The 57,671-nt window shown below is 32.9% G+C and carries 47 protein-coding genes (1 of these 47 running past the window's edge); 26 read left to right on the forward strand and 21 right to left on the reverse strand.

Annotated features, from left to right (window positions below; all coding sequences use genetic code 11):
- From ACRBBL_RS23205 to ACRBBL_RS23235, 7 genes are all read right to left on the reverse strand, one after another.
- A partial coding sequence (locus ACRBBL_RS23205) for a sensor histidine kinase (RefSeq protein WP_431371487.1) occupies positions 1 to 476 on the reverse strand: 476 nt, incomplete at its 3' end.
- A gap of 644 nt (positions 477 to 1,120) precedes the next feature.
- The gene (locus ACRBBL_RS23210) at positions 1,121 to 1,825 is read right to left on the reverse strand and encodes a hypothetical protein (RefSeq protein WP_431371488.1); all 705 of its coding nucleotides are present in this window, start codon (positions 1,823 to 1,825) and stop codon (positions 1,121 to 1,123) included.
- Between the two features lie 228 nt (positions 1,826 to 2,053).
- Positions 2,054 to 2,989, reverse strand: a complete 936-nt coding sequence (locus ACRBBL_RS23215; protein WP_431371489.1) for a hypothetical protein — start codon at positions 2,987 to 2,989, stop codon at positions 2,054 to 2,056.
- Between the two features lie 211 nt (positions 2,990 to 3,200).
- On the reverse strand, positions 3,201 to 4,163 hold the full coding sequence (locus ACRBBL_RS23220; protein WP_431371490.1) for a hypothetical protein: 963 nt from the start codon (positions 4,161 to 4,163) through the stop codon (positions 3,201 to 3,203).
- A 244-nt stretch (positions 4,164 to 4,407) separates the two neighbouring features.
- Positions 4,408 to 5,058: a peptide-methionine (S)-S-oxide reductase MsrA gene (gene msrA, locus ACRBBL_RS23225; RefSeq protein ID WP_431371491.1), complete on the reverse strand. Its 651-nt coding sequence runs from the start codon at positions 5,056 to 5,058 to the stop codon at positions 4,408 to 4,410.
- 277 nt (positions 5,059 to 5,335) lie between these two features.
- The gene (locus ACRBBL_RS23230) at positions 5,336 to 5,686 is read right to left on the reverse strand and encodes a DUF6249 domain-containing protein (RefSeq protein WP_431371492.1); all 351 of its coding nucleotides are present in this window, start codon (positions 5,684 to 5,686) and stop codon (positions 5,336 to 5,338) included.
- Between the two features lie 271 nt (positions 5,687 to 5,957).
- Positions 5,958 to 8,813, reverse strand: a complete 2,856-nt coding sequence (locus ACRBBL_RS23235) for an ATP-binding protein (protein WP_431371493.1) — start codon at positions 8,811 to 8,813, stop codon at positions 5,958 to 5,960.
- A 718-nt stretch (positions 8,814 to 9,531) separates the two neighbouring features.
- On the opposite strand from ACRBBL_RS23235, the gene ACRBBL_RS23240 reads away from it, so the two are divergent.
- The 7 genes from ACRBBL_RS23240 to ACRBBL_RS23270 all read left to right on the forward strand — a co-directional run bounded on the left by ACRBBL_RS23240 (position 9,532) and on the right by ACRBBL_RS23270 (position 20,205).
- Positions 9,532 to 14,961 carry a lectin-like domain-containing protein gene (locus tag ACRBBL_RS23240; protein ID WP_431371494.1) on the forward strand — a complete coding sequence of 1,810 codons (5,430 nt, stop codon included), beginning with the start codon at positions 9,532 to 9,534 and terminating at the stop codon, positions 14,959 to 14,961.
- Between the two features lie 31 nt (positions 14,962 to 14,992).
- Positions 14,993 to 16,708, forward strand: coding sequence for an OmpA family protein (locus ACRBBL_RS23245; protein ID WP_431371495.1), 1,716 nt, complete (start codon positions 14,993 to 14,995; stop codon positions 16,706 to 16,708).
- Between the two features lie 232 nt (positions 16,709 to 16,940).
- Positions 16,941 to 17,165, forward strand: coding sequence for a hypothetical protein (locus tag ACRBBL_RS23250; RefSeq protein ID WP_431371496.1), 225 nt, complete (start codon positions 16,941 to 16,943; stop codon positions 17,163 to 17,165).
- A gap of 142 nt (positions 17,166 to 17,307) precedes the next feature.
- Entirely contained in the window at positions 17,308 to 17,568 is a 261-nt protein-coding gene (locus ACRBBL_RS23255) for a hypothetical protein (RefSeq protein ID WP_431371497.1), read from the forward strand.
- A gap of 838 nt (positions 17,569 to 18,406) precedes the next feature.
- Positions 18,407 to 18,991: an RNA polymerase sigma factor gene (locus ACRBBL_RS23260; RefSeq protein ID WP_431371498.1), complete on the forward strand. Its 585-nt coding sequence runs from the start codon at positions 18,407 to 18,409 to the stop codon at positions 18,989 to 18,991.
- Complete coding sequence (locus ACRBBL_RS23265; RefSeq protein WP_431371499.1) at positions 18,975 to 19,373, forward strand: hypothetical protein; 399 nt, start codon at positions 18,975 to 18,977, stop codon at positions 19,371 to 19,373. The genes ACRBBL_RS23260 and ACRBBL_RS23265 overlap by 17 nt, the downstream gene beginning before the upstream one ends.
- A gap of 73 nt (positions 19,374 to 19,446) precedes the next feature.
- A complete protein-coding gene (locus tag ACRBBL_RS23270) occupies positions 19,447 to 20,205 on the forward strand; it encodes a hypothetical protein (protein WP_431371500.1) in 759 nt (252 codons plus the stop codon).
- A 55-nt stretch (positions 20,206 to 20,260) separates the two neighbouring features.
- On the opposite strand, the gene ACRBBL_RS23275 is transcribed toward ACRBBL_RS23270, so the two are convergent.
- Positions 20,261 to 21,547: a sterol desaturase family protein gene (locus ACRBBL_RS23275; RefSeq protein WP_431371501.1), complete on the reverse strand. Its 1,287-nt coding sequence runs from the start codon at positions 21,545 to 21,547 to the stop codon at positions 20,261 to 20,263.
- A gap of 240 nt (positions 21,548 to 21,787) precedes the next feature.
- Here ACRBBL_RS23275 and ACRBBL_RS23280 point away from each other — a divergent pair, with 240 nt between their 5' ends.
- Complete coding sequence (locus tag ACRBBL_RS23280) at positions 21,788 to 22,594, forward strand: hypothetical protein (protein WP_431371502.1); 807 nt, start codon at positions 21,788 to 21,790, stop codon at positions 22,592 to 22,594.
- Between the two features lie 61 nt (positions 22,595 to 22,655).
- Here ACRBBL_RS23280 and ACRBBL_RS23285 read toward each other — a convergent pair whose 3' ends face one another.
- The 3 genes from ACRBBL_RS23285 to ACRBBL_RS23295 form a co-directional block, all read right to left on the reverse strand.
- Positions 22,656 to 23,738, reverse strand: a complete 1,083-nt coding sequence (locus tag ACRBBL_RS23285) for a hypothetical protein (protein WP_431371503.1) — start codon at positions 23,736 to 23,738, stop codon at positions 22,656 to 22,658.
- A 121-nt stretch (positions 23,739 to 23,859) separates the two neighbouring features.
- Complete coding sequence (locus ACRBBL_RS23290) at positions 23,860 to 24,321, reverse strand: hypothetical protein (protein WP_431371504.1); 462 nt, start codon at positions 24,319 to 24,321, stop codon at positions 23,860 to 23,862.
- Between the two features lie 51 nt (positions 24,322 to 24,372).
- Entirely contained in the window at positions 24,373 to 25,134 is a 762-nt protein-coding gene (locus tag ACRBBL_RS23295; RefSeq protein ID WP_431371505.1) for a DUF4272 domain-containing protein, read from the reverse strand.
- Between the two features lie 344 nt (positions 25,135 to 25,478).
- Between ACRBBL_RS23295 and ACRBBL_RS23300 the strand changes: the two genes are divergently transcribed.
- Complete coding sequence (locus ACRBBL_RS23300; RefSeq protein ID WP_431371506.1) at positions 25,479 to 26,531, forward strand: T9SS type A sorting domain-containing protein; 1,053 nt, start codon at positions 25,479 to 25,481, stop codon at positions 26,529 to 26,531.
- A gap of 121 nt (positions 26,532 to 26,652) precedes the next feature.
- On the opposite strand, the gene secA is transcribed toward ACRBBL_RS23300, so the two are convergent.
- The 10 genes from secA to ACRBBL_RS23350 all read right to left on the reverse strand — a co-directional run bounded on the left by secA (position 26,653) and on the right by ACRBBL_RS23350 (position 38,452).
- Positions 26,653 to 30,021 (reverse strand): preprotein translocase subunit SecA, encoded by a 3,369-nt coding sequence (secA, locus tag ACRBBL_RS23305; RefSeq protein WP_431371507.1) that lies wholly within the window; start codon positions 30,019 to 30,021, stop codon positions 26,653 to 26,655.
- 73 nt (positions 30,022 to 30,094) lie between these two features.
- A complete protein-coding gene (locus tag ACRBBL_RS23310; RefSeq protein ID WP_405302582.1) occupies positions 30,095 to 30,316 on the reverse strand; it encodes a DUF2795 domain-containing protein in 222 nt (73 codons plus the stop codon).
- A gap of 130 nt (positions 30,317 to 30,446) precedes the next feature.
- Positions 30,447 to 31,022: a cob(I)yrinic acid a,c-diamide adenosyltransferase gene (locus ACRBBL_RS23315; RefSeq protein ID WP_431371508.1), complete on the reverse strand. Its 576-nt coding sequence runs from the start codon at positions 31,020 to 31,022 to the stop codon at positions 30,447 to 30,449.
- A 103-nt stretch (positions 31,023 to 31,125) separates the two neighbouring features.
- Entirely contained in the window at positions 31,126 to 31,320 is a 195-nt protein-coding gene (locus ACRBBL_RS23320; RefSeq protein WP_431371509.1) for a hypothetical protein, read from the reverse strand.
- 113 nt (positions 31,321 to 31,433) lie between these two features.
- Entirely contained in the window at positions 31,434 to 31,589 is a 156-nt protein-coding gene (locus ACRBBL_RS23325; RefSeq protein WP_431371510.1) for a hypothetical protein, read from the reverse strand.
- Positions 31,590 to 32,408: a class I SAM-dependent methyltransferase gene (locus ACRBBL_RS23330; protein ID WP_431371511.1), complete on the reverse strand. Its 819-nt coding sequence runs from the start codon at positions 32,406 to 32,408 to the stop codon at positions 31,590 to 31,592. It abuts the gene before it with no gap.
- 216 nt (positions 32,409 to 32,624) lie between these two features.
- Positions 32,625 to 33,923, reverse strand: coding sequence for a M1 family metallopeptidase (locus ACRBBL_RS23335; RefSeq protein ID WP_431371512.1), 1,299 nt, complete (start codon positions 33,921 to 33,923; stop codon positions 32,625 to 32,627).
- 37 nt (positions 33,924 to 33,960) lie between these two features.
- Positions 33,961 to 35,811 carry a hypothetical protein gene (locus ACRBBL_RS23340; RefSeq protein WP_431371513.1) on the reverse strand — a complete coding sequence of 617 codons (1,851 nt, stop codon included), beginning with the start codon at positions 35,809 to 35,811 and terminating at the stop codon, positions 33,961 to 33,963.
- 4 nt (positions 35,812 to 35,815) lie between these two features.
- Positions 35,816 to 36,580, reverse strand: a complete 765-nt coding sequence (locus tag ACRBBL_RS23345; protein WP_431371514.1) for an O-methyltransferase — start codon at positions 36,578 to 36,580, stop codon at positions 35,816 to 35,818.
- Positions 36,581 to 36,592: 12 nt separating this feature from the next.
- Positions 36,593 to 38,452: an ABC-F family ATP-binding cassette domain-containing protein gene (locus ACRBBL_RS23350; protein WP_431371515.1), complete on the reverse strand. Its 1,860-nt coding sequence runs from the start codon at positions 38,450 to 38,452 to the stop codon at positions 36,593 to 36,595.
- 110 nt (positions 38,453 to 38,562) lie between these two features.
- Between ACRBBL_RS23350 and ACRBBL_RS23355 the strand changes: the two genes are divergently transcribed.
- The 17 genes from ACRBBL_RS23355 to ACRBBL_RS23435 all read left to right on the forward strand — a co-directional run.
- Entirely contained in the window at positions 38,563 to 39,363 is an 801-nt protein-coding gene (locus tag ACRBBL_RS23355) for a polysaccharide biosynthesis/export family protein (RefSeq protein WP_431371516.1), read from the forward strand.
- A gap of 4 nt (positions 39,364 to 39,367) precedes the next feature.
- Positions 39,368 to 41,821 carry a polysaccharide biosynthesis tyrosine autokinase gene (locus ACRBBL_RS23360; RefSeq protein ID WP_431371517.1) on the forward strand — a complete coding sequence of 818 codons (2,454 nt, stop codon included), beginning with the start codon at positions 39,368 to 39,370 and terminating at the stop codon, positions 41,819 to 41,821.
- A 54-nt stretch (positions 41,822 to 41,875) separates the two neighbouring features.
- Complete coding sequence (locus ACRBBL_RS23365) at positions 41,876 to 43,735, forward strand: carbamoyltransferase family protein (RefSeq protein ID WP_431371518.1); 1,860 nt, start codon at positions 41,876 to 41,878, stop codon at positions 43,733 to 43,735.
- Positions 43,736 to 43,807: 72 nt separating this feature from the next.
- Positions 43,808 to 44,884, forward strand: coding sequence for an SGNH/GDSL hydrolase family protein (locus ACRBBL_RS23370; RefSeq protein ID WP_431371519.1), 1,077 nt, complete (start codon positions 43,808 to 43,810; stop codon positions 44,882 to 44,884).
- Positions 44,885 to 44,888: 4 nt separating this feature from the next.
- A complete protein-coding gene (locus ACRBBL_RS23375; RefSeq protein ID WP_262498073.1) occupies positions 44,889 to 45,038 on the forward strand; it encodes a DUF5989 family protein in 150 nt (49 codons plus the stop codon).
- 92 nt (positions 45,039 to 45,130) lie between these two features.
- Positions 45,131 to 45,511 (forward strand): hypothetical protein, encoded by a 381-nt coding sequence (locus tag ACRBBL_RS23380; protein WP_431371520.1) that lies wholly within the window; start codon positions 45,131 to 45,133, stop codon positions 45,509 to 45,511.
- Between the two features lie 18 nt (positions 45,512 to 45,529).
- The gene (locus ACRBBL_RS23385) at positions 45,530 to 46,399 is read left to right on the forward strand and encodes an ABC transporter permease (RefSeq protein ID WP_431371521.1); all 870 of its coding nucleotides are present in this window, start codon (positions 45,530 to 45,532) and stop codon (positions 46,397 to 46,399) included.
- Complete coding sequence (locus tag ACRBBL_RS23390; protein ID WP_431371522.1) at positions 46,399 to 47,727, forward strand: ABC transporter ATP-binding protein; 1,329 nt, start codon at positions 46,399 to 46,401, stop codon at positions 47,725 to 47,727. The genes ACRBBL_RS23385 and ACRBBL_RS23390 overlap by 1 nt, the downstream gene beginning before the upstream one ends.
- Before the next feature lie 7 nt (positions 47,728 to 47,734).
- Positions 47,735 to 48,382, forward strand: coding sequence for a class I SAM-dependent methyltransferase (locus tag ACRBBL_RS23395; protein WP_431371523.1), 648 nt, complete (start codon positions 47,735 to 47,737; stop codon positions 48,380 to 48,382).
- Position 48,383: 1 nt separating this feature from the next.
- Positions 48,384 to 49,241 (forward strand): glycosyltransferase, encoded by an 858-nt coding sequence (locus ACRBBL_RS23400; RefSeq protein ID WP_431371524.1) that lies wholly within the window; start codon positions 48,384 to 48,386, stop codon positions 49,239 to 49,241.
- Positions 49,242 to 50,450 carry a glycosyltransferase gene (locus ACRBBL_RS23405; RefSeq protein ID WP_431371525.1) on the forward strand — a complete coding sequence of 403 codons (1,209 nt, stop codon included), beginning with the start codon at positions 49,242 to 49,244 and terminating at the stop codon, positions 50,448 to 50,450.
- A 273-nt stretch (positions 50,451 to 50,723) separates the two neighbouring features.
- Positions 50,724 to 51,728 carry an N-acetylneuraminate synthase family protein gene (locus tag ACRBBL_RS23410; protein WP_431371526.1) on the forward strand — a complete coding sequence of 335 codons (1,005 nt, stop codon included), beginning with the start codon at positions 50,724 to 50,726 and terminating at the stop codon, positions 51,726 to 51,728.
- A gap of 249 nt (positions 51,729 to 51,977) precedes the next feature.
- Complete coding sequence (neuC, locus tag ACRBBL_RS23415) at positions 51,978 to 53,135, forward strand: UDP-N-acetylglucosamine 2-epimerase (RefSeq protein WP_431371527.1); 1,158 nt, start codon at positions 51,978 to 51,980, stop codon at positions 53,133 to 53,135.
- A 197-nt stretch (positions 53,136 to 53,332) separates the two neighbouring features.
- Complete coding sequence (locus tag ACRBBL_RS23420) at positions 53,333 to 54,031, forward strand: cytidylyltransferase domain-containing protein (RefSeq protein ID WP_431371528.1); 699 nt, start codon at positions 53,333 to 53,335, stop codon at positions 54,029 to 54,031.
- On the forward strand, positions 54,028 to 55,602 hold the full coding sequence (locus ACRBBL_RS23425; RefSeq protein WP_431371529.1) for a hypothetical protein: 1,575 nt from the start codon (positions 54,028 to 54,030) through the stop codon (positions 55,600 to 55,602). Before ACRBBL_RS23420 ends, ACRBBL_RS23425 begins: the two co-directional genes overlap by 4 nt.
- Positions 55,587 to 56,987: a hypothetical protein gene (locus ACRBBL_RS23430; protein WP_431371530.1), complete on the forward strand. Its 1,401-nt coding sequence runs from the start codon at positions 55,587 to 55,589 to the stop codon at positions 56,985 to 56,987. Before ACRBBL_RS23425 ends, ACRBBL_RS23430 begins: the two co-directional genes overlap by 16 nt.
- Positions 56,987 to 57,671, forward strand: partial view of a glycosyltransferase family 4 protein gene (locus ACRBBL_RS23435; RefSeq protein ID WP_431371531.1) — the 5' portion only. Its footprint extends 461 nt past the window's final position; only the first 685 of its 1,146 coding nucleotides appear in the window; the start codon lies at positions 56,987 to 56,989; its stop codon lies off the right edge, out of view. The genes ACRBBL_RS23430 and ACRBBL_RS23435 overlap by 1 nt, the downstream gene beginning before the upstream one ends.

Consider the following 57,671-nt stretch of genomic DNA (forward strand, 5'->3'; position numbering starts at 1 on the left):
TCTTCATCACCATTTATTGTTAAGGAAGCTTCTATAAAGTTTAATCTATTGAAACGTGCTACTTCCAGACTAACCGCTTCAGGAAGCATAATGTTTTTCAACGCATCCGGATTAATTAATTTAGAAAGTGCGCGTAATTCTGTTAAACTCTTTGAAATAGTATCGCTTACGCCAGAAATATCTTCATTACAACCTGCGAGTTGATGTAATTGTATTTTAGCGAGTGTTAACAGCTGTCCAATATTATCATGCAATTCCCAACTAATATTACGCAAGGTTTGCTCACGAATCTCAATTTGTGTTTCAGCAATGGCATTTTCAAATTCGCGTTGTGCTAGCTGCTTTTCATTCAAGAGCTTATTCTTCCGTTTGATAAAGACCAAGAATAGTGCAATAATAGCAACAACCATTAGTATAAAAACTAATGCTATAATTATTGCTGAGATATCTCCTGGTTCTGTTTCTTGTGACTGCATATAAAACCTACTATATAACAAATGTTTAAAATCAAAATTAATACTTGTAATAATGTATTCATCAAAGCAAAATTTTCTGAATAATGTTTTAAAGTAATCACCCATGGAATTACTCCAATATTAAATAGAATAACCCCTACACTAATCCAAAATAATAAGTCTCTAGTTACATTTAGAACTTTTTCCGAATTTAATATTTCTATAAAATAGAAAATTACAGTAAAAATCAAGAAACAGGAGGCCATTATAAATGGATAAGTAACTAAATCTTTACTGTAATTTTCAAAAAATAATCCATTAACTGTAAAAGCTATAATATATATAATAGCAAAAATGATTACAATTTTCTTATATTTTTTATCTTTTAAAAAATTCCAATAAATAGAAAATAAAAAAGGGAAGCTAATTAGTAAATATATATTGTAGATTATTAGATTATACATTTCTAAAACGTCTGATGAATATTTGCCAATAGCTTCATTTATTGCTATATACCAAAGGTAAATCAAAAAATATTTGAGATACGAGTTTTTATATTTATAAAAATAAAAACTTGCGATGATTGCAGTAATTATTTCAACATATAAAATTAAATTATATAGTATATTATCTTGCATTTAGGGTTAGCCAATTATACTTTTAAATTAATCTTTTTTTGGAGGCGGAGGTGATAAATGACCTAAATTAAAAGACAAACTTGTTCCATCATCGCCATTTTTAGCATTTGCTGATTTTTGCATTGCCTTTCCTTTTGCTTCTTTGTGACCTAAATCACTGTTTGCCATAAAGGCACGTTCATAATCGTTATATTCATCTAGTAGCAAACGTCTGATCACTTTATATTTTCCAACTAAAGAATCATTATCAGAATTTGGCTTTATATAAAAAGGCAAATTCTTCATGTTGTGATTCTTATGATCTGACGTGTTGATTTGATCAATCTTAACAGTTGGATTTAAGAAAACGGTTTGTTGTTTTGGATATTTTTCATGCGCGTCATAAGCTCCAAAATACACACGAATACCAGAAATTTTAGGGTTGTCAGGGTTTTTATTTTGTACAGTTTCTAAATAATTCATATAACTTTTCATTTTTTCATACTCAAACCATACAAATTGTGTATCGAGAAAAGTTGAATCATTTGGACCGCCAATGGCATCATTGATTACTTGATAACGCGTGTTTTTATAAGTTTCATGCAATTCAATTGCTTTATTTACAGTAATAATACCTTTTCCTGTTGGCGGAGTTGTAGGACATGATGGTTCGCAAAAATATTCTTTGCATACAAAGAAACCAATTGCGACTCCTAATACTAAAGGAACTAGTGTACGTACTAAATTTTTCATAAGGGTTGTAGTTTTGTTAGTCTTATTTAATTCATGCTAAAATTAGCCAATCTTTTCGGAAAAAAAATCGCAAATCAAAAATTGGGTGTTTTTCCCTTTTTATAAAAAGTGGTAAAAAGAATGTAATTAAGAAAAAAGCTACAAATAGAATTCGGGAAGTAGTGTAAAGAGAAATTATTGAAATAGAAATGGACTATGAAGAAATTAGATAGGTTTGGAGGAAAAATTCTAATCGTTTCTTGGCGGTGGTGATAAATGTCCCATATTGTATGTTAGACTCTCGTCTTCATCAGTATCAGAAGAACCGTCTTTATGAAAAAAATCATTGTTTAGAAAATTGTCTAAACGTGTTCCTTTGCTATTGATAATGGTTTGTTGCTGTGTACTTGCCGCTAAAAACACGGTTTGCGCATTGGATTTCAATTCTAAATCAGGATTCGTATCATATACTCCAAAAAACACATCAATTCCAGTAATGGCTAAATTATACTCGTTTGATTTATTTTTTAGATACTTTATATATCCTTTAATTTCATCTAAAGAATACCAAACCGCTTTTGTATAAAAATCTTTAGGAACTTTCGAAACTATTGGTTCAATATACTGAGTTTGATAGTTATTAAACAAGTTCACGGCTTCATTAAATGAAAGATATCCATCAGTAGAAAGTATTAATTTCTGATTGTCATGTGTCGTTTTTGTAGTTTCTAAAAATGTATCAATATGTGTAAAAGTTAAAAACTGATCATTTTCAATGGTAAACGATTCTTGGTAATCTAACTGCGCATTTCTGGTGGATGGCATAATAAACGTAGTACGCTTTCCAGTTGCATCTGCACCAAATATAAAGCTAATTCCTGTAATAGGAATGTCTTTTGAAACTGCAATAGTTTCTAAATGTTGAATATAATTTGTGAATACATCTAGCTCAAAATGGATTACTTTGTCTTTAAAAGCGGTTTTTGCTTTTCCAATAGTAGCGAGTCTAGTAGTGTGATCGTTTTTGAAAAGAGTAGCTGCTTTTGCAGTCGAGATTATCTTCTCAGGTCTTTCTAGCGCTGCGTTTAGGCGCTCTTCTTCTGCTTGCTGATTTGTTTCACAACTTAGGAACAATGGAATACACACAAGTCCTAAAGAAACAAATGCAATCATTTTTTTCTTCATGGTTATAGTTTTACGATGTTAAAGTGTAAAATCGCGACTTAATATGTAATTACAGTATCAAATGTAAGAAAAACACGCAATCGTTTTCGTGAATTTGTATAACTGTCATTTTTTTGTGTGTAATTGTCCTATTTCTTAAGAATATGTTAAAAAAGAAAACCGACAAGGTGAGTTGTCGGTTCTTAATATTTTAAATGATGTAACTTCTAAATTAATCTTTACATGGAACTCTATTTCCATTTTCATCAAAGCAAGTTCTTGGAGGTGGAGATAATTGCCCTAAATTAAAAGCCAAACTTCCATTAGTATCTTCCTCATTTTTAGCAAAGAAATCTTCTTGCTTTAAACTTTGTAATGACTTACCTGCTACATTTACAATAGTTTGTTGTTTCGTGCTTGCAGCTAAGAAAACAGTTTGTGCATTCGACTTTAATTCCAAACTTGGATCATTATTATAAACACCAAAGAATACATCAACTCCAGTAATTGCTAAATTATACTGAGCAGATTTTTTCTTTAAATAGTTAAAATAACCTTTAAATTCATCCAAGGAATACCAAACCGCTTTTGTATAATAGTCTTTGGTAACTTTCTTTGCAAATGGCTGAATGTATTGTGATTGATAATTGTTAAACATTGCAACCGCTTCATTAAAAGACACATATCCATTGGTTGAAAGCACTAAGTTTTCATCGTTCTGTGAACTGTTTTGTGGCTTTAATACTGCATCAACATGTTTAAATGTTAGAAATTGTCCATTTTCAATGGTAAATGATTCTTGGTAATCTAAGTCAGCATTACGTGTTGAAGGCATTAAAAAGGCTGTTCTTTTTCCATTCGCGTCAGCACCAAAAACAAAACTTGCGCCCGTAATAGGAATATTTTTAGAAGTTGCTAAGTTTTCTAAACGACTTATATAACTTTCTAAGTTTTCTAAATCAAAGTGAATGGCTTTATCTTCAAAGCGTATGCCTTTCTTTCCAATTTGTGCCAAACGTGTTTGTTGATCATTGTTAAATAATGTTGCAGCCTGGGCATTGGAAATAATTTTGGCAGGTGTTTCTATGGCTGCATCTAATTGTTCTTCTGCAGCATGATTGTTGGATTCACAACTAAGGAAAAATGTAGCACATACAAGTCCCAAAGAAGCAAATGAGATCATTTTTTTCTTCATGAGTTTTAAAAGTGTTTAATTCGTTAAATTGAAAAAACGCGTTTTATGTATGTAATTACATTATAAATGTAGGAAAAGTTATTTTAAAAAGAAAGATTATTGTGTAAGCGTCATGTTTTTGCTGTGAGCGTTAAGTTTCGGGGTGAATTAGCTTGTAAAAATGTTCTCCACAAAAAAACCGATAACAAGTTGCTATCGGTTGATTCTATTTTTTTTAGAAAACTCATAATTCTGAATTAATCAATTAATGTCCATCTTTCTTCAATAACTCAGGAAATTTCCTCTGAAAACGCTTTAATCTAGGAATTGAAACGCCTTTGATATATGGATTGTTGGGATTTCTAGCTTCATAATCTTGATGGTAATCTTCTGCATCGTAAAAAGCAGTGTATTTTGTTATTTCAGTTGTAATTGGTCCACTGAATACCTTGTCTTTTTTTAGTTTTGCTATGTATGCATCTACAATTTTCTTTTCAGTATCATTCTTATAAAATATTGCCGAACGATACTGTCTACCAGCATCTGGTCCTTGTCGGTTAAGCGTTGTTGGATCGTGCGAACCAAAAAATACTTTCACCAATGTTTCATAAGAAACTACTTTTGGATCGTAATATACTTTTACCGCTTCCGCGTGATCTGTTCTTCCAGCGCTTACCAATTGATAGTTAGCAGTTTTTGCTTTTCCTCCTGCATATCCAGAAACGACTTCTTTTACACCTTTTACACTTTCAAAAATAGCTTCAACACACCAAAAACATCCACTTGCAAAATATGCTGTTTCATACTTGTCTAATTGTTGTTGTGTAAATTGTTCTTTTTTTTCTGTATTTGTATTTGAGTTACAACTCAAAGAAAAAAATAGAATAGCGATCAAAGGCAAATAAATAGATTTCATAACAATTAAATTATTTTTCTGTTCAGTCGTGTGTAATTTTAAAACTTACGCTTAAATATTGGTTAACTGTAAAATTAAGGTTTGTTTAACAATTGCAAAGATACAAATTGAATTCTTGACCTCTTCGGTTGTTAGAATGATATTAGTTACTTAAACAATAGAAGTTGCTTAAAGTTTTTAAAACTGTACAAAAACAAAAACGACTGCTTTTCCTAAGAAAAACAATCGTTTTCATCATTTTTGATTAACTAACTGGTTTTTTGATTGATGTAGTAAGTTATTCTTGATTTACTAACTTTTTCGTTACAAAGAATCCTGTAAATAAAGCAACTCCGCCAACTAAAAAGATGGTTCCTGGATACGCTATTTCTTCTGGCAATAATAATACGGTATGAAGCATATATCCAACAAAAATACCCAATCCGATACCAATCATTAAAATGGCAAGATTCAAGACTAACACTTTCCATGTTGGTGTCAATGTTTTTTTGGTATTGAAAAAGATGGAAGCGTCTCCGCCTTTTTCAATCAATGCTAATCGTTCTTTGTTTCTTGATGAAATGTACAAATAGAAAATTCCGAAAAAGACTCCGAAAATTGCTGGTACGATAATTATTTCTGATCCCATAATACTTGTTTTTTTAAGTTTAGTTTTTGTATTTGCCCATTATGACGAGCAGTTTTTTATTTTGGTTACAGAAATTTGTAATTTTTTTTAAAACTTGTGAATTGGTAGTGTTTCAACTTTAGTATTGAGTATTGACAAATTAGTATTGAGAAGTTTCAATCATTTGTAAATATCTCGAAATCATTATGGCAATTGATAAAGGTAGTATATGACTATGATCAAAACGTTCTTTGTCACTTGTAAAGTTTCATCGAATTGTAAATAGTACCATTTACTCTCTATCTATCAATTCACTTGGTTTTAATCCAAACCTTTCAGAAAATACCTTATTGAAATAGCCATAGCTATTGATGCCAATGTCAAACATAATTCGTTTAATTCGTTTTTCTTTTCTATTAACAATCATTTCATAAGCTGTTAAAAGTCGCACTTCCAATATTAGTTTATTGGGACTTAAGCCAGTACTTTTTTTAATGATACGTGTAAATTGTCGGGTACTGTAGTTGCATTTTTCAGCTAGTTTTGATACCGAAAATGTTTCGTCAGATAGGTTTTTAGTAATCGCGTCATTTGCCAATTTGACTACAGTATCAACATTGGTGTTTGCTGTGCTTTCTTCTTTTTCTAAGACAGACTCTTTTATATATTGCATTTGTAATTCTTTGTTACTTAGCAATACTTTAATCCTTGTAATGAGTTCAATATCTTGAAATGGTTTTATCAAATAATCATTAATTCCCATAGCAAGGCCTTTCTTCTTATTTTCAGACAACGTACTTGCTGTAATCATAATAAAAGGAGTGTCTTTGTGTGTTGTTGAATTTAATATTTCTTTAAACTCATGTCCATCTACTTTTGGCATTCGTAAATCAGAAACAATTACATCATACATACTCATTTGAATTTTTTCCAAAGCATTATCAACAGATAGTGAAACATCTACATTGTAAAATGGCTTTAATAGCTCTTCTAAATACAATGTCATTTCAAAATTGTCTTCTACCAAAAGTAAGTTGGGCAGGTTTGTATTCTTACGTTGTTCTTCAATAGAACCTTCAATAGAGATGATATCAGATGCGGAAGTCTCTTTTACAAAGTCTGAAATATTTTCTTCTTCAATTGGAAGTGTTATTACAAACAAACTCCCTTCTCCTGAGTTACTTTTTATATCAATTTGACCACCTAATAACTCCGTAAAATTTTTCACTAAGGAAAGCCCGATACCAACGCCACTAATCAATTTGTTTGAAGAAGCTTGATAAAAACGGTCAAAAATATATGCTTGTTCTTCTTCTGGAATTCCATAGCCTTCGTCTTGAACTTTAAAAATTAAGTGTTGTTTTTCTATAATTGATGTAAAGGTGATTTTTGTATTTCCAGGACTATATTTGATCGCATTCATCATTAGGTTGTTCAATATTTTTTCAATCTTATCATAATCTAATTTTAATGTGATATCATTTTTAATATTGGTAGTATGCACTAATGAAATCTGCTTCAGGTACATATTCTCTTTGTACTTAGAAAGTAATTGTTTTATAAAATCAATTAATACTTGTTGGTTTGTATATATTTGTTGCTGTGCCTTTTCAGATTTGATCAATGCTAAAAAATCATTGGAACTTGCGGTGACCTCATGACAGTTTCGAAGTCCAATTTCACTATATTTTGCAACTAAATTTGGTTTGAGTGTATTCTTATTAATCAAATTTAAATATCCACCAATAATAGTCATAGGCGTTCGTATTTCATGAAAGACATTTTCAAAGAATACAGTTCTTTGATTATTGATTTCTATTTCTTTTTCAAGTAAGGATAATTTGTACTTTCTTCTTTTTTGATAAAATAAAAATAGAACAGTAACAGTAAGTAAAACAAAAGCAAAGATAGAGATGATGAGAACTTGATTTTTCTTACCTTTTTCAATAGCTAAAGCAGCTATAGCTAACTCTTTTTCCTTCTGTTCGGTCTCAAATTTTACAGCAAATTCTTCTAATAAACCAGCTTCTTTTTGTTTCAACAAATTGCTTCGTTGTTCTGCATATAAAAACAAATAATCAGAAGCAGATTTGTATTCTTTAGTCTGCATGTATATATTACCTCCGAGTTTATAATAATCTATCGTAAAGATTTTTTTAATGCTAGGATCAATATATGGGTCATTATTTTTTGTGAAACTATCAAAGTAGGTTTTTGCTTTTTCATAATTCCCTTGTGTTGCATACAAATTTGCAAAAAGTAAATCAAAACTTCTTTTTCCAAAATCTAAATGATAGGTACTTCTTGCTTTTTCATACAATTCAAGTGCTTTCGCGAATTCTTTATTATGTAGATAAAGATTCCCTAAAATAATATATGAATGTACTATTCCGCTTGGTTGATCGATACTTTTAAAGTAAGATTCCAACTCAACAAGAGTTTCTTCCGCTTTTTTTTCAGACATATAAATCATATTTTCAGCTAATTGAAAATGATATATGTACTTCCAGCGTTTTGCAGATTTTGAAGTAGAATCGACAGGAATTAAAGATAATTGCCGCATTTGCTTGCTTAGATTTTCTTGTTCTAATTTTTCATAGATATCTGCAAGCGTATCGTAAGCAACCATAAGATTTACTTGATCATTTTTTTCCTTACACAAAGTGATTATCTTTTTATAATAATGAATCACTTTGTTATAATCATTAAATCGCTGGTAAATGGCAGCATAGATGCTATATACTTTATAATGTTCTCTTCTATAATTTACTCGATCTCCTATAGCAATTGCTGAATCTAAATAACGTATGGTATGCTTATAATCGTTTATAGTTGCATTTTTCATAGGAGCTTCAACTCTAGCGGCATAATTAGCTGCATTAAAATATTTTTTTACATATAAGCTATCATGCTCTTGCGTTTTGTACATACTTTTTAAAGCTTGCTCTGTATACCATAAAGTGCTATCTCTTTTATAAGTCTGAGCGGAAAGACTAATGGATTTTGCTTTTTTAAAAAAATAGTCTATTTGCTTTTTCGTATTTGCCTGTTTAGAAAGGTCTTTGGAATTGTTGTTTTGCGCAATAGAAACATTCGTAAAAAAAGGAAAAAGAAATATTGCAAATACAAAAATAAATGCTTGTTTCATAAAAAAGAGTTTTAGGGGAGTTTCTTAAATATACTTAAATAAAATTAGAAATTAGGAAGTTAACCAACAACAACAACGGTCTTAATGTCCTATTTGAAATACATTATGTCCCAAATGAGACAATACATATAAAGGCATATTGTTAGGGTTTCAAGGCAATTAACTATGAGTTTAAAATTTTAAATAATATTTTATATAGCTGAAAATAAGATGTTTAAATTTTGTTTTCGGATACATACTTCATTCGTATTTACAAACATAAAACAGCCTAGTACAATTGATGAGGCATACAACTTCAAAATATTTTAAGGAATATAAATCAGTGTTAAATTTTGTGGTATAAAACATCAAAAATGATCATTAAGAGATATGTTTTTATGCTTTTAAAATGACAAATTATTGTCAAAAACTTTTTTTAAGACGTCTTATTTGAAATGGTTAATGTCTTTTTTGAAACTGCTTTAATCTAAAATCAACTTCATATTTGTAAACATAATTACTCATCCCTAAATCCCTATTACTCATATGAATATTTGTAATAACATATTGAGTAATACCATATACTACCATACTTATTTAGAAATGCTTTTAAAGTGAAACGAATGTATAGATCATAACATTTCTTCAAAAGTGTATTGTAAAACTAATGCTGTTTACAGTAAAAGCGATCCTAAATAAAATATAACAAGTATTAATTTTTCATCTAAAGACAAACCAAATGCAAAAATTTGTAGTATTCATATTATTCGTATGTATTAGTATGATTTCCGTAACTCCACTAATCGCACAAGATGCGGATGGCGATACAGTTCTTGATATTAATGATTTAGACGATGACAATGATGGTATCCCAGATTTAAATGAGTTAGATTGTACAACAACTATTAGCCCTGCATTTTTACCAGTAGACCCTCCTGTGGTCATCACAAGTGTTACAGACGTATCCGGACTATATGATGGAGTTAATGTTTTTGGAGCAACTTTTAATGCTGTAGGCGATATATTAGTGTTAGATTTAGGACAAGTAGTGGCTAGTGGCAGAGATATTATTGTAAATATATACGCTATCAACCCGGCTACTAAAACCCTTGTAATAAGTGAGTCAAATAATACAGGTACACTAACTTCAAACTCACAATCCTTTACATATACAGTTGCTGGTGCACAAGCATTTACATATACTACAATTGCTGCTACCCAGTATATAAAACTGGAAATGACCGTTAATAATGCAGGAAGAATTATCGTAGATCAAGTTGAAGTTCAAGCTTTAGCTACCCAAAATTGTGTTGATATCGACACTGATGGTGATGGGATAGTAAACCGATTAGATTTAGATAGTGATGGCGATGGTTGTCCAGATGCCTTAGAAGCAAATGTATCGCCTTCAAATGATTTAATGTCAGGAAGTATAGTAAATGGCGATGGTACTACCAATACAACTACTACAATTGGTTACGCTAATTTCACATTTACATCACCAACCAACGATGCCAACGGTGACGGTTATTATGATGCTGCTACATTTGTAGCAACAGATTATACAAACAGCGCACTAGATGCGGCAGCTAAAGGAACAAATTGTTCTTTAGTATATTCTTGTAATCCAACGCCCTCTGGAATCCTAGATAGTGATGGCGATGGTGTATCTGACGTTTGCGATTTGGATGATGACAACGATGGTATACTAGACTGTGAAGAAAAAGGAATAGATACTAGCTCATTGACAAGTACATTTAACTTCGTCAATTCTGCTGTTGCAATAAGTGCTACTGAAGCTCAACTAACTGATTTATCGCAAGGTCAATTTAATGGAATTTTCACGAATGATAAAGTTGATTTTAATACTAATTTTTCTTTTTCTTTTGAGATAAACTTAGGAGATCGTACTAGTAACGGAGCAGATGGTATTGGAGTTGTTTTTCATAATGATCCAAGCGGTAACAACGTAATTGGGTTGAATGGTTCTGGCCATGGAGCCTCGGGGCTTCAAAATGCTATCTATCTAGAGATAGATACCTATCAAAACACAGGTGAAATTTCAGAAGATCACAGTCAAATAAGAACTGGGGTTGCTCCATTGTCCACCGTTATAGATTTAGAAAGTAGCTTAGGGGAATTAGAAGATGGTCAATGGAGAGAAGTAACCGTAACATGGGATGCAGCGTTACAAAACCTTAGTTTTACTTTGGGCGGTATCAATGCAGGTGAAATTACAGGGTATGACGTAATTAATAACGTATTTGGAGGATCTAACTTAGCCTATTTTGGTGTCACAGCATCAACAGGTCAAGCTGCTAATGATCATAGAGTACGATTTCCTAATATATGCAACTTACCATTAGGTATCGATACTGATGAGGATGGAGTCCCTAACTACTTAGATTTAGACTCTGATAATGATGGTATTCCAGATAATATTGAAGCCCAAACCACAACAGGATATATTGCTCCAAATTCAGATAGTAGTACTACATATACAGCAAATTATGGGGTAAATTCTGCGTATGCAGGAGGATTGACACCCGTAAACACCGATGGAACTGATACTGCCGATTATATAGATTTAGATGCAGATAATGATGCCGTTTTTGATATAAATGAATCAGGTGATGGACTTATAGATGCTAATAATGATGGAATGACCGACGGAGCAGTTGGGATTAATGGACTCGATAATACTGTAGATAATGGAGGTGTTGATGATTATTCTGATATAAATGGAAAATATGATGACACGCAATCAGATAATTTTACAGATACCGACGAAGATGTGCTCTCAGGAGGAGATGTAGATTATAGAGACATATTAGATACAGATGGTGATGGTGTTACCAATTACATAGATTTAGATGATGATAATGACGGTATTTTAGATACTGACGAAGGTTGTATAACAATACCAGTATCTCCAGCAAATAGCGCAGTTGATTCTAGTGTTGCTTGGTCTTTAAATTTAATCAATGATGGAGATTTTACAGCAGATAATGGAACAGCTTTTAATTTAGCAAATCAGTATGTAGTTCTAGATTTAGGAGGTGTAGTTCCAATGGGAACCAATGTTACCATTACACTTTGGAAAAGTAATGATAACAACAAAACAATGCGATTTGCACAACTTCCTAATGGTACTGTAAATTTGGGAGGTGGTACTGAACTAGGTACTATTGATGATACAGCCATTCTAGGAGGAACTGATGTCACGAATCAGGTATATGCATTAACAGCAGATACACAATATTTTCAGATTGAAATGACTTCAAGGACTCAAGGTAGAATTGAAGTCATAGAAGTAACAGTAGACGGCTATGTGCAAGAAGCTAGGAATTCAGACAGTGATGCTTTTCTTGATTGCTTAGACCTTGATGCTGATAACGATGGTATTCCAGATAATATAGAAGCCCAAACGACAACAGGATACATAACACCCAATAATGATGACGCAGCTACTTATTTAGCAAATAACGGAGTAAACTCTGCATACCTTGGCGGATTAACACCCGTAAATACTGATGGAACTGATGAATTAGATTATTTAGATTCAGATGCCGATAACGATGGTATTCTTGATATAGAAGAAAATGGAGATGCAGATAATACAACTTCAGGAACTGATAGTGATAAAGATGGATTGGATGATAATTTTGACACAATATATAACTTAGGAGCTTTTCTTGATGTAAACGATGCAATCAATGATCCTACAACAGACCTTCCAGATAGTGATGGAGATGTACTCACAGGTGGCGATGTTGATTATAGAGATGCTAAAAAAAATCTAATCATTTCTCAAGTATATCACAATGGAAGCAATAAAGTAATAGAAGTTACCAACATAAGTACAAGTTCAATTACTGGAGGAACCACCAGTATAGCATTGTATGCAAATATGAGCGGAGATCAAACTGGAGTTTTACCAACGGGAGTATACACACTCGTAGGAGATTTAAATCCCAATCAATCAGTACTCATAGAAACAACAGGATTATCTGGGGTAACTATTAACAACAGTCCTATACGAGAAGTCAATGATGATGTTACCGCTTTTGATGGAGGAAATGATATTATTATTTTAACTAACTCAACGGATAACACTGCATGGGCAAATCGCATTGATGCAGTTGAAAATATTTCAAACATATCTTCTTTGATTAGAAATGATGATGTTGTAGAAGGAAATAAAACATATAATGAAATACAATGGACAGCCTTTGTAGATGATAATTTAGATCCTTACAGAGGTGCAGGTTCTGGAGGTGCAGAAAGGCATCCACACGACCCACTCATTTCAGAAGTAAATACAAGTGTATCCGATAAAAACCAAGGCTTGGGCTACCATCGAACGGGAACTACGGTTCGTAGCAGTTCAGCTTGGTCTAATGGATTACCTGATCGTTCTAGAAGAGTTTCAGTTGATGAAGATTATGAAATTACGAGCGATAACCTTTCAGCAAAAGCACTAACCATCAATAATAATAGTAAACTTTCTATAACAGATAATTTAATTGTAGTTACAGATCAAGTTACTCTTACAAATACAGCTGATGAAATTCGTTTAATAGGCACTTCACAATTAGTGTCAACACACGCCAATGCAACTCAAGTTACAGGGAACGGAAAGCTCTATGTAGATCAAAATTCAGAAGTACCAAGTACATATCGTTACAATTACTTTGGAAGTCCTGTAAATAGTATTGGCGTTTCAACATACACCGTAGCAGACGTATTTAAAGATGGTTCAATACCAACATCTGCTAATTCTACAGCAGTAGATATTAATTTTATAGGCGGTTATAATGGTGCGACAACGACACCAATAGCTATTGCAGAATATTGGATTTACACGCATGGAGTGGAAGCCAATTGGACACAAAAACTAAGTGCCGGAAGCATTCCTGAAACCGATGGAGTCATATTTAAAGGTCCAGGACAAGCACAAAACTACACATTTGCAGGAACACCAAAAGATGGCACGATGCAAACTACAGTGGCTGCAGATACCGATTACTTATTGGGTAATCCGTATGCAAGTGCTATAAGCGTACAGCGATTCTTAGAAGATAATTTATCAAGCACTACAGGAGCGGTATATTTTTGGGAACAAAAAGAAAGTATCAACGGAGATACAGATCAAAATAGTCACAACTTTAATGGATATGTTGGTGGCTATGCCATTCGAAATATTGCCATGGGACTTGCAGCAAACAACCCATTAAATACAGCAAATGATAATTCAGGTATTGCAGGATTGGGGAATGGTCCGTACCGAGAACCTGGAGCATATATTCCTTTAGGACAAGGATTTTTTATAGAAGGAAGTGTTACAGGAGGAACGGTTGAGTTCAATAATAGTCAGCGTGAATTTATTACAGAAGGAGCAAACGCTATCTTCTTTAGAAACGGAAACAATAACTCCTATCTCATAGAAAAGTCTTCTACAAGTAATTTACCAATTATCAAATTAGGAATGAATTATGTAAACCCAGACAACTTGAATTTACATCAACAAATAGGAATCTCGTTTTTGCAAACCAATTCCTTCGCCTTCGATGTAGGTTATGATGCTCCAATACCAGAATTAATGGCAACAAGTTTCTATTGGAATTTTGAAAATGATATTGAAAATTATGCCATCGTAGGTGTGCAAGAAATTACAGATGATTTAGAAGTACCATTAACGATTCAAGTTGATTATACAGGTAACATTCGCATCATGATTGATGAATGGGTACATGTGAATAGGAATGTATATTTAATAGATAAAGTAGAAAACATCAGTTATCTCATTAGTAATACTCCTGCGAACATTTTCTTAAATGTAGGTACGTATGCCAATCGTTTTGTGCTTGCTTTTCGTGCAAGCGGAACACTCGGTACACAAGAAACATCTGACACACAATTTTATGTCTACACAGAAACAACTACTCAAGATATTATTGTTGTAAAACCAGATCATATAAAAATTCAGAATGCAACATTATTTGATGTATTAGGGAAAGAAATTCAAATGTGGAATACCAACAACCATAATGCTAGTGATAACAAAATTCACTTAAAAGTTAGCAAGTTGGCAAATGGTATTTATTACTTAAAACTAAAGTCTGAACAAAAGGTTTTGACGAAGAAAGTTTACTTAGAATTTCATTAAAAACAGAGTACTCATATAAAACAGATCATTCATGTATCTTCAAATTACACCACCGCCACCACCAGAAGCACCAGGACCACCAGGATTACCAATAGACAATGGAATTCTACTGTTATTACTTCTTGGAGTTATGTATGGTTGCTATGTATCAATGGCAAAAAAAATAGACGATAAAAAATTAACCTATTGGGAAATCTACAGTGTTTATATATCGTCTATTATCAAAAAGTTTTGTAGCAAGCTCAAGAAATTCATGTCAATAGCAAAAATCCTATTCTTAATATTGATAGTGTTTCTTTCTACAGAAACAATAAAAGCACAGTCAGAAATTCCTGTAACACAAGATACCAGCGTTACTAATAATATTTTTATTAAAGAAGAAGTTCAGTCCAACAAATGGGCTATTGGTGGTGGACTCAGCAATTTTATCATGCATGGCGATTTACGCTCTATAGGTACAGGAAATCAAGGGAATTTATGGAATTTCGGAGGCTACTTATATGTTGATAAAATGTTCAACCCAATTTTGGGACTAGAGTTTAAAGTAAATTATAACAAACTTTCAGGTGGTGCACAATATTTCTCAGAAGTCTATGAAGTATTATATACCAATACAGGAACAATTAATAACAACTTATTTTTTGAAGGACGTTCATACGGAGCAGAACTCAATTTGATTTTAAGTTTATCAAATATTTATAGAAGGCAATCCGAAAAGTGGCACTTAGCTTCGTATATGGGAGTTGGATATCATCAATACAATTCGGTATTATATGAGAAAAATCCTGATGGTTCAAAAACTGAATTAGTTGATTTTGGGTTCAATCCCGCACGGAACAATGAAAATGAAGCAAGTTCAATTTATTTGTCTTTGCAACTTGGATTAAAATATCGCATTAGTAAAAAGATAGACCTAGAATTTAGACCAGGATTTTACCTAAACTATGAAGATCACTTGGATGCGACTATATCAGACAAACAAGATTTAGAAACCTTCTTTGTCAATCATATTGGACTTGTCTACAAATTTGGAAAACAAGAGAAATACACAATTTGGGGGAAAGACAATGAAGGAGATAAAAAAAATAGGAACAATACCAACAATCCATTCGATCTGATAGATACTGACGGTGATGGTGTTATAGATGAATTAGACATCGAAACGATGACGCCAAAAGGTGTAAAAGTATACGGAGATGGAAGTGCCGTTGATTCTGATAAAGATGAAGTTCCTGATTACAAAGATAAATGTCCTTTCAAAAAAGGATCACCAGCTTTAGAAGGTTGTCCACCAAATAAAGATACTGATGGCGATGGCGTGTATGATGATCAAGATGAATGTATTACCATTCCTGGATCAAAGACAAACAGAGGCTGTCCAGAAATTCCAAACTCAGTATTAAAGGAGCTGAATTATATCGCAAAGCGAATTTTCTTTGAGACAGATAGAGCCGTGATAAAAGCTAGATCGTATAACGATTTGGGTAGAATGGCAGATATCATGAAAAAGTTTCCAAAAATAGAATTCTATATAGATGGACATACCGATAGCAAAGGAAACTATTCTTACAATATGGCATTATCAAGAAGAAGAGCTATAGCTGTAAAAGAGTTCTTAGAAAACTTAGGAGTCAATGAAAATCAATTAGAAGCTAGAGGTTTTGGGTCAACAAGACCCATAGCATCTAATAATTCACCAGGCGGAAGGCAACTCAATAGAAGAGTTCGAATCAATTTAAAAATTTAAAACAATAATATGTGATTTTAAACCATAAAGAGATCGTTAAAAGGATGAATTTATGTTAATAAATAAGTTTAGAGATTTAGTATAATTTACCCTTTGTATCAATTAAAATTATGAAGTAATCATACAACAAAGCAACTGACTACATCATTATTCTTGATTACTTAATAGTTTGAAAGCCCAAAATGTTACATCGATCTCTTTTTAAAAATAATTTTTTAATCTGATAAGTAATATGAATTGGATAGGTACAAAAAAACAGAAAGAATCGATTACAAATGACGGATATCATTTACTAGTAAAATGTATTGATGAGTCTCGATATACATGGACTGTAAGTTACAGAGGGAATATGTTGCAAAAATTTAAAAATAAACCCATAACTAAAAACTCAATGCCAAGAGCCAAAAGGCAAGCAATTCGATTAATGGTATATCATATGCTAAAGAAGTTACACTGACTATTTATAATCACTCACTATATATTTCTCTATATACTGAATTTTCTGGTAGTCGTTTTAAGGCACGACTATATCTATTGAAAGAGAGGTTATGAGTAAGTACCTCTCTTTCTTTTTTTAATAACATGACTAAAATTAATAAATGAGAAATCTGACACTTTTAAAAGTATATTTTTGGATCTATTTGGTTAGCTGTTTGATACTTATATTATTCAATTGGAAACTAGTATTTTATAAAGGGATTTCTGAAATATCATTTATGTTTGAATTCATGTTAATTGGGTTTTTAGGATTATTGATAGATTGGGTTTTAGTAAAAATGGTAAAAAATGAACAAGTATTTCAAGGTTTAGAGTTATTAGTTGTATTCGTTTTTTCAATTATAGTTTGGAATAAGTTTTAAAGAATGATAAAATTATACAGTCTATAAAAATTGATAAAATAAGTATAACATGAAATTTAATAATGCAAAGTCAAAAAAAAGGTTGCATTTATATATTTCTTTTTATTTATTTCTGTTTTTTTAACAACAATGCATTTTTGTACATTTAGAAAAGATTTTAACATGGATAAAATATGGTATTTTCTTCCTGTAGCAATAGTAATTATTATAATATTCATGTATTGTAATGCAAAGTTTTTTGAATTCGACGGAGATGGAAGTGCATTGACTTTTATTAATAAAGGACTACTTATTTCAAACTTGATAAACTACAGAGAAAAGAGAGTCGAACTTCCAAAGGACAAATTGAAGTCTTATAAAATACACGATTATATTATTTATGCTAGTATTAATATTTATATAAAATCAAAAAGTAATAGAGTAGTACAGCGAAATTTTAATATTTCTTTTTTGAGCCTTAAACAAAAAAGAAGGTTAAAAAGAGCATTAGATAATATATTACAATCCTAGAATTGAAAATAGAAAAATTACGTTAGTCGTTGCTAATATAATTACTTGAGGTATTTTAAAAATTTAGCTTGTTCATCACCCGAAAATCATTGCCCTTTTTAGCACTACTTTTCAAATACGTGATTGTTTGAAAATATTATAAACAAACACCTAAAATATTAATGAAGTGAAGTGAGTAATTTTATCAATTCTAATGAGTCTTTCCTATTGCAAAAAAAACATGGTAACGGAACAGAAACCAACTCTAAGTGATGAATAACTGCATACCAGAAATAAAAAAAACAAAAAAACTGTAACCAATTCTAAAAAGTGATCGTCTTAACTAGAAATGATTCAAAACACTGACCAAGACTATATTGAACAGATACGCTCTGGAAACGTAGATGCGTATGCTGCACTTGTAACTAAATACCAGCTCATGATATTTACGTTGGCACTTCGTATGGTTGGAAATAGGGAAGACGCAGAGGAAGTTTCGCAAGACACTTTTGTTAAGGCTTACAAGGCTTTAGATTCGTTTAAAGGAACGTCTAAATTTTCTACGTGGTTGTATCGGATTGTATATAATACAAGTTTGGATTACATCAAAAAAAATAAAAGAATCATTTTATCAGAACATATTGATGAGATAAATGAAGCTGATATTGGTAGCATGCAAAATGCATTAACCTATATAGAAGCGAAAGAAAAAAAGCAATTGATTGAAAAAGCATTGTTACAATTACCCGAGGAAGAACGCGTGTTGTTAACCTTGTTTTATTTTGAAGAATTATCGCTTAAAGAAATCTCAGAAATTGTAAAAATATCGTATGATAATGTGAAGATTAAACTGCATCGCAGTCGAAAAAAACTATATCATATTTTAAAAAACGTTGTAGAACCTATATATTTGAATCATGGAAACAGGAGATAAGAAGTTAGATCAATTTACAAAAGATGTTATTCAGGAAGCTGGATTAGCTACACCTTCTGACAATTTTTTAGCCAATGTTATGGCAGAAGTTTCCAATGAAAAAGCTCCAGCAAGAGTATATAAACCATTGATTTCTAAAGTTGGCTGGCTAATTATTGGCTCTTTATTGGTGATTTTTGCGTTTGTACTTAAAAATTTCCCAATCGGATTTTCAATTTTTGGCGATTGGAATTTATCGAGCCTAATGATTGAAAAATACGAACCAATAGTAGACATTCCTGTAACCTATGCGTATTGCTTCTTCTTTTTATTAGTTTTTGTCTTGATTCAAATAAAAATGATAAAAAAGTTATTTGATAAGAATTTGAATAGCTTATCCTAGTAGAGGAAAGAAATAAGTTATAATTACGATACTTGAATATAAGTTATTAAATTAATCTTTCTAAAATAAGAAGTTGAGAGTTTTTAAAATTATTATTGGAATTGTTTTATTATACGGAGCAGGAAAAGAATATATAAATGCCAGTACACAAGTAGGCTCTTTTTTTGATATAGGAATTATTATAGCTATAGTACTTTTTCTTTTTTTATGTACATGGCTGATAGCTACTGGATTTTCAAAACAAAAATTACAGTTAAAGTCATTTAGTTTTTTAAAATACTTTATTATTTCTTTCTTAATTTTTGCACTTTTTTCATTATTCAATTTGAGTAGAAAAGCAATTCCTAGTGATTTTGTTAATATTAATGGCATCAGAATTCCATTAGGTAAATGTATTGAAGGTAACAGTAAAGTCATCCCTGATCTTGAAGAACGTAAATCATATTGTTTATGTTTTGCAGAGAAAATAGTAAATGACTCAACTTTAAGGTCAGAATATAAGGTTAGGTTAGAAAATGATAAATTTTCTAAAGTTATATTAGAACTTCAAAATACTCCAGCATTCATTGAACTTGATTTTGAAAATTGCTTGAAGTCTGTCAAAATGGTATGGACATATAAAATGATTAAATCAATAAAAAAAACTTGGAAAAAAGCACTATTAGGAAGTGAGTTTGAGAAGACTAATGATGTTGACGCGTATTGCGATTGTTTGATTAAAGAATATCGAATTTATCCTTTACGTAAGGTCATGGAAGATGGATTTTTTGAAAGTAATATAGCTACTGAAATTCAAGAAAAATGTACTAAAGAATCTGAAAAGAAAAACTAATTTTCTTGAACTTGGTTATTGCAATACATTACTGTTTTTACAAATCCTCTTTATATTAAATTGTTGTAACTGTCTCTGAAGAAACCCACATTTTTTCAGCATATGAAAAGTAAATAGTCATCAAAAAACTGATGATGAAATATGCTGTCATGAACATGCTTCCATATTGAAAATATGAATTAATTCCGTACCAATCGTTAAAAGTGAAAATTACATAAAAACCTAAAATTACTTTCACAGCTTCAAATACAATAGTGTATTTATAGTTGTCTAACAGACTAGTGTAACTGTAAATTCCAACAAATACAATACCTCCGTATAATACTAACATGCTATAACCACTAGTTTGCAAGATGTTTCCAAAATTATAGAATAAGAAAAGCATTAAAAGAATCGTAATAACAAGTTGAATTGCCGACCAGACTTGCAATGAAACAGAAGTTGCAGTATTGTATTTCTCAACCGAATAGACGTTTTCTATAATTTTGATAGGATATTTTTCTTTTACATCTTCAGGACGCCAACCTGTAGGCATAAACCAAATCCGTAGTTTATCAAAATAATTATTAGTACGCCATGCATCTTTAATTAATCGCCATAAATGCTGAAAGTTTATCAATACAGGATTCCACGTAGCGGCAGGTTTTAAAACACCATATACAGGTGGAACTTCCTCTAGTTCTTCTTGAAAAGTTCCAAAAATTCGATCCCAAACACAAAAAATAGCAGCTAAATTCTTATCAATATATTCTGGGTTAATCGCGTGATGCACTCTGTGTTGTGATGGAGTTACAATGATATATTCCAAGAATCCAAGCTTCCCAATATGTTTTGTATGATACCAAAACTGAGCAAACAAATGGATAGGCGTCAAAATTGCGATGGCTTTATACGGAACACCAATTATTGCTGCAGGAATTAGTAATAAAGGAAAATAACCTAATAAGTTTGAAATAGATTGTCGCAATGCACAAGCCAAATTAAATTCTTCACTGCTATGATGAATTACATGTTGATTCCAAAAGAAATTGATTTTATGACTCAAGCGATGATTCCAATAACTTGCAAAATCAATAATAATAAAGGCTAGGAGGTAGGCATACCAAGTTTCAGAAATTGTATACACTGCTAAATATTCTAGTAAGAACGGATAGGAAATTAAAATAACTGCTAAACCTAACGAATCTTTAATAATACTTGTTAAGCCTGAACTGATACTAGAAATTGTATCATTTACCGTATGTGTTTGATTCTTGACAAAATACCCATAAGCAATTTCAGTAATTACTAAAATGGTAAAGAAAGGAATTGCATAAAGTAGGGCGTTGGCGTAGGCTTCCATAGAATTTACAATTTTTTCTAAAATTAAGATTTTTTTTCAAACTATTATGCATGCATTGCAATTTTGATAAATGATTTGATTATCGATTGAAATGAACACTTACTGAATTGAACTACTCTGCTAATTGATTGCATCTTTTACGCATGACAAATCGCCTTTAGTTTTGAATCAAATAACTAATACAGGCGATATCCCGAAAAGCCTACTAATGAATAGAGTACGGAAAAAATAGATAACGAAATGATTCAAATTATCAATAAAATTGAAAGCCTTAATTTTTACTATATCATACTATGTAGTATTTTAATTTTTACTTCCTGTAAATCAGATGGTATCAAAAAGACAACCGACGTAATTAAAGATACGCCAGTAGTAAACTTAGCAGCAAAAGATTCTTGCTGTGATATAAAATATCCAGCTTTACAGGCAGAAGTAAGCGGAATTGATTTATTTCAAAAACAATTTCAAATAATCTCCTTTAGAGATCCTGCAACAGGAAACTTTAAGTATAAATTACAGCATTCACCTTCTCAAAACTATGAACGTGTTTCTCAAGGCTATATAAATTATGTAAATGCGCTGTATCCTTGTGTTACAGAAACTGGAAGTACGTGGCGATTATCGAAAGGGAATTTTGGACCAGGACATACAACACGACAAGTTACCAGACCAAATTGGGTTGGTTTCACTTCAGGATCACTAACATCAACGATGACTGTAAATGATCCTAGCAATTTTTGGAGAGATTATTTTGAACCGCCAATAACGGTAAATGCATCAGCTACTCCAACAGTTAATGGAGGATTGCATGCAAATGAAATTTATGCTATTGAATATGGCTTTTGGATTGTAGATACTAACTGTAATTTTACACAAGAAGAAAAAGACTGTATGGGATATCATACTTGGGTAAATATTCGAATTCAAGGAAGTTCAGGACCATTAGCTAGGTCGAAAGGAAAAGATAAAGCTATCGTGAAAGTAGATTTTCTTGATGAGAAGGGAAATATTATAGAAAATAGAGAAATGAAAGTAATTAAAAAATAAGAATGTATTCTGAAAGTTTTAAAGATCAATACAACCTCAATTTTTATTTAGATTGAGGTTTTTACGTGTCTTCTAGTTGATAAATACAAACAGATGTATCATTTGTTTTTACAAACAAATTTAAACCTGGATCATATGTATCAGGCTTTAATTTTTCATCTCTAAGTAAAATTTCTCCATCCAATGACAATACGATTACACCTTCTATATCAGAAAGAAAAATAATAGAATTTAGTGCTTTATTAAAATGCATTTCTCCATGTACAATATTGATTCCAGCAACTTTAATTTTTCGCTCTATTTCTGATTTTTTATCTTCAATCTTGTAAAAATGTATTTCTTGCGGAGAATCTTTAGTGGCATCTTCATCATATTCTTCAATTGGGTTGTAGGCAACTGCAATGGTTTGGTTATCAATCCAACAAACTGCTCTATCGTTGTGTTCCCAACCACCAATAGTAATGTCAGCTATTCTATTGTTTTCTATAAAATGTTCCACTTCATACGCATTATAGGCGTCAAATGAACCCCAAACCCAACCTGCGCTCAAAAAATGTTTATTAGTAGGCGACATTTTTAGCTTACCAAAGAAATAGTTATACGGAGTTGGCCAAGGAAGTTTAGTATCTTCTTTATAGTTCTTACAAAACTCTAAATGCTTTTCTTCTGCATTTTCTTCAATTAAAGATTTTGATGCAGTGAGTATTTGTCGCGAATCTAAATTCATTATTTGAAGGTGATTCCATGCGTGACTATATATCAAATGTGGTATACCTACTTTATTTTTAAATAGAGCAATAGGATAACATGAAGTATTTGCATAATAATCATCTCTCCACAAATGCAGCTTTTTATAATTATTTGGATAGTGAACAAATCCATGTAATTTATAATCATTCACAATCACCACAATAGTATCTAATGTGTAAATGGTAGATTTTGCATTGATATCAAAACCTCCATCTTTATAAGCAAGGCTACTTTTTACAGAAAATAAATGTTCAGATTTTTGCTCGTCGATGGTATGACGAATTACATCTCCCGAACTTATTAGCATAGTCAGATCATTAGAAGTAGATAGAGAAGCAGTGATAATACGTTCTTCAGTATCAAATGTAATGTTATGAATTTCTGTAATCTTCATTTAGAACGAGTATTTATTTAGAGATATAAAATTTTTTATACGTATCCTATCTTACATATTTTACTCCGCTACTTTTGTAGCACTTATGTATCAAAATCAACGGTTACCATTGTTGGTAATGTTATTTATTATTTGTTGGTGTAAATTCATAAGAGATTTCTTTAACGGTTCCATCATTAAATGTAACTTCAAAAAGTAATTTGTTGTTATCAAGAATTTTACCGCTGTATTTATCAATTTTTGCTCCTTCTAATCTCTTATCTTCAGATTTATCATTTGTTACAATAAAAGTAATATTGGCATCATTAATTTTATATGTTCCTTTTCTTTCAAAACGACCATTTTTTCCAAACCATTTGGACACCTCTTCAGGAGCAAACGCATTGACAGTTTGAGTATAAACGGTTCCGTCCTCATAAAATCTTATATAAGTAAAAATGTCCATATTATTATTTGGTATTTTTATAACACCAGTTTTAGCAAAATATAGACCATCCAAACGAGGTTTCTTTTCACCTTGAGCAAATGCTGTTACGGAAGTTAGTATTAGGACTGTAATGAAAACCAATATATTCTTTTTCATATTTTATTTTTAAAGTGAGTTAACGTTCGGTATAAACTTAAAAACATAAATCTAAGTACTTAAATCTGTATCATCCCATTCGACACCATTAGATAGCATCCAAGTGAGTGAATGTCTGCGTTCGTGAATAACGCCACCATTTCCAATAGGATCAAAACCATCTGGAACAGTATCTTTGCCCATTTGTGCACTTCGTACAGCATTGTGTAAGCAGTAAAATAAATCTTCTTTTTGAATAAGCATTTCTTCTGAGATTGTTTTTTGTTCTTTAAGCCATTCTTCAATAGTATCCTCAAAAGAGCAAGTATAATCTTTCAAAATAACTTGCATGAGTTCTCCAGACATCATTTCTCCAGTAATTTCAGGCGCTTCAAAACCAAAGTACCATGCCAATGGCCAAGCATTTTCAAATTTCCAACCTATACTGTTTCTCAAGTTTTCATCTGTTCTTGAGGAATTAAGAATTGTATGTTCAGATTCAGACATTACATCTCTAAGTTCATTTTGTTGAATAAAGTTTAGGATTTTCTCATCCGATAAATTTTCTTCTGGAATCATAAGCCAAAGAACTAACATTTTGATTGCATGTAATCTTTTAGCAATTTCAATTGAAGGACGCAATTCTCTTCCTAATTCAGTTGGTAAACTTCTTGCAGGTGTAAATCCAGCTTCAAGACATATAGATATTGTTTGAAGTCGTGACTCAGTCATCCAAGGTATTTTGTCATAGGATACCTGTTCCGTATCATTATTAGTTTCAGATTCTTGGGATTTATTATCTTTTCCTCCAAATAATTTTTTAAAAAAACTCATATAGTATTGTGGTGTTTTTAGTTATTTCAAAAAGGTTGTAGCACCTTATCTTTCTAGTAGTTATTTTATGAAAGTTTTGTTTAAAAATACTGTTTTCTTCTCCAAAGTCAAAGTCATCAAAAAGATTTAATATTGTTTTTACTGCTAAATTATAACCAAAATAACACATCAATTGTCATTCTGTAATTTATCATTGAATTTACGTATGTTGTTTAAATACTTTATTTTTAAGTGTTTATAGGTAATATTAACTACAATTCACGGAATTACAATACACTTTACTATTATCAGAAAGATTCATTTGCTATTTTCGTATTGATAAAAATCATATTAAAAACGAGTTCATGAAAAAAACGGTTATACTAATTCTTTTTTTAATACTAAGCACGAATATTTTTTCTCAAACAACGGATGTATTAACAGGATTAACCCAACCAATTTCTCTTACTTTTAAAGGCAACATACTATATTATGCTGAATACAATGGAGGAAATGGAAAAATTTCAATGATAAATGTAAATACTCCAATTGTACCAATTGAAGTAATTCAGAATACAGATTGGTCTATAGGTCTAATTTTTAATGGAGGTGATTTATATTTTGGACAAATTATTGATAATAACCTCTCTAAAATAGATATTAATAATATTCCTTCTGGAGTAACTGAAATTATATCTGGCATTCGACCTTATGACTTTGCGTTAGATGGGAATATGTTATACATTTCTGCTTATGTCGAAAATAAAATTTTTAAAATTGATATTTCATCTTCAAATCCTACACTAATTGAGGTTGTTGGAGGATTATCTACACCTTACGGTATCGCTTTGCATAATGACGAATTGTATATTTCTGAATATGATGGTAACAGAGTTAGTAAAATAAATATCACTGAATCTAACCCTACAGTTCAAGAAGTTGTAACTAATGTAATGGGACCATCAGGATTATGTTTTGCAGGAAATATACTTTTTATTGCAGAAGCAGAAGGTAATAAAGTTTCTCATATCAATGTTTTAGCTAATCAAAGTTCAGTGACTGAAACAGTATCCAATCTTTCTGAACCTAGTGGTTTGGCAATTTATAATGATGAATTGTATATAACTGAGTATACTGGAAATAAGATTTCTAAAATAGGCATATCATCGATACTTTCCACGAGCGAAGTAACAGTACAAAATGATCGAATTAACTTATTCCCAAACCCAGCAGTAAACTTTATAACTATTGATGGATTAATAAAGCTAAAAGAGTATAAAATATTTACAGTTACTGGAATGAAGGTGTATGATGGACTTTTGAATGCTAGTAAAACAATAGATGTAAGTATGTTATCTTCTGGAATATATGTACTATCTCTTGAAAATGGTATACGTTTGAAATTTATCAAAAAATAGTAAGTATAACAGTCATAGTTGCAAAAACAAAAAAACTCTCATGGAAACATGAGAGTTTTTTTAAATTTATATGTAACACACTAAGCGATGTCGAAGTGTGCTGTAATTGAGTTTATCGAAATTATTCTTCAACCAAAACCCACTGTCCTTTAGAAATCAAAGGTTCAGCTTGTTTATACTTTACTGTTTTGTTTTCGCCAGTCATTACATTTTTAATTGTAACACGATCATTACGACCAATTTTTGGCTTGTCGCGAACAATTGTTTCTGTTACTTGCGGACGTTGTCCTTGTGATTGTTGCATAGCCGCACGTTGCGCAGCTTCTTTTTCATCACTGTTTAATACTTCTTCTTTAGAAGTTGTATAGTTGTCCTTTTTACGTCGCTGTTCACGAGCTTCCTGAACTTTATTCGGATTATTATCTGCTAATTCTCCTTTGAATAAGAATGATAAAATTTCACGGTTTACTTTATCAATAACGTCTTTAAATAATTCAAAAGCTTCAAACTTATAAATCAATAATGGATCTTTTTGTTCGTGAACGGCCAACTGAACCGATTGTTTCAATTCATCCATCTTACGCAAGTGCGTTTTCCATGCATCATCAATAATAGCTAAGGAAATGTTCTTTTCAAAATCATTTACCATTTGCTTTCCTTTTGAATCATACGCTTCTTTTAAGTCACTGATAACGTTCAATTCTTTCGTTCCATCTGTAAACTTAACAACAATACGTTCGTATTTATTCTCAGGGTTTTCATATACATCTTTGACAACTGGATATACCATTTCGGCATTAATCGCCATTTTCTCATTGTAGCTGCTAAAAGCTGCAGTGTATACTTTTCCAATAATTTCTTCTTCGGTCATTGAACCAAATTGCTCTTCAGATATCGGACTAGCGATAGAGAAGTAGCGAATCAATTCAAATTCAAAGTTTTTAAAGTCATTAGCGGCCTTATTTGTTTGCGTAATGATTTCGGTAGTATCATATACCATATTCGAAATATCTACCTTTAAACGCTCTCCGTGCAATGCGTGTCTACGACGTTTGTAAACTACCTCACGTTGTGCATTCATCACATCATCATACTCTAACAAACGTTTACGAATTCCGAAGTTATTTTCTTCTACTTTTTTCTGAGCACGTTCAATAGACTTGGTCATCATAGAATGCTGAATTACTTCACCTTCTTTTAATCCCATTCTATCCATCATCTTAGCAACTCTATCCGAACCAAATAAACGCATTAGGTTATCTTCTAAAGAAACATAGAATTGTGAACTTCCTGGATCTCCTTGACGACCTGAACGACCACGTAACTGTCTATCTACACGACGAGAATCGTGACGTTCTGTACCAATAATGGCCAAACCACCAGCAGCTTTTACTTCCTCACTTAACTTAATATCCGTTCCACGACCTGCCATGTTTGTTGCAATGGTAACTTGTCCAGGAATACCTGCTTCTGCTACAATGTCTGCTTCTCGTTGGTGTAATTTTGCGTTTAATACATTGTGAGGAACTTTACGAATAGAAAGCATTCTTCCTAACAATTCTGAAATCTCAACCGAAGTAGTACCAATCAATACAGGTCTTCCTTGTTTCGACAATTCAGTTACCTCATCAATAATAGCATTGTACTTTTCACGCTTCGTTTTGTAGATTAAATCTTCTTTATCCTTACGTGCAATTGGTCTGTTTGTTGGAATTTCAATAACATCCAATTTATAGATTTCCCATAATTCTCCTGCTTCTGTAACCGCCGTACCTGTCATTCCAGATAGTTTACGGTACATTCTAAAGTAGTTCTGTAATGTTACTGTAGCAAAAGTTTGTGTAGCATCTTCAATCTTTACATTTTCTTTGGCTTCAATCGCTTGGTGTAATCCGTCAGAATAACGACGTCCATCCATAATACGACCAGTTTGTTCATCTACAATTTTCACTTTATTGTCCATTACTACATACTCAACATCTTTTTCAAAAAGTGTATATGCTTTTAGTAACTGACTTAGGGTGTGAATACGCTCACTTTTTACTTGAAATTCACTAAATAATTGTTCTTTTAGTTGAACCTCTTTGTCTTTATCAAATCCTTCTGCTTCAATTTTGGCGATTTCTCCACCAATATCTGGCATTACAAAGAAATCTTTATCGTTGCTTCCGCCAGATAAATATTCAATTCCTTTGTCTGTTAAATCAATTTGATTGTTCTTTTCTTCAATCACGAATAATAATTCTGCATCAACTTTGTGCATTTCGCGATTGTTGTCTTGCATGTAGAAGTTCTCTGTTTTTTGAAGTAATAATTTAATTCCTTCTTGACTTAAGAACTTGATCAATGCTTTATTTTTTGGCAAACCTCTGAAAACTCTTAATAATAAGAATCCACCTTCTTTGGTTTCACCTTCTTTGATCATTTTTTTAGCTTCTGCTAAAACACCTGTTAAATACTGACGTTGTTTGCTAACGATATCAGATATTTTTGGTTTTAACTCATTGAATTCATGCAAATCTCCTTGCGGAATTGGTCCAGAAATAATCAATGGTGTACGCGCATCATCAACCAATACAGAATCGACCTCATCGACAATAGCGTAGTTGTGTGGACGTTGCACTAAATCATTTGGCGAATGCGACATGTTATCACGCAAGTAATCAAAACCAAATTCATTATTCGTTCCATAAGTAATATCAGCAGCGTATGCTTTTCTTCTTGCTTCCGAATTTGGTTGATGGTAATCAATACAATCAATCGTTAATCCATGAAACTGGAAAATAGGAGCCATCCACGCGCTATCACGTTTTGCTAAGTAATCATTCACTGTTACTAAGTGAACACCTTTTCCAGGTAAAGCATTTAAGTATACAGAAAGTGTTGCAACCAATGTTTTTCCTTCTCCTGTTTGCATCTCAGCAATTTTCCCTTGATGCATGGTAATACCACCAATTAACTGTACGTCATAGTGAACCATGTCCCAAGTAACCTGCTTTCCAGCAGCATCCCAAGAGTTTTGCCAAATAGCATTGTCGCCATCTAACGTAACATAGTCATGCGCTCCAGACAGTTCTCTATCATACGGAGTTGCAGTAACATTTAATTCTGTATTATTTGTAAAACGTTTTGCTGTCTCTTTTACAACAGCAAAAGCTTCAGGTAAGATTTCAAATAAAACGGCTTCAGAAACCTCGTATTCTTCGTCTCTTAACTTATCAATTTCTTGATAAATATCTTCTTTACGTTCAATGTCTGAAATTGTATCAGCTTCTTTTTGTAACGCAGTAATTTTATCATTTACTTCTTTGCACGCTTCAGCAATGCGCGACTTAAATTGTGTTGTCTTTGCTCTCAACTCATCAAGTGACAACTGTGATAGTTGCTGCTCGTGTTCCTTTATTTTGGTAACAATAGGCTGGATGATTTTAATGTCTTTCTTGGATTTATCTCCAACAAACATTTTCAACACAGAATTTAAAAAACTCATGGTTATGTGGTTTTATATTAAACCAAAAAAAAAGCCTCATTAATGGAGACTTTTTTCCTTGCTTAAATTTGTTTTAGTATTCATCTTCGTTCCAGAGGTAATCGTCCTCTGTTGGGTAATCAGGCCAAATTTCTTCAATAGATTCATATGAATCTCCTTCATCTTCGATTGATTGCAAGTTCTCTACAACTTCTAACGGAGCTCCGGTTCTAATTGCGTAATCGATCAACTCGTCTTTTGTAGCTGGCCAAGGCGCATCACTTAAATGAGATGCAAGTTCTAATGTCCAATACATATTCTTTAGATATATTAATTTTTGCAAAAATAAATTTTTAAATGAAAAAGTCAAGTAAAAAAATCATTATTTACACATTATTTTTAAGAACGTTTTTTTTTAAATGTATATTATTCTAATTATTAGCGACTTACGAATTCTTTTTAGGAATCCATTTTATTTCGTTCGCTTGTAAGTCAAACGACAACTTTCGTGCCAACACAAAAAGGTAGTCAGAAAGTCGGTTTAAGTATTTTAAAGTATGTTCATCAAAAGGAGTTATTTCGTAAAGAGCTGATGCTAAGCGCTCTGCTCTTCTACAAACACAACGGGCAATGTGACAGAATGACACAGTTTGATGTCCGCCAGGCAATACAAAATGCGTCATTGGTGGCAAAGCATCATTCATGGTGTCCATTTCTCTTTCTAAAACTGCAATGTTTGCTTCTGAGATTCTAGGAATGTTTAAACGGTCTTTTCCGTTTTTTAAAGTTGCCTTTTCTGGATCTGTAGCTAAAACGGCACCAACCGTAAATAGCAAATCTTGAATTTCCATCAATACATTTTGATAATGTGTATTGATTTCCTGATCGCGAATTAATCCAATGTATGAATTGAGTTCGTCAACAGTTCCGTAACTATCAATACGGATATGGTGTTTAGGGACACGTGTACCGCCAAATAGGGCAGTAGTTCCTTTGTCTCCTGTCTTTGTATAAATTTTCATCTTTTCTTTTTCCTTTTTGGGTAAGCTCTTTTAGTTTCTTTTTGTTCTCTGATATGCATAAATATAAAGAACAGCAAAGACAACGATACCAATTAAAATTATTCTAACGCTCATCTTTTATATCTTTTTCGTTCTTGTAATCAGTCAATTTTTTTGATTCTTTGTTACAATCACTTTTAATTATATACTTGGTATCTTCTTTTAATTGCTCTTTGGCAACCTTTCTAGGAATATAAATGAGCCAATGAACAACAAGTACGGCGATTCCTAGAAAAATATAAAATGCTTCAGTTGTCATTTTTCTTTTCTTTTTCCTCTTTAGTATAATAATCAGTTATCTTTTTTCCTATTTTTTTATTGGATAAAAACACAAAGAAAAACCCGATACTTATAGCAACAGGAAGCAACCAACTATTCATTTTCTGGATCTTTTTTCTCTAAATAATCTTTCATAAATGCACGATCTTTACGACTGTTAGTTCGTTTTTTATTTTTTCGTGTGTTTATGAATAATAGCGGTGCCAATACACCAACAATAACTACGATAACAATTAATTCAGTACTCATCTATTTGCTATTTTGTTCCATCAACATTGTTAAATGCATGCATTTGTATAAGTGACGATCGCTTGTTTGCGATTGTTCCCAGTCTTTTTTATGCAATTTTTTGATGTAATTTAATTTTTTAGTCGAACTCATTGGAAGCAAATTGAGGAAAAAAGCCCATTTAGAACTTCCCAAAATTGCTCTGCGTTCTACTACTTTAAACTCTTTATGAAAACGTTGAACGGTTTTCTTTGTAAATGGCCATTCCCAATCAGCATCCGATTGAAAAGGTCTGTACATACCACGAATAATGCGTAATGGTAAACTTGTTTTTAATGGATCATAGGAAATCAGTTTTCCGTCATCCGCTAGTTTTTCTTTGAGTTTCCCAAACAACAAATCTAAACTTTCAAAATGATGCAATACACCATACGCGTATATTACATCAAAGTCAGTTTCGGTAAATTCAGGCGATAAAAAGTCAATTGCTTCTGCTTTCGCGTTCGGCAAATCTTTTAAACGTTCGTTTAGCTGTCCGATAGCTTTATCGCTCAAATCGACTCCTAAATAGCTTTTAGCATTTTCTGCTAAATACAAACTCAAGTGATTTCCTGCATAACAGCCTAAATCTAGAACTTTCTTATCGGACAAATCACCCAACCAAGTTCTATGCTTTTCATACACTTGTTCATTGATTTGCAGCTCTTTTCTAAAATCAGACAACAATTTATTACGCATAAAAGACCAAAGCTTTGTAGCAACATTCTTCTTTTTTACATTGTAGAATTCCTTCTGCTTTTTGTTGGTTTCTAAGACTTCTTGTAAACGTGTATCACTCACTTTAATAGGGTTTTGAGGCTAAATATATAAATTACTACGAATTTACTTTATTTCTACTGAATAATTGTAATTTTTTCTTTTGAAAATACATTGTGTTTTGTTTTGTGTGAATTGAAAATTCGAGTTGACTTTCAGGAATGTATTTAGTTTTAGAAATGCGAATACTAGTTTCAAACTCCTGTCATACTTCAAAATAAAGCTATTGAATAATTACATTCAGTAAACCCATTTTTTAAAGAAATAATCTAATGATTTTTTTGAAGACTTTTCCATTGCTAATTGAAAATCTTTTGTAGTTACTGATTTTCCATAATAAGTTTGTGTATAATATTTAATTCCGCCCCAAAACGCCTCTTCACCAAGCTCTTGCCTTAATAAATGTAAAACATAAGCGCCTTTAAAATACACTAAATTTCTATCATCTCCTGATGGATTTGACCACCTTTTAAACACTAAAGGTTTATCTCTTCCTTTTGATTTTATTCTTTCATAAACTCTTTTGTATGAATTTATATTTGCTTGATACTTTTCTGCTCCAAACTTGTATTCATTGTAAGCAGCGGACATAAATGTTGCAAAACCTTCATTCAACCAAAGGTGATTCCAGTTTTTACAGGTAACCATATTGCCCCACCATTGATGTGCTAATTCATGCGATATTAAGTTTGTTTCTGTACTGTCCTTTAAAACTAAATTCCCGTATAATTCTTTTAATACGGCAAATCCTGACATTTCTTGATACTGATTGCCAATTAAGATTTGAGAGTATGCTTCCTGCGGAAAAGGAATTCCTGTCTTTTCTTTAAAAAACATCATCATATTTTCTGTGTATTGGAAAATCTGATGAAGCTCTTTCTTTGTATATTCTTCTGAAAAATACTTTAAAACGATTCCATTATGGTCTTTTTCTAAGGTATTAAAATTGCCAATCGCAAATCCGTAGGTGTATGCAGGAGTTTCATAATCTTGACTCCATGAATACCTAACCTTATCTCCAATTTGAGTTGTACTTTTTAAATTACCACTTGCAACACTTAATACTTCTTTTGGAACTAATAAATCAAGTTTTAATGTCGCTCTATCATTTGGAGCCATATTACATATCATCCAGTCACTCGTAAAATAAGCTGTGTATAGTTTTTGAGAATTGTTTATGAATACCAACCCTTTCTTTGGACTTCCTTTATAATATAGCTTTAGTTCATAAATGTTGTTTTCATTTGGAACTAATGAAATGGTTGTTTTTTGTCCTTTCTGAGTGAATTTTTTAGCTTGCTTTCCTTCTAATTTGGTAACGATTAATTCTCCTGAATCAAATACTACTTTTTCCGTTTGTGCTGCTGTTTTGAATTTGATGGATACGCTGCCTTCTATTGTATTCTTAGAAAAGAATGGCTCTAGATTTACATGATATTCTAAAACATCTAATTCACTTGATTTTAAAGATTGCGCTTCTATAGTAAAACTACAGAAATAGCTTAAAGAAAGTAGTAGCAATAGTTTTTTCAACTTCATTCGATAGTTTTGTTTTTTATGAAATTACACAAAAAAGCTATTGAATAATAAAAATCGGCTTTACAATTGCATTATCTATAAAGTATTGTTGAATTTCCTCACTGTGCTTTTCCTTAATGATAATCATATCGTATGGATTGAGCTTTTCCTTAATCGCATCAATAGTATTGGAAGTTGTGAGCGACTTGAATGTCATCGGTTCACTGTTTGTTTGAATCGGTAACAACTCGTATTTTAAGTGATACTGTGTAATATCTTCAATATTGTCATACGTCATAAACGCTATGTTTTGAACGTTTTCATTCTGAATAAACGAATCAAACTGAGTTCCTATGCGCAATCTGTTTTCTACACTTGTAATTGGAGCTGAACTTGTCAAATTTGAAAAGAAAGATCGCGGAAGTACTAGCATAAAGAATACGAATATTGCAATGCTGTAATAGGTGTATTTTTTGTTGGATTGATAAATTAAAATGCTAAGAAAGAAAAAGAACGCCAAAAGTAAACTTCCCATATAGCGATAGTAACTTGCCAATTCGCCAGCTTCTTTCTGTGTAATTTCATAAAAGACAAACGCATAAATGAATAGCAACAGAATAGCATAACCAACAATTGCTAAAAACATCGTACTAGCTAAGATTGCAAAACTATATTTTTGAGGAAAATACGATAGCAATTGCTTTCGATGATAGAGTGCGATGCTGATTAACAGTAGTATAATAACCAATGCACTAATTTTTATGTTTGATGCATCTTGCAGAAACGACAAGTTGATTCCTGTATATTTTTTAATATCTTTTTGAAGCGTAGCAGGCTTTAAAATGGCACTTCCAATTTCTTGTCCGCCAAAGAAAAAAGCATCTACAAACGAATCACGAATTGGATAATAATGATCGGGCGGATTCATGATATTATCAAACGTAATCTGTGAGGTCGTTTTGGAAATTGGTTGTGTATTTTTAATAGAAATAAAGACTTTCCAGCTTCCAAAGCAGCTTAAAACAATCAAACCAGCCAATACAAGTGGTTTTACTTTTTGTAAAAATTGCTCACGAATGTTACTCGTAAAAAGATAATTTACACCAACAATGCCTAAACCAATCACGCTGAATAAAATTCCAATCGGTTTTGTTAATGTCAACGCAGCTAGTGGAATTGCTGCAAATAGCAATGCTTTGTTTTTATCTTTCAACAGAAAATACAATGCCAATCCAACGCCTAAAAGCATCGCGATAAAGTTATCAGCATACAAGAAGTAAATCGGCGTACACAATACTTGATATGCAACAAAAAGTAAAATGCAAGTCAATATAAGGTTCACGTAATTTCGTTTTCGTTGATAGCAAATCATCGGAATAAACGCTAATGAAAAAACGACATGCGCAGAAATACTGATGCCTTCATGTAAATTGCCCGAAATTGTTTTGTTGAAATAGTACTGAATCAACGTGGTAATTCGCGGATATTCTGGGAAATCAGCAAAGTTTAAACCGTACATTTCGTTGGTTACTACTAATTCTTTCAATGCAACTGCCCAAAAGCTAAATTCATCCCAAGCGGAAAAATAGGAACTTCCGTAAAGCAAAAAACTTAGTCCGAATAGTACAATGAAAATTCGCAATGGAAATTCAATTAAAACTTCGGTGCTATCACTTTTAAAGTGTTTGTAAGTATAATATCCAAAACTTACCAAACCGAGCGCATACAACAGATACGATACAATTTGCAAAATGTTGAACATAAGTGCAATTGTCAGTAAAGTTCCAATGCTACAAAATGTCAAAATAGGAGAGAAGCCAGCATAAATGTTGAATTTACGCTGTACAAAAATCATGCTTCCCAAAAGAGAAACTAATACGAGTATGGATTTAATGATGAGTGCGAACATACAATTACAAACGTACAATAAAATGTTCTTTTACTTGCTCTTTGCGGAAAAATACAAATCCCCAAAAGAACGTATCGACAGTTACAGTAACTTTCGGATGCTCTTTAATCGTTACCCAAGCTTCGGTCATGTCTTTGCTCCAATGGATATCGTCAAAAATAAAAACAGTATCGTTATGAGCAGTACTGAGTAATGTTTCAAAATACTGCAACGTCGCTTCTTTTTGGTGATTTCCATCAAAATAGACTAAATCATAGTTGTGTTCAGCTGCTTTTAGTAAGGATTTAGAAAATTCTTCTACATGAATAGAAACAGTATTAAAGTTGTATTTTTTGAATTGTTTTTGTGCGATTTGAGCCGTTTCAGGACAACCTTCCAATGTTAATACTTCGTCTGCTTCTTTCATGGCAATAGTGCCAATTCCTAATGAAGTTCCTAGTTCCAAACATTTTTTTATGTCTAAATATGGAATCAATCGCGCTAAGAGTTGTGCACGTTTTTTAGTAATTCCAGCATTTTTTGCAATGGCGGAAACTTTTCGCTTGTTGGATGAAAATACTCTGCTGCCTGCACCAAAATCTTTTACCTCAATAATGGAATGATTGTTAAGTAACTCCATCCTGTATTGATCAATAAATGGATATTCATGAAATTTCTTTTTGTTATAAAAACACTTCGTAATCAAGTCATACACAAACGGCGAATGTACACCATGTTGATTGCTTGATGTTGCTAAAAATCGAAAATAGGCAAAGATTTGATACCACATAATTAACCTTTATTAACCTTCCATTTTTGCAGCCAACTCAAACCAGCGTTCGGTTTTGTCTTCCGAATCTTTAATGATTTTCTGCAATTCCATTGATTTCTCCTGAATTTCTTCTTGAGACAATTCGCCAGAAACAAATTCTGCTTCAATCTTCTCTTTATCTTCTTCCAAACGCTGAATGTCTTTTTCCAAACGTTTGTATTCTTTCTGTTCGTTATGCGTTAAATTTTGTGTTGTATCATCTTGTCGCCACGACTTCTTTTCTTTCTTTTCAGTAGACTTTTCAGGAGCTACACTATCTTCATATACTCTAAAATCTGAGTAATTTCCAGGGAAATCTTCAATGACACCATTTCCTCTAAATATAAATAAGTGATCTACAATTTTATCCATGAAATACCTGTCGTGAGATACCACTAACAAACAACCAGGGAAATCAAGTAAAAAGCTTTCTAATACGTTCAATGTCACGATATCTAAATCGTTTGTTGGCTCATCAAGAATTAAAAAATTAGGATTCTGAATCAAAACAGTACACAAATACAGACGTTTCAATTCGCCACCAGACAATTTCTCTACAAAATCATACTGACGTTTTCTATCAAACATAAAGCGTTCTAGCAACTGTGCAGCCGAAATTAAACGCCCTTTTTTTAATGGAATATATTCTCCAAACTCTTTAATGACATCAATTACTTTTTGCCCTTCTTTCGGATTGATTCCACTTTGTGTATAATATCCAAATTTAATAGTTTCTCCAACAATTACTTTCCCTGAATCTGGTTTTAAATTCCCTGTAATCATATTCAAAAACGTAGACTTTCCTGTTCCGTTTTTTCCAATGATACCAACGCGTTCGCCCTTTTTGAAGACATATTCGTATTTGTCTAGTAAAACTTTATCTTGAAACGACTTCGAAATGTTATGCAACTCCAGAATTTTACTTCCAACACGTTCCATGTTAATTTCCAATTGTACTTCATGTTCATTACGACGTTTGTGTGCTCTTTCTTTGATGTCGTAAAAATCATCGATACGTGACTTTGATTTTGTCGTTCGTGCTTTGGGCTGACGACGCATCCAATCGAGTTCCTTTTTATATAAGTTTTTTGCTTTTTCAACCGAAGCTTGCTCAGACTGAATTCGTGCTTCTTTTTTATCTAAGTAATAGGAATAGCTTCCTTTGTAACTGTATAATTGTCCGTTTTCTAATTCTACGATTTCATTGCAAACTCGTTCCAAGAAATAACGGTCGTGCGTTACCATAAAAAGGGTAATGCTTTCTTTTTTGAAAAACTCTTCTAGCCATTCAATCATTTCCAAATCGAGATGATTCGTTGGCTCATCCAAGACTAATAAATCGGGTTTATTGATTAAAACAGTTGCTAAACCTAATCGTTTCTTTTGTCCACCAGATAAATTGCTGACTTTTTGCGTTAAATCTTCAAGCTTAAGCTTAAATAGAATTTGTTTGTATTGCGTCTCAAAATCCCATGCATTGTGCAAATCCATCTTGTCAAATGCATTTTGGTACGCTTCTGAATCATCAGGATTCAGCAAAGCACGTTCATAATTTGCAATAACATCTAAAATTGGATTATCAGAAGCAAAAATGGTTTCTTCTATCGTAAGCGTTGGATCTAAATCTTCTTTTTGAGATAAAAACGCCATGTGAATTCCTTTTCGCATCACAATTTGCCCACTATCGGCTTCTGCATTTCCTGTGATAATATTTAACAGGGAAGTTTTTCCAGTACCATTTTTGGCAACGAACGCTATTTTTTGATCTTTATTGATTCCAAAAGAGATATTGTTAAACAAAACGCGTTCACCAAATGACTTTGAGATATTTTCGACGGATAAATAATTCACTTTGTTGATTTTTTTACAAATTAAAAATAAAAAGATCAGATATGTTGCATAGAATTTTATTATTACTGCGTAAAACTTATATTTGCTTGTTAAACAACAGCACATAATTAATGAATTTGAAAGCCCCAATATCAATTCTAATCATTTTCTTCTTGTTAGCATCTTGTGTTACTAATAAGGATCTCACGTATTTTGGAGAGAAAGAAGGTGATAAAGAGCTTATTGAGCAGTCTATAAAATTAAACTCAAAACCATACAGAGTTCAAATTGGCGACTTGTTATCGATCAGTATTAAATCTACAGACGCAAAATTGGTGGCAATGTTTCAACCAGTAGCAGCAGAAAATGCAGCAGGTTTACAATCGGAGCAAAGTTTATACTACAATGGTTTTACAGTAAGTAATCACGGAAATATTGAAATTCCAATTCTTGGGAAGCTAAATGTGTTGGCGTATACACTTGACGAAATAGAAGGAGAAATCAAAAAGAAATTACTAGAAGAATATTTTAATAAAGCAGAAGATTTATTTATTGTGGTAAAATTAGCAGGTTTGCGTTTTACCGTAACAGGAGAAGTTTCAAGTACTGGAATTTATACTTTATATCAAGATCGTGTCAATATTATAGAAGCGTTGGCAAGTGCAGGAGATATTACTACAGTAGGAAACAGAAAAGATGTTTTAATTATTCGTCAATATCCGCAAGGACAAAAAATTCATCATATCGATTTAACAAGTATTGAGGCTTTCAACTCTCCGTACTATTATATTCAGCCAAACGATATGGTATATGTAAAGCCGCTTAAACAAAAGTCGTTAGGAACAGGAACTACCTTGATACAATCAATTACAACTGTGGTTACAGTATTGTCATTAATAACAAGTGTATTAGTATTGTCTAGAAATCTATAGGAACATGGAAGAAGAGTTTGACGAATTAAAATCACAAAATTCTTTTGATATCAAAGCACTCGCATTTCGAGCGCTCAATTACTGGTATCTGTTTGTGATTACTTTAGGAATTGCTTTTGTAGTTACGTATTTCTACAACAAACAACTCGAACGTATTTATAGTATTGAAAGTTTAATTTCTATCAAAGAAGAGCAAAATCCGTTCTTTTCTTCAAGCATGAATCTTACGTTCAATTGGGGAGGCGCAAGCGATAAGGTAGAAACTACAAAAACAACATTAAAATCCAGAGTACATAACGAAAGTGTAGTGCGTTTGCTGCAATCATACATTCATTACAAAAAAGATGGATTGTATCGTTTGGTCGATATTCATACCGATGCACCTTTTATTGTAAGTTTAGATGAAACAATTCCGCAGCTTACGGATACGCCTATAAAAATTGTATTTAAAGACGAGCAAAATTACACCGTAAGTATTGATTTTTCTGAAGAAAGAGTATACAGAGGATTAAATTACAAAGAAAACAAAGCTTCTAGTTTTTCGCCAGATGGAACAGCATATTCTAATGACTTTGTAATGAATGCTGAAGCGAAATCGCCATATTTCAAATTTGCATTGACATCACGAAGAGATACACAAATTAAAATTGGAGAACCTTATTATATTTACTTAACGAGTTTAAATTCTGAAATTTCTAAATATCGTTCTATTAGCGTAGGACTAAAAGTGCAAGGAGCTTCAATGTTGGTGTTGAGTCTAACAGGACCAAATAGAGCAATTTTGGCAGATTATTTAAATGTCACAACAGAAATCTTAAAAGAAAAGAACCTCGAAGAAAAGAACCAATTTGCTACAAATACAATCACTTTTATTGATAAAATGATTATTGGTGTAGAGGATTCATTACGAAAAGACGAGCAAAAGCTAAAAGAATACAAACAGGATAACAAAGTATTTAATCCATCTTTAAAAGGAGAAGAAGTATTTGCCAAACTAAATCAATACAGTATTGAGAAGAATGGCTATATGCTTAAACTTGAATACTACAAACTCTTAGAGGATTACCTAACAAATAGTACAGACTTTAGATCGTTGCCTGCGCCAGCTTCTTCAGGAATTGATGATGCAAATATCGTAAACAATGTATCTACAATTGTTGGCTTATCAATACGAAGAGCTAAACTAGGTGAAACGGTTAAAAATGATATTTTCTTTAAAGAAATAGATCAAGATATTGAAGCAACCAAGCGTGTATTGCTTGAAAATGTAAAAACAGCACGATCGTCTACAGATATTGATATTGCTAATGTTAAAAGCAGAACGGCAAGAGCCAATGCAGAATTTAGAAAATTACCAGAAGAAGAACAGCAATTGTTCAATATAGAACGTAGCTACAAAATAAGTGAAGCGTCGTATACACTATTATTAGAGAAGAAAAATGAAGCAGGAATTGTAAAAGCAGCAAATGTTTCAGATGTAAAAGTAATTGACAGTGCTAAAGATTTGGGACAAGGTTCTATCTTACCAAACACAAGAAAAAACTATTCGATTGCTTTATTCATAGGTTTATTACTTCCATTAGGATTTGTGTTTTTGGTAACGATATTGGACAATAATATCAATACGCCAGATGACATTAAAAAATTATCAAACATTCCTATTTTAGGAATTGTGAGTAGAAGTAGAGCAAATAATAATTTAGTTGTATTTGAAAGCCCAAAATCGTCTGTAGCAGAATCATTCAGAGGAATTCGATCGAGTCTGCAATACATCTATAAAAACCTAGATAAAGATAAAACCAAAACGGTCATGATTACTTCTTCGGTCAGTGGAGAAGGAAAAACATTCTGTTCTATCAATGTAGCTTCTGTATTCTCATTAACAGGGAAAAAGACGGTTTTAGTTGGTTTGGATTTGCGTAAACCTAAAATTTTCGGTGATTTCGGAATTACCAATGAAGTTGGAGTTGTAAATTATCTCATCGGACAAAAAGAGCTCGATGAAGTCATTCAAAGTACAAAATACAATAACTTAGATGTGATTACTTCGGGACCAATTCCGCCAAATCCATCCGAATTATTAATCAGTCAACAATTAGAAGAATTTATAGCAGAATTAAAGCAACGCTATGATTATATCATATTAGATACGCCACCATTAGGATTGGTATCTGATGCGCTCGATTTAGTAAATCATGCAGACGCAACAATATATATGGTTCGACAAGACTATTCAAAGAAAGGCATGTTGAATATCATAAATGAAAAGTATAAAAAGGGAGAAGTCAAAAACATAAGTTTCGTATTCAATGATTATCGCCAAAAAGCCAAATACGGTTACGGCTATGGTTACGGTTATGGATACGGCTATGGTTACGGAAGTTATGGAAATGGATACCATGAAGAAGAAAAACGATCACTGTTATCACGACTCACAAAACCTTTTAAAAGAAGATAAAACTAACAATCCCCAAATAATGAAATGCTTTTAAAGTGTTTCAATAAAGCGATTATGACGATATTAGGAATATCCGCATTTTACCATGATTCTGCGGCAGCAATTGTTCAAGATGGCAAAGTAGTAGCTGCAGCGCAAGAAGAACGTTTTACACGTAAAAAGCACGATCCTGCATTTCCTACAAATGCAGTAAAATACTGTTTGGAACATGTCGGAAAAACAATAGATCAACTAGATGCAGTTGTTTTTTACGACAAACCATTATTAAAGTTTGAACGTTTATTAGAAACCTATTATGGCTTTTCGCCGAAAGGTGTCGCTTCTTTCATAACTGCAATTCCGGTTTGGTTGAAAGAAAAAATGTTCTTAAAAAAGTTGATTAAGGATGAATTAAAAGAAATTCAACCATTCAACAAAAAAACACTAAAACTATTGTTCCCCGAACATCACCTGTCGCATGCTGCAAGTGCCTTTTATCCGTCGCCGTATCAAAAAGCAGCGATTCTAACCTTAGATGGTGTAGGTGAATGGGCAACAGCATCCATAAGTTTGGGAGATGGAAAAGATATTACGATGTTGAAAGAACTGCAATTTCCACACTCTGTCGGATTGTTGTATTCAGCATTTACCTATTTCTTAGGATTCAAAGTGAACTCAGGAGAATACAAACTCATGGGATTGGCACCGTACGGAAACCCAAATTCGGAACGTACAGAAAAATTCAAGGAAATCATCAAAACGAAACTCATCAAAATAAACGATGATGGTTCTATTTGGTTAGATCAGAAATACTTTAACTATGCGGTTGGTTTGCGCATGGTATATGATAAAAAGTGGGAAGAATTATTCGGTTTTCCTAGAAGAACATCCGAATCTGAATTTGAACAACATCATTCCGATTTAGGATTGGCAATTCAAGAAGTAACGGAAGAAATCATCATCAAACTAGCCAAACACGCCAAAGAAATTACAGGCGCAGACTATTTATGTATGGCTGGTGGAGTTGCATTAAACTGTGTAGCGAACGGAAAACTACAGAATGAAAACATCTTCGAAGAAATATTCATTCAACCAGCAGCAGGAGATGCTGGCGGATCGTTAGGAGCTGCATTAACTGCATATTACACCTATTTTGAGCAAGAACGTCTAGTTGAACCAAACGATGCAATGAGCGGTTCGTATTTAGGACCTGAATTCTCAGACTTAGATGTAGAGAAAATCAATAGGAAATACAGTGCGAAAGCAACGTACTTCTCAGATTTCAATAAACTAACAAAAGAAGTCGCAACCTACATATCAGAAGGAAATGCAATTGGTTGGATGCAAGGTCGTATGGAATTTGGTCCGCGAGCTCTAGGACGCAGAAGTATCTTAGGTGATGCGCGAAATCCTGAAATGCAGAAAAAACTCAACCTAAAAATAAAATACAGAGAATCGTTTCGACCGTTTGCACCATCAGTGTTATCGGAAGATGTAAACGAGTTTTTTGATTACGAAGGTATTTCACCATACATGTTATTGGTACATAAAGTACATCCGAAAATAAAACATGAAATCCCTGTAAACTATCACGAATTACCAATTCGCGAAAAACTATATGTGCAACGTTCGTCATTGCCAGCAATTACGCATATTGACTTTTCTGGAAGAATTCAAACAGTACACAAAGACACCAATTCAGAATATTGGGAACTCATCAATGAATTCAAGAAAATTACAGGTGTTGGAGTTGTGGTAAATACAAGTTTCAATGTACGTGGAGAACCGATTGTATGTACACCAAATGATGCGTATCGCTGTTTTATGCGTACAGAAATGGACTATTTGGTCATTGGAAATTACGTGTACAAAAAAGAAGATCAACCGAGTTGGCAAGATACGGACGACTGGAAAGAAGAATTTTTATTAGATTAGTGACCTGTGTGGAAAACAATTAAATATAACCTCATTGTATTATTGGTGCTTATTGTACTGATAGAGATCATCTTGCAGTTTTTTCCGGTGCCAGATCCGTATGAGAATGCTAAAAAGAATATGTTCTATCCGCCGATTGGAAACATGTATATCGAATCGCAATTTGATCCGAATACAAAATTTAAATTTGCTACGGAAGAAGGTTTGTTAGGGTTTGATGCATATAAGGAAAAGACAAACTTTACGGTAAACAATGTTGGTTTTCGCGGTGATGAACTCAAAATGCCAAAACCTGATACTGAATATCGAATTTTTGCTATTGGCGGAAGTTCTACGGAAAGTCTCTATGTAGATGATACTGATGTTTGGACGCAAGTTTTGCAAGAAAACCTCAATCGTGACAATTATCAAAACAAAACGGTAAAAGTATACAACGCAGGAAAATCGGGTGATAATATCCAAGATCATGTTGCTATGTTATCACACAGAATCATACACTTGCAACCAGATGAAGTTATTGTTTTTTGTGGAATCAACGATGTTACACGTTTAATGTTGGATGACAATCCACTAAAATTCAACGTAACTGAAAAAGTAGATGAAGAAGTTAGTTTTGGTAAAATGTTAGGTGTTTTCTTGTATGAATTTCAAATTCCGAGACGTTTATACTACGCGTTCAAAAGTGAAGAAGATGCACTAGAAACTATTGAAATCCAGTCCAATTACAAGAAAAAAGTAAAAAAGACACAAGCGCGACCTGTTGAAAATCAATTACCTACAACCGATTACGGCAATTATGCAAATAAATTAAAAACCTTAATTGGGATTTGTCAGGCGAATGATATAAAGCTTATATTTGCGACGCAAGTAGTAACTTGGGATACGGAAGAAGAAGCTTTGCAAAATTGGCATTGGATGACGTCTCGCGGCGGTATTCGTTACAACGCAAAAATGCTCCAGCAAAAAGTTGATAGCATCAATGATATCACAGTTAATGAAAGTGCAAAACTTTCGATTCCTGTATTCAAAACGGATTCAATCATTCCAAAAACAAGTGCTTATTTGTACGACGATTGCCATTTTAATCCTGCGGGAAACAAAAAAATGGGCGATGAATTAGCAACATTTATAAAGACCTTAAATCAATAAAAATATGGAGTTTTTAAAAGATCTATTCAGATTCTTAAAAGAACGAAAAAAATTCTGGCTTTTGCCAATGATCATTGTTTTACTATTATTAGGAATCATCTTGGTATTAGGTGGCGGATCTGCCATTGCACCATTTATTTATACCTTATTCTAGAATATGAAACTTCCATAACAAGATATCGATACCTAAAAAGGTGATTATATGGAAGCTACATGTGACAAATAAAAAACAATACATACAAACACATGAAAGAAGATAATTCAAAAGTAATATTGGTCATGGTAATAGGTTTTTTACTTATTGCCACATACCTGCATTTTAAAACAGACTATTTAACCGCAGCCAAAGTTTTATTTATTATTGCGTTGAGTGTTGGTGTAGGTTCGTTTATTCCACCGTTAGAAAATCTTATTGTATGGATTTGGGGAAAAATTGCACTAGTTTTAGGATGGATTAATACAAAAATCATCTTATCGGTAGTCTTTTTTATCTTTTTAACGCCATTTGGGATTTTGTCAAGAATCTTCACGAAAAAAAGCGCATTAAAGTTAAAAAATGATTCCAAATCTACTTTTGTTGAACGCAACCATACCTACACAAAAAAAGATTTAGAAAATATTTGGTAACCTAAAACTCAATCCATTTTGGACAAGCCCCAAAAAAATAATACTTGGTTATTTGAAATATCTTCAAAAAGCAATGTACTCGATTTCAAATTCAAAGAAATTTGGCAATACAGAGACTTACTGATGCTTTTTGTACGTCGTGATGTCGTTACATTATACAAACAAACAGTCTTAGGACCTTTGTGGTATCTAATTCAACCTTTGTTAACTTCGGTAATATTTACCTTGGTTTTCAACGGAATTGCCGATATTCAAACAGGAACAGTAAATGCTTTTTTGTTTAACCTTGCGGGAATTACCATTTGGAACTACTTTGCAGAATGTCTCAAAGCGACTTCAGATACCTTCAAGAAAAATGAAAACATCTTCGGAAAAGTCTATTTCCCAAGAGTCATTATGCCGCTATCGATCACGGTTTCTAATTTATTAAAATTCGGAATTCAAATACTCATATTTACTGCATTTTACATATTCTTTGCATCGCAAGGGAAAGCTGGAGATTTATCGCCATTCTTACTATTATTGCCTTTAATCGTACTGATTATGGGATTATTAGGTTTAGGTTTGGGAATGATTATTTCATCAATGGTAACAAAATATCGCGACTTAACATTCTTAGTGCAATTCGGAATTCAACTAATGATGTATGTTTCTGCAGTCATGTATCCGATGGCAATCGTAACAAAAAAATTACCATCGTATGTTTCATGGATCGTAGAATACAATCCGCTAGCGCGTGTTATTGAATCATTCCGTTACATGGTATTTCAACAAGGAGAATTCTCATTACAATATATATTCATCACTTTAGGAATTTCAATCGTAGTATTCCTATTCGGATTGATCATATTCAACAAAACAGAACGTAATTTCATAGACACGGTATAATGCAGGAGAAAGAAGTCATATTACGTGTAGAAAGCCTATCGAAGCAATATCGTTTGGGCGTTATTGGTACAGGAACCATCAGTCATGATTTAAATCGTTGGTGGCATAAAATTCGTGGAAAAGAAGATCCATACTTACGAATTGGTGAACGAAACAAACGAAATTCTGTTGGAAAGTCGAACTATGTTTGGGCAATAAAAAATGTAAGTTTCGATGTGCGTAGAGGAGAAGTACTTGGAATCATTGGAAAAAATGGTGCAGGAAAATCTACTTTATTAAAGATTCTATCAAAAGTAACGATGCCAACTTCGGGAATCATCAAATCGAAAGGTAGAATAGCTTCCTTATTAGAAGTTGGAACAGGATTTCATCCAGAATTAACTGGAAAAGAAAACATCTTCCTAAACGGTGCTATTTTAGGAATGACCAAAGCAGAAATCAAATCGAAATTTGAAGAAATTGTAGAATTTGCGGGAGTGCAACGATATGTTGATACACCTGTAAAACGCTATTCTTCAGGAATGAAAGTACGTTTGGCATTTGCGGTTGCAGCACATTTAGAACCAGAAATATTAGTTGTAGATGAAGTGTTGGCAGTTGGTGATGCGGAATTTCAGAAAAAAGCCATTGGAAAAATGCAAGACATTGCCAAAGGTGAAGGAAGAACGGTTTTATTTGTAAGTCATGATATGGACGCCATTCAAAAATTAACGCAACGTACGGTAGTGTTGGCAGATGGAGAAGTTATTTTTGACGGTGATACAGACAAAGCAATTCAAGCATACTTAAATCAAGGATTAGATACAAAACCCTATCACGAATGGGAAAGTATGGAAAAAGCACCTGGAAACGACTTTGGTCGATTAAAAAGTGCGGCAATTCGTGATGAAAATGGTGATTTGCAAAATCGTTTCAGTGTGCGTGATGATATTTATGTGGATGTTACCTATTGGGATTTAAACACGGAATACAACAATACAGCAATCATTCATGTCGTAAATGAACGTGGACAACGATTATTTGCTTCCAACGAATTCAATGCGCCAGATTGGTTAGAATTTCATGATAAAAAAACAAAAGGAATCGTCACAGCAACCTGTAAAATTCCACGTCATTTCTTGGCAGAAGGACAATTTAGCCTATTAGTTGCAGTTGGAAACTACAATCCTGAAATTATTCATGCAGTAGAAGACAGCTTACTAAGTTTTGAAATATTTGATGATACAACTGGCGATGGCGTTCGCGGACCGTACGCAGGAAAATGGCCAGGAATTATGCGTCCAATGCTATCGTGGAAGATAAAAAAAGAACCTTTAGACTCAAAATAACCCAAAAATGAATCAAGCCTACATAAAACTTCGAAAAGACATCATTGCGTTGATTGAAGGTGAAAACCTAAAAGTCTTAGATGTTGGTTGTTCCAATGGAATCAACGGAAAATGGCTGCTCGATCAAGGAATGGCAACAGAAGTTATTGGTATAGAAACGCATAAAGAATCGGTTGTAAACGCAAAACAAAACATCACGAAAGTGATTGAAAAAAGTGTTGAAGACGAAGCATTATTGGAAAGTCTAAAAGGAGAAGAATTTGATTATATCATTCTAGGTGATGTTTTGGAGCATTTGATTGATCCGTGGCATGTGCTTTCATCTTTAGAAAAATCATTGAAATCATCAGGAAAAATGATCATTTCATTGCCAAACGTACAACACTTAGAAACCATAAAACATTTAGTGTTCAAAGGAAAATTTCCGTACGAACCAAGTGGATTATACGACAAAACACACATGCGTTGGTTTACGCTCAAAAATATAGAAGAATTAGTGGATCAATCGGATATGAAAATTGAAAAATTAACGCGTGTCATGCGATACAGTGCATACAAAGGCGGATTTCCATTCATTCCAAGAGTTTTCAAGAAATTGGGATTATTCAAAAACTTCTTTACATTTCAGTATGTATTTCGCTGTGTAAAAAAATAACATGCTATTTTCTGCCGTCATATTATCAAACACTAAAAGTCAGTCCATTTTCGACATGACGCTGCATTGTATTGAAAGTATGATAGAAGCTGAAAAAGAAAATTCAAACATCAAATTTGAAGTGCTTTTAATAGAAAGCAACAAGCAAATTCACGATTCTCCATTCAAGTTTCCAGAAAATGTAAAAGTGATTATTCCTACGGAAGATTTCAACTTTCATGCGTTCCTAAACATAGGAATCAAAGCGGCTACAGGAGAATTTGTTGGTTTATTCAACAATGATTTGATCTTTAAAAAAGATTGGTTTACAGAGATTCTAAAAGTAAAACAACAACATCCAAAAGTGCAATCGTTTTGTCCTGTGGATTATGATGCTAAATTTACGCCGAAGTCTTTTTTTGAAGGAAACCCATATTTATTTGGCTACAAAGTGCGTCGTCATATAGTTGGTTGGTGTATTATAGCAGAAAAATCAATGTTTGATAAAACAGGTTTATTAGACGAACGTTTTAGCTTTTTCTATGCCGATGATGAATACAGTTTACTATTGCAGAAATATGGTAAAAAGCACGTCGTTGTAGCAAATTCGGAAGTTTCACATCTTGAAAGTAAAGTTTCCAAAGAGCTAGAAAAAAAGAAAAGCGCGTTCTTTGATGATGTTGTAATTCCTGAAAAGGACATTCCAAAATACATATTCACGGAACAAAATCGTTGGATGTTGGAGCGTAAAAAATTATTGCAAGGACATATCATCTTTCATAAAAAATGGGGAAGTCCTAAAACGGTGGCGATAAAATCAAAAATTGGACGTACTTTCATAAAAAACGGATTGGGTTTTTTGAACAAATATTTCATGTAGATGAATGTACTTTTTTTAGTAAATAACACCAAAATATCTCCAAACGCTAATGGCGGAGCATCTGTGTATTTTAGTCATATGCAATTGCTTGCGAAACTAAACTACAATGTTCATGTATTAATGGTAGATTTTTCGGATAAACAAAAGGCAAGACTTTCGTCAGGTGTAAACGCTGAGTATATTCAAGAAATTACAGGATTTTATTCGGAAATAAAGCACTTTCAAGTCGCGCAAATTCATCCGAAAGGAATTGTTGATCGTATCAAAACGGCAATTTCGGCACCTGAAAAGTTTGAATACTTCTTTGTGAATTCAGCTAATGAAAAAGTAATTAAACAATACATTTCAGAAAACAAGATTGATCTCGTTTGGGCGGAATGGCGTTGGACGGCAATTTTAGCGAACTATTCAAATCTAGATATTCCAATCATTTATGCACATCACGATTGGGAATTTAAGTTACGAAAGTTAAAAAGCAAGCTGTCGTTTCTGCAAAAATTCCATTTAAAACAAAAGAAAAGAGTAGAGTTGGACTTGGTTAAACGTGTTTCAGGTTGTGTTTCGGCCTCGTTCACAGAAACGCAAGAAATCATACAATACGGAAATCAAAACGCAGTCTACATTCCATTGACCTATAAAAAGGTTGAACTAACTGAAAATAGCTCAAAAACACCATCAATCGTCCATTTAGGCGGAATGGGAACAACGGCAAATCGCATCGGATTAGAACGATTTTTAGAAGTCTGTTGGAATGATCTCAAAGAAAAAATACCAAACGTCACACTCAAAGTCATAGGAAACTTAAAATATGCTTCCGAGTCTTTAAAAAATCGCTTGGAAGATCAGCAAATAGAATGTTTAGGTTTTGTAGAAGACTTAAAACCATTGCTAAAACCGTATGACATTCACATCATTCCGTGGGAATACAACACGGGAACACGCACACGAATTCCGTTGGTTTTCAATCATTCGCAAGTTTTGGTGTGTACAAAAGCGGCAGCAAGTTGTTATCCAGAAGTCGTTCACAGTCAAAATAGTGTCTTAGTCGACAATTTGCATGACATGACAGCACAATTGATAGATTTGTATAACAACAGAGAAAAGCGGATATTTATAGGCGATAACGCTCGAAAAACGTTCTTACAAAGCTTTACAGCGGAACAACAATTAAGTAAGTTGAAATCGTTTGTTGAGTCTTTAAAATTATAAATGTTGAATGCTGAATTTTAAATTATAAATAACACAAATGTCAGTTCGAGTGATTTTACATTGAGTAAAAACGAAATGAAAAATAGTATCGAGAACAGTTTTGAAGTTACATTTGTAATTACGTTTCGCAGTAGTTCTCGATAGTTCTACTGAGCTTGCCGAAGTACAAATTTGCTTTGCAAATTCACTCGAACTGACGTTAAAAGCAAAACGAATAATCAAAAAGACAGATAACCAAAGACCTAAGACCCAACAACCAAAGACCAATAAAAAATGAAACAAACCTACATCATAGCAGAAATCGCACAAGCACACGACGGAAGTCTAGGAATGGCGCATGCGTATATTGATGCTGTGGCAAAAACGGGTGCAAACGCTATTAAATTTCAAACGCATATCGCTGTGGCGGAAAGTAGCATTCACGAACCTTTTAGAGTAAAATTCTCAAAGCAAGATGCAACGCGTTATGAATACTGGCAACGTATGGAGTTCTCATTACCGCAATGGAAAGAACTCAAAGCGCACTGTGATGAAGTTGATCTAGATTTCCTTTCCTCTCCATTCAGTAATGCTGCTGTAGATTTGTTGGAAGAAGTAGGTGTGTCGTGTTACAAAGTTGGTTCTGGGGAAGTAAACAACTTTCTATTGCTAGAAAAAATAGCTAAAACAGGAAAACCAATCATCATTTCGTCGGGAATGAGTTCGTTTGCAGAATTAGATGAAACAGTCGCTTTTCTCAAAGAAAAAAACTGTGAATTCTCCATATTGCAATGTACAACCTCGTATCCAACAGCGCCAAAACAATTTGGATTAAACGTAATTCAAGAATTAAAAGAAAGATATCAAGTCAAAATTGGATTCTCCGATCATTCATCAGGAATAGAAGCGGGAATTGCAGCTGCGACACTTGGTGCAGAAATCTTGGAATTTCATGTAGTATTTGACAAAGAAATGTTTGGACCAGATGCAAAATCATCACTCACATTTCCAGAAACAACAAAACTAGTCAGCGCAGTCAGAAACATTGATGAAGCGTTGAATCATCCAATAGACAAAAAAGACAACTCACAATATTCAGAATTAAAGCAAATCTTTGAAAAATCGTTAGCAATCAACAAAGATTTACCAAAAGGACATGTGTTGACTTTTAATGATTTAGAAGCTAAAAAACCTAAGAATTACGGAATATTGGCTTCAAAATTCCAAGAAGTCATTGGGAAAACGTTGGTAAATGATATGAAACAGTGGGATTTTTTGAATGAAGAGGATATTGTTTGAATCTATTAATTTTAAATGTTGAATGCTAAATTTTAAATTAATAAGTAACGCAAACGTCAGTTCGAGTGAATTTGCAGAGCAAATTTGTATCGAGAACAGCTATGATATAAAAAACGTTTTGATTTCAAAGTAGTTCTCGATACTAAATTCTTTCAGAATTTCACTCGAACTGACGTTGAGCGTAAAACGAATAAAATAAAGGTAAATCAATAGAAAGCCAGAAGCTAACAGCTAAAAGCAGAATAACAAATGAACAAACGAAAAATATGTGCCGTAGTTACCGCACGACCATCATACAGTAGAATCAAAACTGCGCTCAAAGCAATTCAAGAGCATCCAGACTTAGAGTTGCAATTAGTTGTAGCAGGTTCTGCGTTATTAGGTCGTTACGGAAACGCGGTCAATGTGATTGAAAATGATGGTTTTAAGATCAATGAAAAGGTATTTATGGTCTTGGAAGGAGAAAATCCAACGGCGATGGCAAAAACCACAGGTTTAGGAGTTATGGAGCTTTCAAACGTATTCTACAATCTAAAACCAGACGCGGTAATTACGATTGCCGATCGATTTGAAACCATTGCAACAAGTATTGCAGCGGCGTATCAGAACATTCCGTTAGTGCATATTCAAGGTGGAGAAGTTACGGGGAATATTGATGAAAAAGTACGTCATGCAAACACGAAATTAGCTGATTTACATTTAGTCGCTTCCGAAGATGCAAAAGATCGTGTCATAAAATTAGGTGAAGATCCAGCGTATGTCATCAATACAGGTTGTCCGTCGATTGACATTGCAAAAGAAGTGTTAGATACGGCAGATTATGAATTTGATCCAATCAAAAAATATGGTGGAGTTGGAGCTGATTTAGACCTTTCTAACGGCTATTTAGTAGTAATGCAGCATCCAGAGACCAATCGTTATAAATCGGCGAGAGAAGATGTATTATGTACCTTAAAAGCTATTCACGAGCTTAACATTCCGACGTTTTGGTTTTGGCCAAACGTAGATGCAGGTTCAGACGGAACTTCAAATGGAATTCGCTATTACAGAGAAAATTTCAATCCAGACAACATTCGTTTCTTCAAAAACATGGAACCGAACGACTTTTTACACTTGCTAAAAAATAGTGATTGTTTGGTAGGAAATTCGAGTGTGGGAATACGTGAATGCTCGTTTATTGGTGTCCCAACGGTAAATATCGGAACGCGTCAAAATCGTCGTCAACGTGGTAAAAACGTAGTTGATGCTGAATATGACAAGGAATCAATAAAAGCAGCGATTCAAGAACGAATTGATAAAAAAGGAATACTTTCGGAGCATATCTATGGAAATGGAAACTCTGGAAAACAAATCGCAGAAGCATTGGCGAACACTGAGTTAATCGCGCATAAAACAATTATGTACTAACTCAATGTTGAATATTAAAGCATAAATAATGCAAACGTCAGTTCGAGTGAAATTCTGTCACATTGAGCGGAGTCGAAATGAAAGAATTTTTAGTATTGTAGCTGTTCTCGATACAAATTTGCTTTGCAAATTCACTCGAACTGACGTCTTGCAAGCAAAAAAATATTTTCGAATAACGAATAACGAATAAACAAAAAATGAACATTCTAGCAGTCATACCAGCAAGAGGTGGAAGCAAAGGTGTTCCAGGGAAAAACAAAAAACTACTCCATGGAAAGCCTTTAATTCAATACAGTATTGATGCTGCATTGCAATCTAAGCACATATCGGAAGTTGTGGTAACGACTGATGATGATGAAATTATTGCTATTGCGAAATCGCTTGGTGCGAATGTACCTTTTGTGCGACCAAAACACTTAGCGGAAGATACAACACCAACGCTGCCAGTTATTCAGCACGCAGTTTCACATTTTGAAGCTGAAGGAAAACAGTTTGATGCAATTTGTTTATTACAACCAACAAGTCCATTTAGACCAAAAGGATTTTTAGACAAAGCGTTGGAAACCTTTCAGGAAAAACAAACAGATTCTTTGGTATCTGTCTTAGAAGTTCCACATCAATACAATCCACATTGGACGTTTGAAGCCAATGATAATGGAGTTTTGCAGATTGCAACAGGCGAACAAAACATCATTCCAAGACGACAAGAGTTGCCAAAAGCCTATCACAGAGATGGAAGTGTTTATATCACCAAAACGAATGTATTAATGCATGAAGACTCGCTTTACGGAAACTCTGTTGCTTATATTGTTTCTGATGAGAGATTTTATGTAAACATTGATACGATAGAAGACTGGGAAAAAGCAACAGAACTAGCAAAAACGATTACACTTTGAAACTTGAAAAACATAGCATAACGAACTTTCATATTTCTTTTGATAAGAATGGATTTGATGTGCAATTATTCAAAGCAGCAAGCAGAGGAAGTAATTTGTATACTTTTAGCAGTGAATTGTTTGAAATTGTATGGTATTCATCAGATCATGATGAAGAAAAAATATTGAGTTTTATTAAAAACCTACATGATGATTCATACAAAACTTTAGAAAATACGTATAATGACTTAGGTGGTGTTTTTGAAGTTTTTATTTATGATAAAAAAAATTATAAATTATTAATTATAAATGATTTATATGGTGTTAATGGAAGTTTTTGTTTAACTAATAAAAAGCAACTAAAATTCTTCTTGAACTTTCAGAATTTCATCGAAATGCAAGTTCCATTACAATTTGATGAAGTTGGTGTACAAGCGCATTTTGCATTCGGTTATCAAGTGAAACCATTTTCATTACCATACAAAGGAATTTCAAGAATAGAAGGTGGAAACCTGCATATTTTTGATTCAAATTTAGATCATGCTACTAAGAAACTACCAATCAAATTTTCAACAGAAGAACCATCATTTTCATTAAAAGATGCAACAAGATCTACTGGGAAACTATTTTTTGGTGCTACTGCAGGAAAAGATAGTTTGGCATTATTAAGTCAAGTTTCAACAGGAGATTTACATATTAAAACAGGAAATTTTGGAAATGTATATGCCGCAGATGTAATTCAAGGAAAGGAAATTGCTGTGAAATTGGATGTTTCGTATGAGCATACAACGCTATGTGATGAAAATGAATTTGAACACTACGCTACAGAAATCGCCAATGTTTCTGGTGGGTTGGGAACAATTTCCTATGTTGACATGCTCAAGTTTGTCGATCAAGGAATTCCAAATGATTACAGTTATGTTATGGGAGAAGCTGGTGAATGTGTACGCATGTTCTTTCCAGAAAATTCAAATCTCGCGAAAGCGATGCACAACTATTTAACACCTAAAGAATTTTTAGAAAACTCATTTTCAGTAGATTATCAAGAATTTGTAAAAGCATATCCCGAAAATATTTCAACTGAAATTACCAAAAATTACAAAGGAGATTCAAATGCTGAAATTCTAGTCAATTTTTACAGAAAAGGACGTTTGCCTGGTAATTTTGGCAACAGACACAAGTTATTATCTGCGTATCGAAACAAAATAACACCATTTTTACACGAAGATTTCATCAAACAAACACATAATTTGCCTTATAAACGGTATGAACACGATCAAATTCATGAGCAAATTATCTATGAATCCAATCAAGATTTATTACACTTTTTCAGGAATCCAATCAAATCAGATGTGTCCGTTCAAGACTGGAATCATCGTATTTCCAACGAAATAGGAGTAAAGCTTTATGAGCTTTTAAAAAAACATATTGATGCCTTAAAAACCGTATTTGATACTAAGAAAGTACTGGCTTTGGCAAAAAAGCAACAAAAAAGTCCGAATAGAGGCGTTTATTTTCTTTTCAGAATCGTTTCAATGGCTATATTTGTCGACAATATCAATAACGCTGTTGCCCCATGCGAAAAAAGATAATTTCCATATTTGTGGGATACCAAAGTTTTGAAAATCATTACGCAAGTGATTTCTTTGAAACTCCCGAAAACATTGACATGTTGCTTTGGCATAACGTGAAGTCTTCTGCATTAGAAAAATTACCAAAAGACATTCAAACACAACAACTTCCCGCATTTGATTACAAAGGAAAAACAGATTTTTTACGCTATCTAAAAGCAAAATCTACCTTGCGTTACAATGATAAAACGCAAGCTTCTAAAAAACACCTTTTATACAGAGTCGCACCTGGAAAGAGTAATTTAAAGAAAAAGCTAAAATTTGGATTAATCAGTTTGTTGTCAAACTTCTATGCTTCCAAAAAAGGAATTCAAAAACTAGAAAATTCTTTCTTTAAACAAACACGTAAATCAAGCTATTATCAAGCGTGTTTGGCATATTTAAAAGAAAACAGACCAGATTTAATATATTGTTCTCACCAAGTATCAAGTTTGTCGCTAGCGCCTGTATTGGCAGCGCGTGACTTGGGAATTACTGTGGTAAGTTTTATACATTCTTGGGACAATCTTCCGAAAGGAAATAAAATGCTAAAAGCAGATCATTACTTCGTTTGGAGCGATTATATGAAGACAGAAATGCAAGATTATTATCCAGAAGAAGTCAAACAAAACAATATTACAGTTACGGGAACGCCGCAATTTGCTTGTTATACGAAACCTGAATATTTAATTCCAAAGGAGTTATTTTACAAAGCATACAATTTACCAACGGATAAAAAAATACTCTGTTTTTCAGGAAATTTCACTTCTATCGGAATGGATGATCCGTTGTATTTAAGGGATTTGGCTGAAGTTGTTAAAAAACATAATCAAACGAATTCAGAGCAATATCATGTTGTTTTACGTGCCAATCCAGCAGATTACAATCAAGGATTCATTCCAATTTTAGCAAAATACAAAGATGTTATTACGGAAGTTATTCCAACATGGAATCAAGTTGAGTTTCCATTGCCTGAAAATTATACGGTCAATTCGAATTTAGGCGTTTTATACAGTACGCTGTATTACAGTAGCGCAATTTTTAATATTGGTTCAACAATGGCACTTGATGCAATATTGCTAGGAAAACCAGCATTTTACTGTTATTATAAACAAGCCAATGGACACAAAGATTTTGACATTGACCGATTGTATCAATTTGTGCATTTCAAGACTTTTAATGCACATCCAAAGGCAGTTCATATGTTGCGAAAATCATCGGAATTAACTAAAATTTTACACAATTTTGATACTTTAGAACAACAAAATCATGACGAACGAGCGGCTTGGGCAAAAAGTATTGCTAAACATCCGTTAAATGAAGTCCGAGATAGAATGTATCACGCTTTTCAAAACCTATTGAGCTAATGCATATTGCGTTCTTACTTCCTGAATATCCACATAAAAAACTTCCGAAATCTGCGGGAATAGGGACAAGTACGAAAAATTTACTAAAAGCGTTAGTAGACAAAGGCTTGAAAATTACTGTCTTTACGTATTTTCAAGATGTACAAGAAGTATTTAAAGATGGTGAAATAACCATTCATAAAATAAAACTTCGAAAATATCCTGCATTGACATGGAAGTTGAATGAAGGAATCATCAATAAATACATCAATAAAATCATTAAAAAAGACAAGATTGATGTAATTGAAGTAGTTGATTGGACAGGAATTTCGGCAAATATGAACTTTCGCATTCCGCAAGTGATGCGTTTGCACGGAAGTGATACGTTTTTCTGTCATTTAGAAGGTAGAGAAATAAAGCAAGCGAATTTTAACCGTGAACAAAAAGCATTTCAAAAAGCAGATAAAATCATTGCTGTAAGTGAGTTTGTCGCAGAAAAAACAAATTCATTGTTTGCTTTAAATAAAGAGATTACGGTGATTCCGAATGGAATTTATATAGATGATTTTCAACCGAATACAGTTAAGAAAGTAGATGGAACAATTCTCTATTTTGGAACCTTAATCAGAAAAAAAGGAATTCTCGAATTAGCATATATTTTTAATGAATTGATTCAGAAAAATAGCAATTGTCAGCTATTATTAG

The sequence above is a fragment of the Kordia sp. genome (assembly GCF_050633145.1).
Classification (GTDB): domain Bacteria; phylum Bacteroidota; class Bacteroidia; order Flavobacteriales; family Flavobacteriaceae; genus Kordia.

Coding starts and splice junctions, on each gene's coding strand:
- ACRBBL_RS23290 (WP_431371504.1), bottom strand. CDS start 24,321: ATGAAAAAGAATATATTGGTTTTCATTACAGTCCTAATACTAACTTCC.
- msrA (WP_431371491.1), bottom strand. CDS start 5,058: ATGAAATCTATTTATTTGCCTTTGATCGCTATTCTATTTTTTTCTTTG.
- ACRBBL_RS23410 (WP_431371526.1), top strand. CDS start 50,724: ATGAAACAAACCTACATCATAGCAGAAATCGCACAAGCACACGACGGA.
- ACRBBL_RS23210 (WP_431371488.1), bottom strand. CDS start 1,825: ATGAAAAATTTAGTACGTACACTAGTTCCTTTAGTATTAGGAGTCGCA.
- neuC (WP_431371527.1), top strand. CDS start 51,978: ATGAACAAACGAAAAATATGTGCCGTAGTTACCGCACGACCATCATAC.
- ACRBBL_RS23335 (WP_431371512.1), bottom strand. CDS start 33,923: ATGAAGTTGAAAAAACTATTGCTACTACTTTCTTTAAGCTATTTCTGT.
- secA (WP_431371507.1), bottom strand. CDS start 30,021: ATGAGTTTTTTAAATTCTGTGTTGAAAATGTTTGTTGGAGATAAATCC.
- ACRBBL_RS23405 (WP_431371525.1), top strand. CDS start 49,242: ATGAATGTACTTTTTTTAGTAAATAACACCAAAATATCTCCAAACGCT.
- ACRBBL_RS23260 (WP_431371498.1), top strand. CDS start 18,407: ATGATTCAAAACACTGACCAAGACTATATTGAACAGATACGCTCTGGA.
- ACRBBL_RS23285 (WP_431371503.1), bottom strand. CDS start 23,738: ATGAAGATTACAGAAATTCATAACATTACATTTGATACTGAAGAACGT.
- ACRBBL_RS23345 (WP_431371514.1), bottom strand. CDS start 36,580: ATGTGGTATCAAATCTTTGCCTATTTTCGATTTTTAGCAACATCAAGC.
- ACRBBL_RS23395 (WP_431371523.1), top strand. CDS start 47,735: ATGAATCAAGCCTACATAAAACTTCGAAAAGACATCATTGCGTTGATT.
- ACRBBL_RS23255 (WP_431371497.1), top strand. CDS start 17,308: ATGAGAAATCTGACACTTTTAAAAGTATATTTTTGGATCTATTTGGTT.
- ACRBBL_RS23275 (WP_431371501.1), bottom strand. CDS start 21,547: ATGGAAGCCTACGCCAACGCCCTACTTTATGCAATTCCTTTCTTTACC.
- ACRBBL_RS23430 (WP_431371530.1), top strand. CDS start 55,587: ATGCGAAAAAAGATAATTTCCATATTTGTGGGATACCAAAGTTTTGAA.
- ACRBBL_RS23280 (WP_431371502.1), top strand. CDS start 21,788: ATGATTCAAATTATCAATAAAATTGAAAGCCTTAATTTTTACTATATC.
- ACRBBL_RS23245 (WP_431371495.1), top strand. CDS start 14,993: ATGTATCTTCAAATTACACCACCGCCACCACCAGAAGCACCAGGACCA.
- ACRBBL_RS23230 (WP_431371492.1), bottom strand. CDS start 5,686: ATGGGATCAGAAATAATTATCGTACCAGCAATTTTCGGAGTCTTTTTC.
- ACRBBL_RS23390 (WP_431371522.1), top strand. CDS start 46,399: ATGCAGGAGAAAGAAGTCATATTACGTGTAGAAAGCCTATCGAAGCAA.
- ACRBBL_RS23295 (WP_431371505.1), bottom strand. CDS start 25,134: ATGAGTTTTTTTAAAAAATTATTTGGAGGAAAAGATAATAAATCCCAA.
- ACRBBL_RS23375 (WP_262498073.1), top strand. CDS start 44,889: ATGGAGTTTTTAAAAGATCTATTCAGATTCTTAAAAGAACGAAAAAAA.
- ACRBBL_RS23400 (WP_431371524.1), top strand. CDS start 48,384: ATGCTATTTTCTGCCGTCATATTATCAAACACTAAAAGTCAGTCCATT.
- ACRBBL_RS23265 (WP_431371499.1), top strand. CDS start 18,975: ATGGAAACAGGAGATAAGAAGTTAGATCAATTTACAAAAGATGTTATT.
- ACRBBL_RS23300 (WP_431371506.1), top strand. CDS start 25,479: ATGAAAAAAACGGTTATACTAATTCTTTTTTTAATACTAAGCACGAAT.
- ACRBBL_RS23235 (WP_431371493.1), bottom strand. CDS start 8,813: ATGAAACAAGCATTTATTTTTGTATTTGCAATATTTCTTTTTCCTTTT.
- ACRBBL_RS23380 (WP_431371520.1), top strand. CDS start 45,131: ATGAAAGAAGATAATTCAAAAGTAATATTGGTCATGGTAATAGGTTTT.
- ACRBBL_RS23220 (WP_431371490.1), bottom strand. CDS start 4,163: ATGAAGAAAAAAATGATCTCATTTGCTTCTTTGGGACTTGTATGTGCT.
- ACRBBL_RS23420 (WP_431371528.1), top strand. CDS start 53,333: ATGAACATTCTAGCAGTCATACCAGCAAGAGGTGGAAGCAAAGGTGTT.
- ACRBBL_RS23355 (WP_431371516.1), top strand. CDS start 38,563: ATGAATTTGAAAGCCCCAATATCAATTCTAATCATTTTCTTCTTGTTA.
- ACRBBL_RS23320 (WP_431371509.1), bottom strand. CDS start 31,320: ATGACAACTGAAGCATTTTATATTTTTCTAGGAATCGCCGTACTTGTT.
- ACRBBL_RS23215 (WP_431371489.1), bottom strand. CDS start 2,989: ATGAAGAAAAAAATGATTGCATTTGTTTCTTTAGGACTTGTGTGTATT.
- ACRBBL_RS23325 (WP_431371510.1), bottom strand. CDS start 31,589: ATGAGTACTGAATTAATTGTTATCGTAGTTATTGTTGGTGTATTGGCA.
- ACRBBL_RS23365 (WP_431371518.1), top strand. CDS start 41,876: ATGACGATATTAGGAATATCCGCATTTTACCATGATTCTGCGGCAGCA.
- ACRBBL_RS23315 (WP_431371508.1), bottom strand. CDS start 31,022: ATGAAAATTTATACAAAGACAGGAGACAAAGGAACTACTGCCCTATTT.
- ACRBBL_RS23250 (WP_431371496.1), top strand. CDS start 16,941: ATGAATTGGATAGGTACAAAAAAACAGAAAGAATCGATTACAAATGAC.
- ACRBBL_RS23240 (WP_431371494.1), top strand. CDS start 9,532: ATGCAAAAATTTGTAGTATTCATATTATTCGTATGTATTAGTATGATT.
- ACRBBL_RS23310 (WP_405302582.1), bottom strand. CDS start 30,316: ATGTATTGGACATTAGAACTTGCATCTCATTTAAGTGATGCGCCTTGG.
- ACRBBL_RS23360 (WP_431371517.1), top strand. CDS start 39,368: ATGGAAGAAGAGTTTGACGAATTAAAATCACAAAATTCTTTTGATATC.
- ACRBBL_RS23340 (WP_431371513.1), bottom strand. CDS start 35,811: ATGTTCGCACTCATCATTAAATCCATACTCGTATTAGTTTCTCTTTTG.